The 55,698-nt window shown below is 69.0% G+C and carries 55 protein-coding genes and 1 tRNA gene (2 of these 56 only partly in view); 31 read left to right on the top strand and 25 right to left on the bottom strand.

Annotated features, from left to right (window positions below):
• Positions 1-1,200, top strand: the 3' portion of a protein-coding gene (locus ACFV2O_RS19065; RefSeq protein ID WP_379252946.1) for a DUF1254 domain-containing protein. It extends 222 nt beyond the left edge of the window; 1,200 of the gene's 1,422 nt are visible here — the last part of the coding sequence; its start codon lies off the left edge, out of view; it ends in the stop codon at positions 1,198-1,200.
• Positions 1,201-1,204: 4 nt separating this feature from the next.
• Positions 1,205-1,546 (top strand): DUF1214 domain-containing protein, encoded by a 342-nt coding sequence (locus ACFV2O_RS19070; protein WP_379253113.1) that lies wholly within the window; start codon positions 1,205-1,207, stop codon positions 1,544-1,546.
• 1 nt (position 1,547) lies between these two features.
• On the opposite strand, the gene ACFV2O_RS19075 is transcribed toward ACFV2O_RS19070, so the two are convergent.
• Positions 1,548-1,991: a hypothetical protein gene (locus tag ACFV2O_RS19075; protein WP_379252947.1), complete on the bottom strand. Its 444-nt coding sequence runs from the start codon at positions 1,989-1,991 to the stop codon at positions 1,548-1,550.
• Between the two features lie 246 nt (positions 1,992-2,237).
• Here ACFV2O_RS19075 and ACFV2O_RS19080 point away from each other — a divergent pair, with 246 nt between their 5' ends.
• A complete protein-coding gene (locus tag ACFV2O_RS19080) occupies positions 2,238-3,467 on the top strand; it encodes a cytochrome P450 (protein ID WP_356965225.1) in 1,230 nt (409 codons plus the stop codon).
• 44 nt (positions 3,468-3,511) lie between these two features.
• The gene (locus tag ACFV2O_RS19085) at positions 3,512-4,201 is read left to right on the top strand and encodes a TetR/AcrR family transcriptional regulator (RefSeq protein WP_379252948.1); all 690 of its coding nucleotides are present in this window, start codon (positions 3,512-3,514) and stop codon (positions 4,199-4,201) included.
• 7 nt (positions 4,202-4,208) lie between these two features.
• Here the strand turns inward: ACFV2O_RS19085 and ACFV2O_RS19090 are convergent, their stop codons facing one another.
• Complete coding sequence (locus ACFV2O_RS19090; protein WP_379252949.1) at positions 4,209-6,221, bottom strand: TerD family protein; 2,013 nt, start codon at positions 6,219-6,221, stop codon at positions 4,209-4,211.
• A gap of 84 nt (positions 6,222-6,305) precedes the next feature.
• Here ACFV2O_RS19090 and ACFV2O_RS19095 point away from each other — a divergent pair, with 84 nt between their 5' ends.
• On the top strand, positions 6,306-6,803 hold the full coding sequence (locus ACFV2O_RS19095) for a hypothetical protein (protein ID WP_364427613.1): 498 nt from the start codon (positions 6,306-6,308) through the stop codon (positions 6,801-6,803).
• Between the two features lie 14 nt (positions 6,804-6,817).
• Here the strand turns inward: ACFV2O_RS19095 and pabB are convergent, their stop codons facing one another.
• Positions 6,818-9,037: an aminodeoxychorismate synthase component I gene (gene pabB / locus ACFV2O_RS19100; RefSeq protein WP_379252951.1), complete on the bottom strand. Its 2,220-nt coding sequence runs from the start codon at positions 9,035-9,037 to the stop codon at positions 6,818-6,820.
• Positions 9,038-9,126: 89 nt separating this feature from the next.
• Between pabB and ACFV2O_RS19105 the strand changes: the two genes are divergently transcribed.
• From ACFV2O_RS19105 to ACFV2O_RS19115, 3 genes are all read left to right on the top strand, one after another.
• Positions 9,127-10,182: a phosphotransferase family protein gene (locus tag ACFV2O_RS19105; protein ID WP_379252952.1), complete on the top strand. Its 1,056-nt coding sequence runs from the start codon at positions 9,127-9,129 to the stop codon at positions 10,180-10,182.
• 73 nt (positions 10,183-10,255) lie between these two features.
• On the top strand, positions 10,256-10,786 hold the full coding sequence (locus ACFV2O_RS19110) for a DinB family protein (protein WP_379252953.1): 531 nt from the start codon (positions 10,256-10,258) through the stop codon (positions 10,784-10,786).
• A gap of 143 nt (positions 10,787-10,929) precedes the next feature.
• Entirely contained in the window at positions 10,930-12,060 is a 1,131-nt protein-coding gene (locus ACFV2O_RS19115; protein WP_355072708.1) for an NDMA-dependent alcohol dehydrogenase, read from the top strand.
• A gap of 85 nt (positions 12,061-12,145) precedes the next feature.
• Here ACFV2O_RS19115 and ACFV2O_RS19120 read toward each other — a convergent pair whose 3' ends face one another.
• Complete coding sequence (locus tag ACFV2O_RS19120) at positions 12,146-13,339, bottom strand: serine hydrolase domain-containing protein (RefSeq protein ID WP_379252954.1); 1,194 nt, start codon at positions 13,337-13,339, stop codon at positions 12,146-12,148.
• 42 nt (positions 13,340-13,381) lie between these two features.
• On the opposite strand from ACFV2O_RS19120, the gene ACFV2O_RS19125 reads away from it, so the two are divergent.
• Both ACFV2O_RS19125 and ACFV2O_RS19130 read left to right on the top strand, forming a co-directional pair.
• Positions 13,382-14,215, top strand: a complete 834-nt coding sequence (locus ACFV2O_RS19125; protein WP_379252955.1) for a serine hydrolase domain-containing protein — start codon at positions 13,382-13,384, stop codon at positions 14,213-14,215.
• Positions 14,216-14,310: 95 nt separating this feature from the next.
• Positions 14,311-14,844: a DUF3145 domain-containing protein gene (locus ACFV2O_RS19130; RefSeq protein ID WP_355072714.1), complete on the top strand. Its 534-nt coding sequence runs from the start codon at positions 14,311-14,313 to the stop codon at positions 14,842-14,844.
• Positions 14,845-14,870: 26 nt separating this feature from the next.
• On the opposite strand, the gene ACFV2O_RS19135 is transcribed toward ACFV2O_RS19130, so the two are convergent.
• The 4 genes from ACFV2O_RS19135 to ACFV2O_RS19150 form a co-directional block, all read right to left on the bottom strand.
• Positions 14,871-15,401 (bottom strand): VOC family protein, encoded by a 531-nt coding sequence (locus ACFV2O_RS19135; RefSeq protein WP_379252956.1) that lies wholly within the window; start codon positions 15,399-15,401, stop codon positions 14,871-14,873.
• 68 nt (positions 15,402-15,469) lie between these two features.
• The gene (locus tag ACFV2O_RS19140) at positions 15,470-16,684 is read right to left on the bottom strand and encodes an FAD-dependent monooxygenase (protein ID WP_379252957.1); all 1,215 of its coding nucleotides are present in this window, start codon (positions 16,682-16,684) and stop codon (positions 15,470-15,472) included.
• A gap of 45 nt (positions 16,685-16,729) precedes the next feature.
• Positions 16,730-19,828, bottom strand: coding sequence for a BTAD domain-containing putative transcriptional regulator (locus tag ACFV2O_RS19145; protein ID WP_379252958.1), 3,099 nt, complete (start codon positions 19,826-19,828; stop codon positions 16,730-16,732).
• A gap of 285 nt (positions 19,829-20,113) precedes the next feature.
• Complete coding sequence (locus ACFV2O_RS19150) at positions 20,114-20,956, bottom strand: methyltransferase domain-containing protein (protein ID WP_379252960.1); 843 nt, start codon at positions 20,954-20,956, stop codon at positions 20,114-20,116.
• 101 nt (positions 20,957-21,057) lie between these two features.
• On the opposite strand from ACFV2O_RS19150, the gene ACFV2O_RS19155 reads away from it, so the two are divergent.
• Positions 21,058-21,723, top strand: coding sequence for a class I SAM-dependent methyltransferase (locus ACFV2O_RS19155; protein ID WP_379252961.1), 666 nt, complete (start codon positions 21,058-21,060; stop codon positions 21,721-21,723).
• A 10-nt stretch (positions 21,724-21,733) separates the two neighbouring features.
• Positions 21,734-22,549, top strand: a complete 816-nt coding sequence (locus ACFV2O_RS19160) for a class I SAM-dependent methyltransferase (RefSeq protein WP_379252962.1) — start codon at positions 21,734-21,736, stop codon at positions 22,547-22,549.
• Positions 22,550-22,615: 66 nt separating this feature from the next.
• Here the strand turns inward: ACFV2O_RS19160 and ACFV2O_RS19165 are convergent, their stop codons facing one another.
• Positions 22,616-23,215, bottom strand: coding sequence for a TetR/AcrR family transcriptional regulator (locus ACFV2O_RS19165; protein ID WP_379252963.1), 600 nt, complete (start codon positions 23,213-23,215; stop codon positions 22,616-22,618).
• Positions 23,216-23,276: 61 nt separating this feature from the next.
• Between ACFV2O_RS19165 and ACFV2O_RS19170 the strand changes: the two genes are divergently transcribed.
• Entirely contained in the window at positions 23,277-24,641 is a 1,365-nt protein-coding gene (locus ACFV2O_RS19170) for a flavin monoamine oxidase family protein (protein WP_379252964.1), read from the top strand.
• 94 nt (positions 24,642-24,735) lie between these two features.
• Here the strand turns inward: ACFV2O_RS19170 and ACFV2O_RS19175 are convergent, their stop codons facing one another.
• Positions 24,736-24,930, bottom strand: a complete 195-nt coding sequence (locus tag ACFV2O_RS19175) for a DUF6879 family protein (protein WP_379252965.1) — start codon at positions 24,928-24,930, stop codon at positions 24,736-24,738.
• Positions 24,931-26,269: 1,339 nt separating this feature from the next.
• Here ACFV2O_RS19175 and ACFV2O_RS19180 point away from each other — a divergent pair.
• Positions 26,270-26,746: a hypothetical protein gene (locus ACFV2O_RS19180; protein WP_379252966.1), complete on the top strand. Its 477-nt coding sequence runs from the start codon at positions 26,270-26,272 to the stop codon at positions 26,744-26,746.
• A 36-nt stretch (positions 26,747-26,782) separates the two neighbouring features.
• Positions 26,783-26,971, top strand: a complete 189-nt coding sequence (locus ACFV2O_RS19185; RefSeq protein ID WP_379252967.1) for a hypothetical protein — start codon at positions 26,783-26,785, stop codon at positions 26,969-26,971.
• A 122-nt stretch (positions 26,972-27,093) separates the two neighbouring features.
• Here the strand turns inward: ACFV2O_RS19185 and ACFV2O_RS19190 are convergent, their stop codons facing one another.
• Positions 27,094-27,900, bottom strand: a complete 807-nt coding sequence (locus ACFV2O_RS19190; RefSeq protein ID WP_379252968.1) for a GAF domain-containing protein — start codon at positions 27,898-27,900, stop codon at positions 27,094-27,096.
• 236 nt (positions 27,901-28,136) lie between these two features.
• Positions 28,137-28,556 (bottom strand): recombinase family protein, encoded by a 420-nt coding sequence (locus ACFV2O_RS19195; RefSeq protein ID WP_379252969.1) that lies wholly within the window; start codon positions 28,554-28,556, stop codon positions 28,137-28,139.
• 32 nt (positions 28,557-28,588) lie between these two features.
• On the opposite strand from ACFV2O_RS19195, the gene ACFV2O_RS19200 reads away from it, so the two are divergent.
• Complete coding sequence (locus tag ACFV2O_RS19200; protein WP_379252970.1) at positions 28,589-29,680, top strand: alpha/beta hydrolase; 1,092 nt, start codon at positions 28,589-28,591, stop codon at positions 29,678-29,680.
• 61 nt (positions 29,681-29,741) lie between these two features.
• Here ACFV2O_RS19200 and ACFV2O_RS19205 read toward each other — a convergent pair whose 3' ends face one another.
• The 5 genes from ACFV2O_RS19205 to ACFV2O_RS19225 all read right to left on the bottom strand — a co-directional run bounded on the left by ACFV2O_RS19205 (position 29,742) and on the right by ACFV2O_RS19225 (position 32,389).
• A complete protein-coding gene (locus tag ACFV2O_RS19205) occupies positions 29,742-30,302 on the bottom strand; it encodes a TetR/AcrR family transcriptional regulator (RefSeq protein ID WP_379252971.1) in 561 nt (186 codons plus the stop codon).
• 349 nt (positions 30,303-30,651) lie between these two features.
• Positions 30,652-30,723, bottom strand: a tRNA-Val gene (locus tag ACFV2O_RS19210).
• A 17-nt stretch (positions 30,724-30,740) separates the two neighbouring features.
• Positions 30,741-31,205, bottom strand: a complete 465-nt coding sequence (locus ACFV2O_RS19215) for a peroxiredoxin (protein ID WP_355072739.1) — start codon at positions 31,203-31,205, stop codon at positions 30,741-30,743.
• Positions 31,206-31,282: 77 nt separating this feature from the next.
• Positions 31,283-31,705, bottom strand: a complete 423-nt coding sequence (locus ACFV2O_RS19220) for a DUF3052 domain-containing protein (RefSeq protein WP_355072984.1) — start codon at positions 31,703-31,705, stop codon at positions 31,283-31,285.
• Between the two features lie 126 nt (positions 31,706-31,831).
• Complete coding sequence (locus tag ACFV2O_RS19225; RefSeq protein WP_379252972.1) at positions 31,832-32,389, bottom strand: hypothetical protein; 558 nt, start codon at positions 32,387-32,389, stop codon at positions 31,832-31,834.
• A 214-nt stretch (positions 32,390-32,603) separates the two neighbouring features.
• Between ACFV2O_RS19225 and aceE the strand changes: the two genes are divergently transcribed.
• The 7 genes from aceE (at position 32,604) to ACFV2O_RS19260 (ending at position 41,816) form a co-directional block, all read left to right on the top strand.
• Positions 32,604-35,519: a pyruvate dehydrogenase (acetyl-transferring), homodimeric type gene (aceE, locus tag ACFV2O_RS19230; protein WP_379252973.1), complete on the top strand. Its 2,916-nt coding sequence runs from the start codon at positions 32,604-32,606 to the stop codon at positions 35,517-35,519.
• 11 nt (positions 35,520-35,530) lie between these two features.
• The gene (locus ACFV2O_RS19235) at positions 35,531-36,865 is read left to right on the top strand and encodes a helix-turn-helix domain-containing protein (protein WP_355072743.1); all 1,335 of its coding nucleotides are present in this window, start codon (positions 35,531-35,533) and stop codon (positions 36,863-36,865) included.
• A 128-nt stretch (positions 36,866-36,993) separates the two neighbouring features.
• Positions 36,994-37,908: an ACP S-malonyltransferase gene (locus ACFV2O_RS19240; protein WP_355072745.1), complete on the top strand. Its 915-nt coding sequence runs from the start codon at positions 36,994-36,996 to the stop codon at positions 37,906-37,908.
• Positions 37,909-38,030: 122 nt separating this feature from the next.
• Entirely contained in the window at positions 38,031-38,333 is a 303-nt protein-coding gene (gene acpM, locus ACFV2O_RS19245; RefSeq protein WP_039796877.1) for a meromycolate extension acyl carrier protein AcpM, read from the top strand.
• A gap of 10 nt (positions 38,334-38,343) precedes the next feature.
• Positions 38,344-39,594: a KasA/KasB family beta-ketoacyl-ACP synthase gene (locus tag ACFV2O_RS19250; RefSeq protein ID WP_355072747.1), complete on the top strand. Its 1,251-nt coding sequence runs from the start codon at positions 38,344-38,346 to the stop codon at positions 39,592-39,594.
• A 121-nt stretch (positions 39,595-39,715) separates the two neighbouring features.
• A complete protein-coding gene (locus ACFV2O_RS19255; protein WP_355072748.1) occupies positions 39,716-41,149 on the top strand; it encodes a carboxyl transferase domain-containing protein in 1,434 nt (477 codons plus the stop codon).
• 181 nt (positions 41,150-41,330) lie between these two features.
• Complete coding sequence (locus ACFV2O_RS19260; RefSeq protein ID WP_355072749.1) at positions 41,331-41,816, top strand: helix-turn-helix domain-containing protein; 486 nt, start codon at positions 41,331-41,333, stop codon at positions 41,814-41,816.
• A 12-nt stretch (positions 41,817-41,828) separates the two neighbouring features.
• Here the strand turns inward: ACFV2O_RS19260 and ACFV2O_RS19265 are convergent, their stop codons facing one another.
• Positions 41,829-42,515, bottom strand: a complete 687-nt coding sequence (locus ACFV2O_RS19265; RefSeq protein WP_364427685.1) for a nitroreductase — start codon at positions 42,513-42,515, stop codon at positions 41,829-41,831.
• Positions 42,516-42,696: 181 nt separating this feature from the next.
• On the opposite strand from ACFV2O_RS19265, the gene ACFV2O_RS19270 reads away from it, so the two are divergent.
• Positions 42,697-44,493: an Eco57I restriction-modification methylase domain-containing protein gene (locus ACFV2O_RS19270; protein ID WP_379252975.1), complete on the top strand. Its 1,797-nt coding sequence runs from the start codon at positions 42,697-42,699 to the stop codon at positions 44,491-44,493.
• Between the two features lie 94 nt (positions 44,494-44,587).
• Here the strand turns inward: ACFV2O_RS19270 and ACFV2O_RS19275 are convergent, their stop codons facing one another.
• Positions 44,588-45,211 (bottom strand): TetR/AcrR family transcriptional regulator, encoded by a 624-nt coding sequence (locus ACFV2O_RS19275; protein ID WP_355072755.1) that lies wholly within the window; start codon positions 45,209-45,211, stop codon positions 44,588-44,590.
• A gap of 223 nt (positions 45,212-45,434) precedes the next feature.
• Here ACFV2O_RS19275 and ACFV2O_RS19280 point away from each other — a divergent pair, with 223 nt between their 5' ends.
• Together ACFV2O_RS19280 and ACFV2O_RS19285 are read left to right on the top strand one after the other, a co-directional pair.
• The gene (locus tag ACFV2O_RS19280; RefSeq protein WP_379252976.1) at positions 45,435-46,247 is read left to right on the top strand and encodes an SDR family NAD(P)-dependent oxidoreductase; all 813 of its coding nucleotides are present in this window, start codon (positions 45,435-45,437) and stop codon (positions 46,245-46,247) included.
• A 104-nt stretch (positions 46,248-46,351) separates the two neighbouring features.
• Positions 46,352-47,350, top strand: a complete 999-nt coding sequence (locus ACFV2O_RS19285; RefSeq protein ID WP_379252977.1) for a GAF domain-containing protein — start codon at positions 46,352-46,354, stop codon at positions 47,348-47,350.
• A gap of 24 nt (positions 47,351-47,374) precedes the next feature.
• Here ACFV2O_RS19285 and ACFV2O_RS19290 read toward each other — a convergent pair whose 3' ends face one another.
• From ACFV2O_RS19290 to ACFV2O_RS19300, 3 genes are all read right to left on the bottom strand, one after another.
• Complete coding sequence (locus tag ACFV2O_RS19290) at positions 47,375-47,560, bottom strand: hypothetical protein (RefSeq protein ID WP_039803648.1); 186 nt, start codon at positions 47,558-47,560, stop codon at positions 47,375-47,377.
• Between the two features lie 167 nt (positions 47,561-47,727).
• On the bottom strand, positions 47,728-48,243 hold the full coding sequence (locus tag ACFV2O_RS19295) for a gamma carbonic anhydrase family protein (protein WP_355072760.1): 516 nt from the start codon (positions 48,241-48,243) through the stop codon (positions 47,728-47,730).
• Positions 48,244-48,294: 51 nt separating this feature from the next.
• A complete protein-coding gene (locus tag ACFV2O_RS19300; RefSeq protein WP_379252978.1) occupies positions 48,295-49,242 on the bottom strand; it encodes a GlxA family transcriptional regulator in 948 nt (315 codons plus the stop codon).
• A 71-nt stretch (positions 49,243-49,313) separates the two neighbouring features.
• On the opposite strand from ACFV2O_RS19300, the gene ACFV2O_RS19305 reads away from it, so the two are divergent.
• Both ACFV2O_RS19305 and ald read left to right on the top strand, forming a co-directional pair.
• Entirely contained in the window at positions 49,314-50,081 is a 768-nt protein-coding gene (locus ACFV2O_RS19305) for an MBL fold metallo-hydrolase (protein ID WP_379252979.1), read from the top strand.
• Between the two features lie 130 nt (positions 50,082-50,211).
• On the top strand, positions 50,212-51,321 hold the full coding sequence (ald, locus tag ACFV2O_RS19310) for an alanine dehydrogenase (protein WP_379252980.1): 1,110 nt from the start codon (positions 50,212-50,214) through the stop codon (positions 51,319-51,321).
• Here the strand turns inward: ald and sigJ are convergent, their stop codons facing one another.
• Complete coding sequence (gene sigJ / locus ACFV2O_RS19315) at positions 51,322-52,272, bottom strand: RNA polymerase sigma factor SigJ (protein ID WP_379252981.1); 951 nt, start codon at positions 52,270-52,272, stop codon at positions 51,322-51,324.
• 137 nt (positions 52,273-52,409) lie between these two features.
• Between sigJ and ACFV2O_RS19320 the strand changes: the two genes are divergently transcribed.
• Complete coding sequence (locus ACFV2O_RS19320; RefSeq protein ID WP_379252982.1) at positions 52,410-53,327, top strand: cobalamin biosynthesis protein; 918 nt, start codon at positions 52,410-52,412, stop codon at positions 53,325-53,327.
• A 226-nt stretch (positions 53,328-53,553) separates the two neighbouring features.
• Positions 53,554-53,952 (top strand): VOC family protein, encoded by a 399-nt coding sequence (locus tag ACFV2O_RS19325; protein ID WP_355072770.1) that lies wholly within the window; start codon positions 53,554-53,556, stop codon positions 53,950-53,952.
• Positions 53,953-54,004: 52 nt separating this feature from the next.
• Here ACFV2O_RS19325 and ACFV2O_RS19330 read toward each other — a convergent pair whose 3' ends face one another.
• Both ACFV2O_RS19330 and ACFV2O_RS19335 read right to left on the bottom strand, forming a co-directional pair.
• Positions 54,005-54,907: an SURF1 family protein gene (locus ACFV2O_RS19330; RefSeq protein ID WP_379252983.1), complete on the bottom strand. Its 903-nt coding sequence runs from the start codon at positions 54,905-54,907 to the stop codon at positions 54,005-54,007.
• Entirely contained in the window at positions 54,907-55,428 is a 522-nt protein-coding gene (locus tag ACFV2O_RS19335) for a low molecular weight protein-tyrosine-phosphatase (RefSeq protein ID WP_379252984.1), read from the bottom strand. The genes ACFV2O_RS19330 and ACFV2O_RS19335 overlap by 1 nt, the downstream gene beginning before the upstream one ends.
• A 44-nt stretch (positions 55,429-55,472) precedes the next feature.
• Between ACFV2O_RS19335 and cobC the strand changes: the two genes are divergently transcribed.
• Positions 55,473-55,698, top strand: the beginning of a protein-coding gene (cobC, locus tag ACFV2O_RS19340; RefSeq protein WP_379252986.1) for an Rv2231c family pyridoxal phosphate-dependent protein CobC. The gene runs 815 nt beyond the window's last position; the window shows 226 of its 1,041 coding nt (coding positions 1-226); it begins with the start codon at positions 55,473-55,475; its stop codon lies beyond the right edge, outside the window.

Consider the following 55,698-nt stretch of genomic DNA (forward strand, 5'->3'; position numbering starts at 1 on the left):
GTCACGCCGATCAACCGCTTCCACCACGCCGCCTCGCTGCCCACCCCGGCGCAGCGAGACGTGGTACGGCTCGACCGCGACACGCTGCGTTCCACCGCGTGGCTCGATGTGGCGAGCGAGCCGATGGTGCTGAGCGTCCCCGCGATGGGCGAGGGCCGGTTCTGGCTGGCCAAGGTGACGGACGCCTGGACGAACAATGTGCACAACCCCAGCAGCCGTCGGCCGGCGACCGAGTCGGCCGGGCCGCCGTATACCTATGCGGTGACCGGCCCCAGCTGGTCGGGTGCGCTGCCGAAAGGTCTCACGCCGTTGCCGATGCCGACGCCGACGGTGTGGCTGGTCATCCGGATCCAGGTCGACGGCGAGAGCGATCTCCCGGCGGTGCGCGCCGCGCAAGAGGGATTGCGATTGGTGCCGTTGAGCGCTTGGGCGGCGGGCACCGAGCCGCCTGCGCCCACCGGGACCGGGCAAGCGAGCGTACAGCCGCCACCCGAGTGGGTCGCCGGGATGGACCCGCGGGTGTTCTTCGACCGGATGTGCGCGTTGCTGTCGACCAACCCGACCGCGCCCGAGGACGCGCCCGCCATGCGGCGGTTCGAGAAGATCGGGATCCGGCCGGGTGGCACAGTCGAGGGCATCTCGGATACCGAGCTTGCGGCGGCGGTGGAGACCGCACGGCAGCAGATCCCGGTGTCCCTGGGTGCGCGGACGGTCAACGAGAACGGCTGGCTGGTCGACCCCGACGTCGGCAGGTTCGGCACCAACTATCTGCTGCGCGCCGCCATCGCCCACGTGGCGCTCGGCGCCAGCCTGATGACCGAGAACGCCTATTATCCGACGCTGTTCGCGTCGACGGAAGCCGGAGGTGGCACGGGCCGATTCCGGCTGCATTTCGCGCCCGGCCAGTTGCCGCCCGTGAACGAGTTCTGGTCGCTGACCGCCTATGCCGCCGACAACTATCTGGTGCCCAATCCGGCCGGCATCTACGCGGTCGGCCATCCGGATCCGGTGACGGTCAACCCCGATGGGTCCGCCGACATCGCGTTGCAGTACACCGACCCGAGGGCGGGCGTCGCGGCCGGGAACTGGCTGCCGATTCCCGAATCCGGACAATTCTCGCTGACCCTGCGCCTGTACGCGCCGAAGGCGGAGGCCGTCCAGGGGCGCTGGCGTCCCCCGCCGCTGTTACCGGCGCTCTGACGCGATTCGCGCGAAGTCCCGCCGCCGCTCTCGGCGATCGGGTGACAGGCACCGCTGGCCGGTCGACGCGTTCTGGTCGTTGGCCGTCTATGACGCCGAGGACTATCTCGTGCCCAACGAGGCCGAGATCTACTCGGTGGGCCACCATGTACCCGTCGTGCTCAATCCGGACGGTTCGCTCGATCTCACACTCCAGCAGCACGATCCCGGTCCCGGCGTCCCCAGGGGCAACTGGCTGCCCATCCCGGAATCCGATCCGTTCTCGGCGAGCCTGGCGTTGTTCGCGCCCAAGCCGGTGGTGTTGCAGAGGCGATGGCGGCCGCCGCCGCTGATCACGCTGCGCTGAGTCAGTCGTCGCCCGCCCAACTCCAGCGTGGGACCTCGCGGATCGGGTGCAACTCCGAATCGCTGGCCGCATGCGAATTCTGCTGCGCCACCTGTGATCCGAATGCGACGTGCTCATAGACCGCGGTGCGGAACTCTTCGTTCTCCAGCAGTCCGGCCTCCTCGAAGGTCTGCATGTACACCTCGACAAAACGTTCCCGCTGCTCGTCGGTGATCCGCAGGCCGCGGTGCACCGCGATGATGTATTCGAATCCGAGCTCCCGGGTAAATCGATCCGGGCCGCCGAACGATTCGGCGGTGAACCAGGTGAGATGGTCGACGTGTTGCGGCAGTCGTTCGGTGAACAACGTCTTCAGCACCGGGTCGCTGAGCGCTTTGTCGTAGAACGCCGCTTCGACACGATGGAGCACCTCGTCGCCGCCGACGTGGTCGTAGAGACTGGGCATGGCACCTCCGGCTGGAGTAGGGCTGCTGCTCTCATTAGAGGTGGTCCGCCGCGTCGGTGTACACGTGAATCGGGGTAATGGCCGATACCTGCCACCTCCGTCCGTGGTCCGGTGGGCGGACCGGCGGCATGAAAAGTAAACGGGTTTTACTAAACGCTGTTCACAAAGCTCGGTTCTGTGGTTGCATCACTGGTGACCGTGTTCGCCAGGTCTGCGCCCAGACCGCCGTAGGAGTTAGCCGTGACCGTGACCACGCCCTCGATCCCGACGGGGTTCGACTTCACCGACCCCGATCTACTCGCCACCCGCCTGCCCATCGAGGAGTTCGCCGAACTGCGCCGCACCGCCCCGGTGTGGTGGTGCGCTCAGTCCGATCGGGCCAGCGGATTCGACGACGGCGGCTACTGGGTCGTCTCCAAGCTCGCGCACATCAAGGAGATCTCCAAGAATCCCGAGGTGTTCTCCTCGCACGAGAACACCGCGATCATCCGGTTCAACGAGGAGACCACGCGCGAGCAGATCGACATGCTCGGCGACATGCTGCTGCTCAACCAAGACCCGCCCAAGCACACCAAGACCCGCCGCATCATCTCCAAGGGCTTCACCCCGCGGGCGGTGGAGAGTCTGCGCGCCGCGCTGACCGAACGCGCCGCGCGGATCGTGCACGAGGCCAGAAAGTCCGGCAGCGGCGACTTCGTCGAACAGGTCGCCTGTGAACTGCCGTTGCAGGCCATCGCCGAGCTGATCGGCATCCCGCAGGAGGACCGCAAGAAGATCTTCGACTGGTCCAACCAGATGATCTCCTACGACGATCCCGAGTTCGAGGGCGATCACCACGCCGCCACCGCCGAGGTGATGGGCTACGCCTGGAACATGGCCGAACAGCGGCGCGCCTGCCCGGCCGAGGACATCGTCACCCAGTTGGTGAACGCCGATATCGACGGCGAGCACCTCGGCTCGGACGAGTTCGCGTTCTTCGTCATCCTGCTGTCGGTGGCGGGCAACGAGACCACGCGCAACTCGATCACCCACGGCATGAAAGCGTTCGTGGACCATCCCGAGCAGTGGGAGATCTACCGGCAGCAGCGTCCGCGCACCGCGCCCGACGAGATCGTCCGATGGGCCACCCCGGTCACGGCCTTCCAGCGCACCGCCACACAGGACACCGTGCTCGGCGGCCAGGAGATCAAGAAGGGCCAACGGCTCGGACTGTTCTACAGCTCGGCCAATTTCGACGAGGAAGCGTTCGCGGATCCGTTCACCTTCGACGTGCTGCGCGATCCGAACCCGCACGTGGGCTTCGGCGGCACCGGCACGCACTACTGTGTCGGCGCGAACCTGGCCCGGTTGCAGATCGATCTGATGTTCAACGCCATCGCCGACGTGATGCCCAACCTGCGCCAGGTGTCCGAGCCGGTGCGGCTGCGGTCGGGCTGGCTGAACGGGATCAAGCGCTGGGACGTCGAATACGCTTGAATCGATCAGTGCAACAGTCCAGACCACGGGGGCGCGCGCCAGTGGTGACCGACACCGACATCCGGCGGGTGGCCAGCGCGCTGCTGGTCGAGCGCGGGCCCGATGCGGTCACCCTGCGTGCCATCGCGCGCGAACTAGGAGTCACCGCGCCCGCGCTGTACCGGTACTACGACTCGCTGGAAGACCTGCTGGAGCGGCTGCGGCTGGACTTCTGCGCCGACCTGGCCGGGGAACTGACCGCCGAGATCGCCACGCTGCCCGACGACGGCGCCGCGCAGTTCTTCGCCATCTGCCGCGGCTTCCGGCGCTGGGCGCTGACGCACACCAGGGAGTTCACCCTGGTGTTCGCCTCGCCCGGCGCGGGCCAGGCCCGCGCGCTGCGCCGCTTCGACGAGCCCTTCGGCCGGGTTTTCCTGGCCGCGGCGGGCAGGCTGCTGGCGAACTACGACATCGTCACGCCATCGACGGACGTCATCCCGCCGGAGTTGCGTGAGGATCTGGTGCACTTCCAGACCGAACTGCTGGCGGCGCTGTCGGAGTCGGGCCAGAAGTTCCCCGCCGAGAAACTGGATCTGGGTGTGACGTACCTGATGATCCAGATCTGGGCGCGGCTCTACGGCCACGTCACGCTCGAGGTGTTCGGGAACTACCCGATACCGCTGGACAATCCGGAGATCCTGTTCGACGCGATGCTCGCCGATCTGGGCCGCACTGCGGGCCTGCTCGGCGAGTGAGCCGGGTTCAGATGCGGGCGCCTTTGGCCCGGTTGCACGCGCGGCACAGGATCTGGAGGTTGGCGGCGCTGGTCGCGCCGCCGCGGCTGAGCGGGATGACGTGGTCGAACTCCAGGTAGTGCCCGTCGCCGCATTCGACGCAGCGGCCACCGTCGCGCTGCCACACCTCCGCTTTCACCTCTTGCGGGATGCTGCGGGTGTCGCGCTGGCCTGGCGTGAGAACGAGACGTTTGGCCACGCGCAGCGCGCCTTCCAGCGCGGCCGAGACATAATCCGGATCGTCGACGGCGAAGGTCGCGCCGCCGCGCGCGGACGTGGCCGCTAGTACCACCGTTCCCTGTTCCGCGTGCACGGAAACCACTCGTGACCACGGCATCTCGATGCCGGTGTCGGCGCCGACGAAACGCAGCTTCTTGTTGCTGCCGATCAGCCTGCCCTCGGTGAACTTCGGGCCGCGTGCGAGCTGACGCACGTGCGTCGCGGGCAGATCGAGGTGCACCGTCTCCTCTGGGTCCAGGTGCAGGCCGGGCGTGCGGACGATCGGCAGATCGCCCGTACGCAGCCGGTAGAGGGTGTGCCCGCGATGCATTCGCCTGCGCAGATCCTCGATCAGCGGTCCGCCGAGCGCGAGTTCGGTGACCGCGTGCTCGAACAGTTCCAGTTCCGCGTGCCGTACTTCACCGTCGGCGAAGGCGAAGGTCACCAGCCGCTCCACGTAGCTGAGCCCCGCGTCGCGCAGGACCGCGCGGCCCGCTTCGGCGTCGATGCGCTGGTAACGCAGTGATGCCCACAGGTCCGCCCACTCGGGGCCGTGTGGCCCGTGGCCGGTGAGCACCCGCCACGCCCTGGTGTGCCAGTGGACGAGGTACTCCTCGATCTCCTGGGCGCATCGCTGGCACGGCGCGAACCCACCGAAGAACTTGCGGCGCAGCGTGTTTCCGCAGCGTGCGCAGTGGCGGTCGCCGGGCGGGGGTCGGAGATACCGGTCCTCGGTCCATATGGTGCCGTCCCACCAGCGCATGGTCTGCGGGTTGTCCGGATCCGGGTGCCAGTCCGCGACTTCGGGGTGCGGCGGCGGAGGAGCGGGCGGTGCGGTGTCGCGGCTGTGCCGGTGGAGGTCGACCGTGCGGTGGGTGTGTGGGCGCGGCAGGGGAGATGTATCGCCACGGTCGAGCACTTCGGTGCGTGGCCGGGCGGGGGTGTCTACGCCCGGGCGTACTTCGGTCCCTTCGAGCTGCCCGGGCGAGTCGTCGGTGCGGATGGGTTCGCGTTGGACCGGCGTGTTTTCGGCGAGATCCGTTCCGATTTCGGCGGGAGTTTCCCCGTTTCGCGCGGAGTGGCCGGAGGGCAACGATCCGTGGGGGAAGCGTCGGGCCGAGGTCGGGTCGCGCCGAGCGGACCGTTCGGTGGCGGGTTCCGCTCCGGCCGGAGAAAGTCGTTCTTGCGCGGACGGATACGCCGCCGGGCGTCGCACCCGGAACGGGTTGGCGGGATGCGTGGTGCGGGCGGGCGCCGAGGGATCGTTGACCTGGACGCCGAACTCGGTGACCAACCCGGCCAGTCCGCTGGACCAGCCCTGGCCGATCGCGCGGAACCGCCACTGCCCGTCGCGGCGGTAGAACTCGCCGAACATCAGCGCCGACACCGCCTCCGCGTCATCGATCTCGAACGTCACGACCGCCCCGTCCACCGAGTGCACGGCGACGGTGAGCCCGTGGATGTCGCCGAAGGTGCCGTCCTCCAGCGAGCCGGAGACGACGATGCGGTCGACGTCGGCTTCCGTGCGCGGCAGCGAGACGCTCAGCCGCGCGGTGCCCGGCGCGGGCTCCTGATCGAGGGTGACCGCCTGCGAAACGTGCCGCGGCGCGTTGTAGAACACCAGGTCGCGATCCGAGCGCACCGCGCCCGACGCGTCCAGCAGCAAGGCATGCGCGTCCACGGTGTGCTCCGATCGCCATGAAACGACCACGGCTAGAAGGGATGTCGGTACCGCTGCGTTCGCGCCCTTGCTGAGTTTCATGGTGCTCGAACTATGCCATGAGCCTCCGACACGCCGAACGCGCGAGGGCCGGTCCTTCGGCGGGGCGTGCGGCACAGTGTTCCCATGACGAACCCGAAACGCCCGGGTCGTAAGCCGCCGACCCCGAAACTGCCCGGTGGGCGTGTGCCCGGCCCGGCCGACGTGCTGGCCGCCGCCCAGGCGGCGGTCGAGGCGGCGCAGACGGCCGCGGGCCAGGCGCTGGAAGCCGCTCAGCTGACCGCGACATCGGCGTTCGACACCGCGGTGCGGCTGCCGCCCGCGTCCGCTCAGCTGGCCGCGCAACTACCCGGCTTGATCGAGAGCCTGTCGACCGCGATCGAGCGGCTCAACTCCACCATCGATCGGCTCGACCGCACGTTGGCCCTGGCCGATCCGGCCTTCGCCGCCTACGACCGCCTGCTGCCCCGGCTGGAGGCGATGATCTCGCTCGGGGAGGACGTGCTCGGGCGGTTGGCGAAGCTGCCCGGCTTCGCCTTGCTCGCCAAGCTGACCGGCTTGAGCGCGCCGGAACCGCCCGCCGAGGAGCCGCCCCGCCGAAAGTCCGGCAAGCGGCACAAATAGTCGAGGTCGGACACTCAGCGGTGCGCGTGGTCGGCGGCCGCGCGCAACGTGGCGGCCGCCTTGAGCAGAACCTCGTGATACTCGTCGGCGGGATCGGAGTCGAGCACGATGGCCCCGCCCGCGCCGATCCGCCAGCGCCCGCCGTAGCGGACGGCGGTGCGGATCACGATGTTCAGGTCCGCGGTGCCGCCGAGACCGAGGAAACCGATGGTGCCCGAATAGATCCCGCGCGCTTCGGTTTCCAGCGCGTCGATGATCTCCATGGTGCGCAGCTTCGGCGCTCCGGTCATCGAGCCCCCGGGAAAACAGGCTCGCAGGCAATCGACCACGCCGACCTCCGGCCGCAGCCTGCCACGTACCGTCGATACCAGTTGGTGCACGGTCGCGTACTGCTCGGTGGCCATCAGTTTGGGGACGTACACACTGCCGATCTCGCAGACCCGGCCCAGATCGTTGCGCAGCAGATCGACGATCATGAGGTTTTCCGCCCTGGTCTTCGGGCTGTCGGCCAGCTCGCGGCGCAGGCGCTCGTCCTGCTCCGGCGTCGCGCCGCGCGGGGCGGTCCCCTTGATCGGCTTGCTCTCCACGATGCGGCGGCGGTCGACCTTCAGGAAGCGCTCCGGGGACGAGCAGGCGATGTCGAGATCGTCGAAGCGCAGGTAGGCGGCATACGGGGCGGGGTTGCACCGGCGCAGGGTGCGGTAGAAGTCGAGGCCGTCGGCCGCGGTGGCGGGGATCGTGGCGCTGTCGGTCAGAGTGATCTCGTAGGACTCCCCGGCACGCAACCGCTGCCCGCAGACCGCGATGTCGGCGAGATAGCGCTCCCGGCCGCGGGTGAGCAGTGGCGCGACGGCGTCACCGTCCGGCGGCAATTCGAGTGGCGGTGGATTGGTCCAGGTCGGCAGGGTGTCGAGGGTTTCGCGGGTGTCGCGCAGCCAGTCGGCGGCGGACCGGGCGGTCTCCACGTCGTCGCTCAGCGCCAGCAGATGGGTCCGCTCGCCGACGTGGTCGACCACCACCATCCGGTCGGCGAAGATCCACTGCGCGTCCGGGGTCGCCGCGCGATGCGCCGCGTTGCCGCCGCAGTCGGCTTTGACCTCGTAGCCGAGATAGCCGACGTAGCCGCCGACGAAATCGAAGGGGAGATCGGGCAGTTCGAGCTTGCGTGCGCGCAGCTCGGCGGCCAGGAACTCGAGAATGCCGCCGGGTGCGGTGCGCCGGTGCCCGTCGGACGATTCCACGGTCACCTCGCCGTCGCCCACGCGGTAGCGCAGCACCTCGGCCAGCGGGCCGCTCGCGTCGCCCAGGAAGGAGAACCGGTCGGCCCCCGGTTCGACGTGCTCGCTGTCCAGCCAGAACGCGGTGGGGGAGTTGGCGTACAACTGCACGAACGCGCTCTCGGTATCGATCGGCCGTTCGAGGACGGCCCGCTGGAGCCGGAAGGTCCGCGGCACCGTGCCATCGGAACTCGTGCGCCCGGCGGGACGCTCGAGTTGGGCTGCCGCGGCGGGGAACTGCTCCGGTGCGAGCGGCATCGGCGAGGCCGCGGTGCGTGTGGCGGAAAGCGGAAGGCCTGCGGCGACCGGCTCGGCGACGAACTCACCCCCGGCGTCGATCGATGGGCTCGCCGCAGGGACGGCGCGCCTGCTCCGGTGCGCCGTGGTGAGTCTCGCGAAGTTGCGCAGCAGAGCCGCGCCGAATTCACTGGCGATCGATTCCGGATGGAACTGCACGCCCCATTGCGGTCGCGTGCGGTGCCGCACACCCATCACGACGCCGTCGCCGGACAGCGCGGTGACCTCCAGATCGTCCGGCAGCGGCCGCAGCGCGCACAGCGAGTGGTAACGCACGGCGGTGAAGCCCTGCGGAACGCCCGCGAACAGGTCCTGGCCGTCGTGCTCGATGCGATCGAGATATCCATGCCGGGCCGCGGGCGCCTCGGCGACCACGCCGCCCGCCGCGACCACGATTCCCTGATGGCCCAGGCACACACCGAGCAGCGGCAGGTCGCTTTCGCGAATCACCGCCGTGGAGATCCCTACGTCGCGGGCCACGTCCGGTCGCCCCGGCCCGGGCGAGACGACGACGTTGTCGTAGCGTCCCAGATCGAGTTCGGCGACCGTGTGCGCCTCGTCGTTGCGCACGACTGTCGGCTCGACGCCGTTCACCTCGCTGATCAGCTGGTACAGGTTGTAGGTGAACGAGTCGTAGTTGTCGATCAACAGCGTGCGCATGGTGCTCGAAACCCTACGCCGCGCCGGTGGTAGCCAACTGTTGTCATCTGCCTTCAGTTTGGGTCGGCAGGTGGTGCACAATGTGGGGCATGTCTGTTGCGCAACCGGTCGATGTGGATCCCGCGGTCGTCGACTTCGCCGTCGTCGGAAAGTGGATGGATGAGCAGGGTCTGTCCGGCGGTGAGTTCGAGGACGTGACCGCGCTGGGCGGCGGGACACAGAACATCATGCTCCGCTTCACCCGCGGCGGCCGGACCTACGTGCTGCGTCGCGGCCCGAAACATCTGCGCCCGAAGAGCAACGACGTGATCCGGCGTGAGGCCAGGCTGCTCGGCGCGCTGGGCGGCGCCGAGGTCCGCGCGCCCAGGGTGATCGCGGCCTGCGCCGACGAGTCGGTCCTCGGCGCGGTCTTCTACCTGATGGAGCCGATCCGCGGTTTCAACCCGCAGAACGAACTGCCCGAACTGCATGCGGGCGATCCGGAGATCCGCAGGCAGATGGGCCTGTCCGCGGTCGAGGCCATCGCGCGCCTCGGCGCCTTGGACTACCAGGCGCTCGGGTTGGCCGACTACGGCAAGCCGGAGGGTTTCCTGGAACGTCAGGTGCCGCGCTGGCTGGGTGAGCTCGAGTCCTATTCGGCCAACGAGGGCTACCCCGGCCCGGAGATCCCCGGTGTGGCGGCGGTGGGCGAGTGGCTGGACCGCAATCGCCCCGCCCAATGGACCCCGGGCATCCTGCACGGCGACTGCCATCTGGCGAATATGATGTTCTCCTTCGACGGCCCGCAGGTCGCGGCGATGGTCGACTGGGAGATGTCCACCATCGGCGACCCGCTGCTGGACCTCGGCTGGCAGATCGCCACCCGCCCGGAGCCGGGCACCACGGGAGCGGCGCTGGTGGGCAAGCTCGGCGCGGTCGGCGGGCTGCCGACGGCCGAGGAGATGATCGCGCACTACGGGCAGTTCTCCGACCGCGACCTGAGCGCCATGTCCTGGTACACCGTGCTGGCCTGCTTCAAGCTCGGCATCGTCCTGGAGGGCACGCATGCCCGCGCGTTCGCCGGTAAGGCCCCCAGGCAGGTCGGCGACTTCCTGCACGCGATCACGCTGGAACTCTTCGAGCGGGCGCACCGGCTGATGGAGTGAACTGTCGGGATGTGCTCGATAGTTGGCCGGATATCGGTGGAAGGCGCGATCCGGCCGCGCCTAGGTTGAGCGCATGCCGATCGTTCCCGATGTCAAGGACTGGACCTGGGTGCTCGAGCGCCCTTGTGCGCAATGCGGTTTCGACGCCGCCGCGACCAGCTACGCAGCCGTACCGACGCTGACCAGGGACACCGCGGTCCGCTTCGCCGCGGTGCTCGACCGTCCCGGCGTCCGCCTGCGGCCGGACGAATCGACCTGGTCCGCCCTGGAATACGGCGCACATGTGCGTGACGTCTGCCGCCTGTTCGACACTCGCCTCGGCCTGATGCTGGCCGGTGACCCCGGGGGCGAGCCGCCGCGCTTCCCGAACTGGGACCAGGACGCGACCGCGGTGGCCGACCGCTACAACGAGCAGGACCCGGCTCGGGTAGCCGCGGAGCTGGCCGATGCCGCCGAGCGGGTGGCGCGCTCCTTCGCCTCGGTGCCGCCCGAGCGCCGTGGTCTGCGTGGCGCGCGCGGCGACGGGGCGGAGTTCACGGTGGAGTCGTTCGCGCGGTACTTCGTGCACGATCTGCTGCACCACGTGCACGACGTCCAGGGCTGACGCGTCGCGGAACTGTAACGCGTTCGGTTATTGGGTCACGCTATACCGACGATTTTTTCGAGCGGTACTAGAACGCGTTACATTTTTCTCGTACTGTGGGTGCAGTCACATATAAGCACGTGCATGCGAGAGGGTCGACAGGAATGAAGACGAAGGGCGCGATCCTGTGGGGGATCGACCAGCCGTGGTCGGTGGAGGAGATCGAGGTCGGTGACCCGGTCGCCGGCGAGGTGCAGATCCGGATGGAAACCGCGGGCATGTGCCACTCCGACCACCACATCGTGACCGGCGCGACCCCGATGCCGTCCTTCCCCGTCATGGGCGGGCACGAGGGCGCGGGCGTGATCACCAAGCTCGGCCCGAACTGCCCGGCCGATCTGCAGGTCGGCGACCACGTGATCCTGTCGTTCATCCCCGCCTGCGGCCGCTGTCCGGCTTGCGTGGCAGGACACATGGCGCTGTGCGACCTGGGCGCGGGTCTCCTGCTGGGGCAGGCGATCAGCGACGGCACCTATCGCATCCAGGCCCGCGGCGAGAACGTCATCCCGATGTGCCTGCTGGGCACCTTCGCGCCGTACATGACGGTGCACCACACCTCCGTGGTGAAGATCGATCCGAGCATTCCGTTCGAGGTGGCCTGCCTGGTCGGTTGCGGCGTCCCCACCGGTTTCGGCTCGTCCACCCACGTCGCCCAGGTCGCTCCGGGCGAGACCGTGGTGATCGCGGGCATCGGCGGCGTCGGCATGAGCGCCTTGCAGGGCGCGGTGCTGTCGGGCGCGTCGAAGGTGGTGGCGATCGACCCGAATCCGTGGAAGCGCGAGCAGGCGCAGAAGTTCGGCGCCACGCACACCTACGAGAGCATGGCCGCCGCGATCATGCCGCTGTTGGAGGCCACGGAGGGCCGGATGGCCGAGAAGGTCATCCTGACCATGGGCGAGATGCACGGCGAGTACATCGAAGAGGGCCTGATCCTCACCTCGAAGGCGGGCACCCTGGTGGTCACCTCGATGGGCCGGATGGACGAGAGCGACGTCAAGCTGAACAGCTTCCTGCTGTCGATGCTGCAGAAGACGGTGAAGGGCTGCATCTTCGGCGGCGGCAACGCCCGCCAGGACGCGCCGCGCCTGCTGTCGCTGTACAAGTCCGGCCAGCTCAACCTGGACGACATGGTCACCCGCAGCTACTCCCTGGAGGAGATCAACCAGGGCTACCAGGACATGCTGGACGGCAAGAACATCCGCGGGATCATCAAGTACACCGAAGCCGACTGGTAGACCGCACCGCCGCTCGGCGAGCGCGGTGGCGATCCGTGCGATCAGCTCGTACGGCACCGCTTCGCCGAGCCGGCGATCGAGGCGCTCAGATCCGGCAGCGCAGCAGGGCTTCGCGCAGGTTGCGGCTGCGGACGTCGTCGAGCACGGCCAGACCCAGCCGGTTCATCGTGTACCCGAAACCGAGGCCCGATGCGGGATCGGCGAATCCGAACGAGCCGCCCAGCCCCGTGGTGCCGTAGGCGCGTTTGTCGGAGCCGAAGCGGAAAGTGCCGCGCGACTTGCGGAAGCCCAGGTGATAGCGGCTCTTGGTGTGCAGCACCAGATCCTCGGCGGGGACGTCGTCGGCGGTCTCGGCAGCGGCGAGCCGGTCCAGCACGGCGTCGTCGATCGGCAACGCGCCGGTGCGAGCGGCGGCCGCGCCGTAGACCTTCGCCAGCGCGCGGGCGTTGCCCACTCCGTTGGACCCCGGCAGTTCCACTTCGAGGAACTCGCGCCGGGTCGCCCGCGCCGGCGCTCCGCAGCGCGGATTGGTCAGCGCCGCGTAGGACAGGCCGCGTTTGGCATAGATCTCCGCGCCGATGCGCAGCGGAAGATCGCGTTCGTAGCGCAACACGTCCAGCCCCTGGGTGGCCGACATCGTGGCAATGCGGTCCATGCTCTGCTCGGCGGGCAGCCCGATGAAGAAATCGACGCCGAGCGGTGCGGCGATGTCCTCGGCGAAGATTCGCCCGAGCGTGCGGCGGCGCGGGTCCACCCGGCGCAACAGCTCGCCCTGGTACAGGCCGAGGGTGATGGCGTGATAGCCATGCCTGGTGCCGGGCCGCCAAGCCGGTTTCTGTGCCGCCAGAACGGTCGCGAGCCCGTCCAGGTCGGCGACCTGAGGTAGTCGCACGACCTCGCTCAAGCCGGACAACCCCGCCTGGTGGTCGATCAGCTGACGCACGGTGACCGCGTCCTTGCCGTGGGCGGCGAACTCCGGCCAGTACTTCGCCACCGGCTGCTCGTAGTCGAGCAGGCCCCCGGCCACGGCGGCGGCGACGGTGAACGCCGCCATGCCCTTGGTCGAGGAGAACACCGGCACGATCGTGTCCCGCTCCCAGGGCAGCGTGCGCCTGCGATCGCGGAACCCGGCCCACAGGTCCACCACGGGGCGCTCACCCGCGTAGACCGCGACGGCGGCGCCGATTTCGCCGTGACGCTCGAAATTGCGGCGGAAGGCGTCGGCGACCGGCTCGAAACCGGGCGCGACGTCGCCGTGAACAGTGGGCGTTTCACTCATGGTGAATCGATGGTAGCTACGCGGTTCTCGTAGGCTTTCGGTGTGCGTTCACTCGAGCAGATCCGGGAATGGCCGGTCCGCCACGCGGCGGCCGCGGTGGTCACCGCCGACGGCGGTGCCGCGAGCGAAGGCGACGTGCAGCGGGTGTTCCCGCTCGCGTCGGTGACCAAGCCCTTGGTGGCGTACGCGGTGCTGGTCGCGGTGGAGGAGGGCGCGGTCGAACTCGACCAGCCCGCGGGCCCGCCCGGCGCTACGGTGCGTCATCTGCTGGCGCACACGTCCGGCCTCGCGTTCGACACCACCGACGTCCAAGCCGCGCCGGGGACCCGGCGGATCTACTCCAGCGCGGGTTTCGAGGTGCTCGCCGAATTCGTCACCGCGCAGACCGGGATCGCGTTCGACGAGTACCTGCGCGACGCCGTGTTCGAGCCGCTGGGCATGACCGCTTCGGTGCTTGCCGGTCCGGCCGGGCACGCGGCGCGGTCCACCGCGGCGGATCTGGCCCGCTTCGCCGCCGAATTGCTGCACCCGCAGTTGATCTCGGCGCAGACGCACGCCGAGGCCACGTCGGTCCAGTTCCCCGGCGTGAACGGCGTCCTGCCCGGCTACGGTTCGCAGCGCCCCAACGACTGGGGATTGGGCTTCGAGATCCGGGACGGCAAGACTCCGCACTGGACCGGTGGCACGAATTCGCCACAAACCTATGGACATTTCGGCCAATCCGGGACATTTTTATGGGTTGACCCGAGAACGGGGTTGGCGTGTCTCGCCCTGAGCGACGAGAATTTCGGCGACTGGGCGCGCGCGGCCTGGCCACCGCTGAGCGATGCCGTCATCGCGGAGGTGACCGCCACGCGCAACACGGTCACGAAGTAACACGTGTAACTTCGGGCACTCCAGTACACTCAGGCAACGCCAGTTCGACGAGTCGTTGGGGAAGACGTTCCTCGTCGAAGCTGGAGGTGTTGGTGGTGCGCGCATCGAGTCAGTTCGCGGACGCGACGGCGGGTGTGGTCTACATCCACTCGTCGCCTGCCGCGCTGTGCCCGCATGTCGAGTGGGCGCTCACCTCGGCCCTCGGCGCCCCCGCGAAACTGCGTTGGACCGCCCAACCGGCCGACGGCCAACTGCGCGCCACCAGCGAGTGGATCGGCCCCGTCGGCACGGCGTCGAAGATCGCCCAATCGTTGCGCTCCTGGCCGGTTCTGCGCTTCGAGGTGACCGAGGACCCCAGCGACGGCGTGGACGGCGAGCGCTACAGCTTCGTTCCCGGCCTGGGCCTGTGGCACGGCTCGACGAGCGCCAACGGCGACGTCATGCTCGGCGAGATGCGCCTGCGCGCGATGCTGCAGGCCACCCGGGAACTCGGCAAGTACTCCGCCTACGACCTGGCCGAAGAAATCGACCGCGCCCTCGGCACCGCGTGGGACGAGGACCTCGAAATCTACCGCTACGGAACGGAATCCGGCGCGGAGGTCACCTGGCTGCGCCGGGACGTGGGGTGAGGACTCCAGCTGTCGCCACTGCCGTGTCATTCGCGGGAAGCACCCTGGCCGTGTGACCACGGATTCCGGTAGCCGTCCGGAATCATGGTGTCGAACAGTGCGCGCGCATCCGCGGGCAGCCGCAGCAATTCGACGTACGAGCCGAGTGATCCCCCGGCGAGGTAGACGAACTCCATGCCGATCTCCGCGATAGCGCAGTGTTGGACGATCTCGGCGCCGCCTGCCAGCGCCTCCGCCAGTGCGGCATCGAAATCGTCTGGCACCCAAGCGATATGGTGCAGGCCGGGACCGGACCGCTCGAGCGCTTCGGTGTACAGGTTCGCCCCCGAGACCGGTGCGATCAATTCCAATTGCTGCCCGCCCGCGTAGCCGAGCGAGCTGTCGATCGTGTAGTCGGCCGGCGCACCGCGATAGCTGCACGAGTCCGGGCCGAAACGCATGCGGGGCATGCGGACCCATTTGTCGACTCCGTAGCTTTCGGTGAATTCTCGTTCCGCCGCCTCGATGTCGTGGACGACCCACGCCAACTGGAAGATCGGTCCGGATGCGATGCTCATTCTGGTGCTCCTCAGGTGCTTCAGGGATGGGGTGTTTTCGCCGGAACGGCGCAAGATGAATGTGCGGTTCAGTAGTCGGCGAGGTGGATGGCGTTTGCCGCGCGCTCGAGCGGCTTGATGATCGGGCGCAGCGCCAGGCCCTTCCACGGCATGTGCCGCAGCATGCGCAGCATGGTGGTCTGGGTCCGGATCGCGCGCTGGTCGGACGCCACCATCTGAGTGGCGTTGTTCCAGCCGAGCGTCAGGTTCCGGGTGACATAGTCCTGCATGGCGCGCTGGTAGCGATCGAAGGCGGCGTCGTGGTCGCCTGCGGCCGCTTTCAGCTCGCCAGCGAGGACATACGCGCCGACCAGTGCCATGCTCGTGCCCTGCCCGGACAGCGGCGAGGGGCAGTAGGCGGCGTCGCCGACCAGTGCGACGCGGCCCGCGGACCACTGGTCGAGATGGATCTGGCTGACCGAGTCGAAATAGAAGTCGGGTGATTCGGGCATGGCGCGTACCAAGTTCGGTGTCTCCCAGCCCGCATCGGCGAAAGCGTCGGCCACCAGCTGCTGCTGCGCGGCGCGGTCGCGCCGGTCCGGCAGTTGTTCCGGGGCCTGGAAGATGAATTGGGCTTTGGCCGACGAACGGCGGGTGCTGTACACCTGCACCACGCGCCCCGGAGTCGGATGAACCAGTTCCCAATGGTCGAGATCCAAGTGGTTCGGCACCGAGATCACGCAGGCCGCCATGCCGGTGTGCCGGGCGAATCGCTCCTCTGGCCCGAACGTGAGGCGGCGCACCGTCGAATGTATGCCGTCGGCGCCGATCACCAGGTCGAAGACTCGCGGCTCTGCGTTGCGGAAGCGCACGGTCACGCCGTCGGGCTGCTGGGCCAGCCCCGTGATCGAGTCGCCGAACAGGTACTCGACCCGGCCCTTGGTGGCGTCGAACAGGATGTGCGCGAGATCGCCGCGCAACACCTCGTCGTCGCCGGGCGACCGCAGTCCGATCAGCTCGGGACCCAGGGTGGCCAGCGCCTTACCCGAGTCGTCGACCCACGCGCCGCCACGCATCGCCGTCGAGGCCGCGCGGACTTCCGGCAGCAGCCCCATCCGCTCGATGACCTCCATCGCCACGCCTCGAATGTCGACCTTGTAGCCGCCCTCCCTCAGCGTGGGCGCCTGTTCGACGACGGTGACGGTGAACCCGTGGCGGGTCAGCCAGTAGGCCAGTGCCGGACCGGCGACGCTCGCGCCGGAGATGAGAACGGTTTTGTTGGTGAAGTGTCGCGTCGTTGTCATGGGAACAGCGTCGGCCGCGGCGCTCACCACGCGCTCACAATCGGCTCACCGCCCCGCACCGAGCAGGGCCGCCACCTCCTCGATCGAGCGCCCGACGCCGCGGTCAAAGGCGGCGCGGAACTCGTGTTCGCCGAGTTCGGCACGGCACCGCGCGGCGGTCTCGGCCGCCTCACCGTCACCCGCGGCGGGCCTCCCGCGCAGCGAATCGGCAGCGCCGAGCAGCAGCGCGGCCCGCGCCGGATCGCCGATCACCGCGGCGGCCTCCGCCAGACCGGCCACCGCGGCCGCGGCCACCGACCGGGATCGGTCACGGGCCAGCTCGAAGGCCTCGCGGTGCGCCGCCTGCCCGGCTTCGCTGTCGGCTTCGGCGAGCGAGACCCAGCCCAATCCGATGAGGCTGCGCGCACGGGCCTCGGCCATGCCGAACGAACCGTTGTCGGGCAGGGCGACGGCCGTGCCGTAGTACTCCCTGGCGCCGATGAGGTCGCCCGCCGCACGGCGCAGATCGCCGAGTCCGCGTATCGCATTGGCGTACATGTCCGTCGCGCCCGCCGCCCGGGCAGATTCGGCGGCACGCTCATAGGCGGCGCGGGCTCCGTCCGCGTCGTGGCAAGCGTCCCGGCGGGCGAGGAGGTCGCCACGCCGGTTGAGCAGGTCGGCGGCCTCGTCACCCGCGCCCAACTCCGTTTGCAGGGCAACGGCCTCGTCGATCAGGTCCAGCGCGACCGCCCGCTCACCGCGCCAGTCGGCGACGGCGGCGAGTTTGTCCAGGGTGGTGGCGATCGCCCAGCGGTCGCGGGTGGCGCGGAAACCTTCGAGGGCACAGTGGAACTCGGGTTCGGCCGCCACCGGCTCGCCGGACATGAGCAGGTGCAGTCCCGCACCCAGCCGTAGGAACGCCTGCGACCACGGGTCGGCACCGAAGAGCAGGCGCTGCCGCTGCGGCGGCAGGTCCAGCAACCCACCGACGGTCGCCAGCAGGAACACCAGATGCGGGCGTTGAAGGGGTTGCTCGACACCGGACAACTCGGTGACCGCGCGGGTGACCGCGACCGGCAGTCCGTTTCCCGCTCGCGCGGCGATCGCCGCGCACAGGCCGTATCCCTCGACGTCGGCCGCCGGATCGAGTGCGGGCAGCAGCTTGCCCGCGAGCTCGACGGCACCGCCCGGATGACCGCGCAGCCACCAGCACCACGCGTGCGCGGCGATGAGTCGTTGTGCCAATGGCGGATCGGCGGCCACCGCCCAGCGCAGCGCCACCTGCACGTTGTCGTGTTCGGCGCTCAGTCGTGCCAGCCAGTCCAGCTGGTCCGGGCCGCGCAGTCGCGGATCGGCCCGCTCGGCCAGGGCGGTGAAGAATCCGGCGTGGGCACGCTGCATCCGCTCACGCTCGCCGGAGTCGGTCGAACGTGCCAGACCGTAGGCTCGGATGGTCTCCAGCATCCGATAGCGGCCGCCGTGCACCTCCACCAGCGATTTGTCGGCCAGGCCGTCGAGCAGTTCGTCGGCATCGTCGAGTTCGCAGACCGAAGCGGCTGTCGCGGCCGACGCTCCGCCCGCGAAGACCGCGAAGCGCCGCGCCATGAGGCGCTCGGCCGGTTCCAGCAGACCCCAGCTCCATTCGACTACCGCCTGCAAGGTCTGATGTCGGGGCTCCGCGGTCCGGTCTCCTCGTGACAGCAGCCGGAACCGGTCGGAGAGGCGTCCGTCGATGTCGTCCACTTCGAGGTTGCGCAGACGGGCGGCGGCGAGTTCCAAAGCCAGCGGCAAGCCGTCCAATCGCGCGCAGATGCGCCGCACGGCCGCGATCGTGCCCGCGTCGACGGTGAATCCGGGCCGCGCCGCGGCCGCGCGGTCGGCGAACAAGCGGACCGCCGCGCAGCCGAGCTGCTCGGACAGCGGCGCTTCGGCGGCCGCGACCGGCAGTTGCCCGATCGACAGGACGGTCTCGCCGGTGATGCGCAGGGCTTCCCTGCTGGTCGCCAGCACCCGAAGGCCCGGGCATTCGCGCAACAACCGGTGGACGAGCCGCGCGGCGTCGAGCACCAGATGCTCACAGTTGTCGAGAATGATCAGCAGAGACCGGCCTGCGAGCATCGCGTGGAGCCGATTTTCCGCGTCTTCGTGCTCACCGGCGGTCGCGCGGCCGCCGAGCGTCGCCGCGATCTCCTGCGCCATCTGCGCACCGTCCACCAATGGCGACAGATCCACGAAACAGACCTCGCCCTGAGCCCGGGAGCCTGCCTCCAACGCCAGCCGGGTCTTGCCGGTGCCCCCCGGACCGGTCAAGGTGACCAGGCGGGCCCGCGCCAGCAGCGACGCGATCCGCGCCAACTCGTCGTCGCGGCCGACGAAACTGGTGAGCTGGGCAGGTAGGCGGCGCAACGAGGCCGCGGCGACGGTGTCCCCGCGCAGGATCGCGAGGTGGGCTCGGGCCAGCTCGGCCGAAGGATCCGCCCCCAGCTCATCGGCGAGCAGCCGACGGCCCTGCTCGAACAGCTCCAGCGCCTCCGCTTGCCGGTCGGTCCCGGACAACCCGCGCATCAGCAATGCTCGAGCCCGCTCCCGCAGCGGATGTGCGGCGACGAGTTCGGTCAGCATCGCGACCACCGCTCGATGGTCGCGCAGCGCCAGACCGGCTTCTGCCCGGTCCTCCCGCGCCGCCAGCCACGCTTCGGTGAGGCGGGTCACCGCCGTCGCGGCGAACGGCGCATCGCGGACGTCGGCCAGCGCCGCACCCCGCCACAGCCCGGCGGCTTCGTCCAGCAGCGCGGCCGCGGAAGCGGGATCCCCGTCGCGCAACGCGATCCGGCCCTCCTCTGCGAGCCGATCGAACCGGTGCGCGTCCACCGTGCCCGGGTCGACCGCGAGCCGGTAGCCCGCGGTCGAGGACTCCACCAGCTCGTCGGCGCTCGCCGAACGCAGCGCCCGCCGCAGCCGCGACACCTGGGACTGCAGCGCGTGCCCGGCGTCGCCCGGCGGATCCTCCCCGTAGAGATCGTCGATCAACCGCTCGCGGGAGACGACCCGCCCGGCCTCCGATGCCAACACCGCCAGCAGCGCCCGCACCTGCGGCCCACCCACCGCGACCGGACCCCCATCGGGCCGTCGCACCTCCACCGGACCCAGGATCCCGAACCGCACGATCGTCAGTATGGCCCGGGGATCGATGGGCTGCCGCTTCGGCGGGTTCTCAGCACCGGCTTGTCTGCGCTACGTCGTGGACGCCGCTGTGGTTCGGGCCGACGGCTTTCGAGACCAGCTATGGCCGCAGCCGCGTTATCGGTCCCCATCGCTCGCTCAAAAACTCCTCGTTCCGCGGCGAAGCACCCAACGCGTCCCGCTCACGGTCCCGCAACCGCGAGCCTCACCGTACGCCGACACGCCATCGACTCCGGTGCGCGGCAGCGGTCGGAGCCAGGTCGTCGCTCAGTCCGCTCGGTGGGCGAGCACAGCGAACATGGTCACCGACAGGTGGTAATCGCCTTTGGCGATGCCCGCGTCCATGGTGGCCAGTAGGTCGCGCCCTTCCTGTTCGGTGATGGCACCGCTGGTGCTCGCGGACGAGATCATTTGCATGTACAGCGGGAGGGCGGTGTCCGGATTCCAGATCACCGCCTCCGAACCCATGTCGTCGATGGTGAAACCGGCGGCTGTGAGCAGGCCGCGCAAGCGGCGGCCCGACGCGGGGTTGGGGGTGGTGGTGAGCATCGCCTTCGACAGGCGGGCGAGTACATCGGGGTCGCCGGGATGCGCGATCACGGTGTGCCAGTCGGTGTCGATGAGCAGCACACGGCCGGCCTGTCGTAGGACGCGGGCGATCTCGGTGGTCGCGGCCGCCGGGTCGTCCAGGTGCTGGTAGACCCGCTCGCAGCGCACCGCGTCGAAGTAGCCGTCGGAGAACGGCAGCTGATAGGCGGTGGCTTCGACGAAGCGGGCCCGAGAGTCCGCGGTCTCGGCTCGCCCACGGGCTATGGCGAGCATCGCGGGATTCGGGTCGGCTCCTACCGCGTCGCCATCGGGGCCGACTCGCTCGGACAACTCGATCACCTCGGTGCCGGTACCGGAACCTATGTCCAGTACCCGCTCGCCCGGCTCGACGGCCAAGACCTCGTGCCCCCACGCACGCATGCGCCGGATACCGGGCAGCGCCGCTTGCAGGTCGAGCATGCCGACCAGCGTGGCCATCGGGTCGTCGTCGGTGGTGTGGGAAGAGTCCGGGATCGCGTTCACGTGGAACGACGGGATAGGCGGCGAGGGATCGCTCGACATGGTCCGACAGTAACCCCGCACCGCCGCTCCCCGCAGTGTGCGGACGATCGATCGCAGGCTGGGCATTGGCGATGCTGCCCACCCGGCGTACCGTCGAGTTGGTGAGCAGTGGCGCCGTGTCGGGGGCAGCGGTGAAGGGCTCGGATCCGTGGGCCCGGGTTTTCGCGGCGCTGTACGACCCTCTGCTGTGGATGGGCGAGAGGGCGGGTATGGGCGCTCGCCGACGAGATCTGCTCAGCCGTGCGAGGGGGCGAACTGTCGAGCTTGGCAGCGGTACCGGTCTCAACATGGGGTACTACCCTGACGACCTCGAAGAACTGATCTTGACCGAACCGGAAGCCGCGATGCGTACGCGGCTGGCGCGGAAGCTGCATCGCAGTGGACGACGGGCACGTGTGCTCGACGCGTCGGCGGAACAACTGCCGTTCGAGGACCAAACTGTGGATACGGTCGTCTCGACGCTCGTGCTGTGTACTGTCGACCACCCCGAACCCGTATTGCGCGAAATCGGGCGTGTGTTGCGCCCTGGCGGCCAGCTGCTGTTCATCGAGCATGTGCGTTCGGAGTCGCCGCGACTCGCCCAGTGGCAAGACCGCCTCGCCGGCCCGTGGCGCCGGTTCGCGGAGGGTTGCCATTGCAACCGTGCCACACTCGAGCTCATTCAGGGGTCCGAACTGAAGCTCGAAGACATACAGGAAGCGTCGTGGCGGGGAGAGCCTCCGATCATTCGACCGCTGATCTTGGGTGTGGCTACCAAAAACACCTAGGGAGCGTCAGATGACCGAGTCCGGCTCCGCTGAGCTGAAGCGGCGGCATCGCGCGATGTGGGCACTGGGCGACTATCCGTCCGTCGCCAGCGAGGTCATCTCCGGATTGGGCAGGCGTCTGGTCGAGGCCTGCCGTATCGGCGCTGGTCAGCACGTGTTGGACATCGCGGCAGGGTCCGGCAACGCCGCGATCCCGGCGGCCGAGACCGGCGCGGAGGTCGTGGCGAGCGACCTCACGCCCGAGCTGTTCGAGGCGGGTCGGCGTCTCGCCGCGGAGAGAGGAGTCGAGCTGCGGTGGCAGCAAGCCGATGCCGAGGCATTGCCCTACGCGGATGCCGACTTCGATGCCGTGATCTCCTGCGTCGGCGTCATGTTCGCGCCGTTCCACCAAGCGGCGGCGGACGAAATGCTCCGCGTGACCAGGCCGGGCGGCACGATCGGGCTGATCAACTGGACGCCGACCGGATTCATCGGGCAGATGTTCGCCACGATGAAACCGTTCGCTCCGCCACCCCCGCCCGGCGCCCAGCCGCCCCCGCTGTGGGGCGACGAGACGCACGTGCGGTCGCTGTTGGGCGATCGCGTCACCGATCTGGAGCTGCGGCGCGAAAACGCGGTCATCGACCGCTTCGCCGACGGCACCGAGTTCCGCGACTTCTTCAAGTCCTGTTACGGCCCGGCGGTCGCGGTGTACAAGGCCATCGCTGCCGAGCCCGACCGCGTCGCACAGTTGGACCGGGAACTCGCGGAACTTGCTGCCCGACATGACCTGGGCAACGGGCGCATGGAGTGGGAGTACCTCCTGGTCACCGCGCGCCGCTCCTGAGCGACGGGGATTGGAACCGGGCGTTCGTGCCACATCGCTCCCCCTTTCCCCGGCGGGTTCGTAGTGTCAGGAAGTCGCGCCGATCGCCAATCCTGCGAGGAGATCGTGCACAAGGCCTGCCGCCTGCTCGTGAGCGCGTTGCCGATCATCGGTCTCGGCGATGGTCAGCGACAGTTCGGTCAGGGCCCCATAGAAGGCACTCGCCAGTAATGCGGCGGGGTAGGGACGGATGAGCGCCGCATCGAGCAGATTCTGCACCGCCTCGACGACCAGGCCGCCGAGATGACGTTGGTCGAGTTCGCGCCAGCGCTGCCAGCCGAGGCCGATCGGTCCCTGGAGGAGCACGATGTGCCGGTAGTCGGGTTGGGCGCAGACGTCGAGAAACTCCCGCACACCGCGGTCGACCCGGTCGAACGGGTCCGAGGCCGAGTCGATCGCGGTGCGGATGCGTTGCGCCGCTCGAGTCTCCAGATCGTCGACGATCGCTTCGAACAGCCCCTTCTTGCCGTCGAAGTGGTGATACAGCGCGCCGCGAGTAAGGCCGGTGGCGCGAACCAGCTCTTCCGCCGACAGATCCGCGTACTCGCGTTCGGCGAACAGCCGCCCCGCGGTCTCCAGCAGCGCCTGGCGGGTGTTCTCCGCGTACTTCTCGCGAAACGACTCCATGCGGTATGGATATCACATACAGTATGTATGTCAGATACAGGCTGTATGAAGGTGGGCCGTAATGGGCGAATCAGTGGACGTCGTCGTTGTCGGAGCCGGGATAGCGGGTCTGGTAGCCGCCCGCGACCTGGCGCGAAGTGGTGCGGAGGTGCTCGTGCTGGAGGCGCGCGACCGGGTCGGCGGGCGGCTGCTGAACGGTGAACTCCCCGGTGGTGCGCCCATCGAGGTGGGTGGTCAATGGGTCGGGCCCGGCCAGCAGCACGTGCTCGCGCTGATCGATGAACTCGGCCTGAAGACCTTCCCCACGTACACCGCGGGCCGTCATATCGCCGAACTCGGCACGGCCCGCTCGGTATACACCGGCCGGATTCCCAAGCTGAACCCGCTGGCATTGGCCGATGTAGCGCAGATCCAGTGGAGGCTCGACCGAGTGGCGCGCCGGGTCGCGGCGACGGAGCCGTGGCTCGCCGACCGGGCTGGAGTGCTGGACGCGCAAACCTTCGCCACCTGGCTGCGGCGGACCGCCCACACCTCCGCGGGTCGGTCGTTCTTGCAGCTGATCACCGAGGCGGTGTTCTCCGCGGAGCCGGAGGATATGTCGGCACTGTGGGCCGCCTACTACGTCGGCGCCGCCGGTGGGCTGGACGCGTTGATCAATACCGCGGGCGGTGCGCAGCAGGACCGCGTTGTCGGCGGTTCGCAGACCATCGCGTTGGCGCTGGCCCAAGAACTCGGTGACCGTGTCGTCCTGGAAAGCGTGGTGACCGATGTCGAGTGGGCCGTCTCGGGTATCCGGGTCGTCGCGGGCGGCACGAACGTTCGCGCTCGTCGAGCCGTGATCGCGGTTCCGCCGCCACTGGCGGCGCGCATCCGCTTCACCCCTGGCCTGCCCGGCGATCGTGACCAACTCGTGCAGCGCATGCCGATGGGCCGGGTCATCAAAGTCAATGTCGCCTACGACGAGCCCTTCTGGCGCGAAGCGGGTCTGAGCGGCCAAGCCAACAGCGACCATCGGCCCCTGGGCACCGTCTTCGACAACACTCCGCTCGACGGTTCACCCGGCGTGCTCGTCGGCTTCCTCGAGGGACGGCACGCCGACAGAGGCGCGCGCCTCGACCTCACCGATCGTCGTGCACAGGTGATCGACGATCTCGCAGGCTACTTCGGGCCAAGGGCCCGCAACCCCATCGCCTACATCGAACGTGATTGGGCCGAAGAGGAATTCAGCCGCGGCTGCTACGGCGCGTTCACCACGCCCGGCACCCTGACCCGTTTCGGTCCGGCCCTGCGCACACCCATCGGCCCGCTGCACTGGGCAGGCACCGAAACCGCTACCCGGTGGGCCGGCTACATGGACGGAGCCGCCGAATCCGGCCACCGCGCCGCCCGCGAAATCGCTCCCGCGCTCGGCCGCAGTGGGGTGTAGCGGTTCGACCACGACTGCTGTGGTGGGCGCAGAGGGGATCGAACCCCCGACCGCTGGTGTGTAAAACCGCGCCGAAACACCCGCGCTGCGCCATTCATCGAGCGGCATACTCCCCGAACGGAATCGCCGCCGACCACACCCGATCACGGATCGCGACCGCGTGCGCGACGATCACGGTTTCGTCGGTCAGCGCTGCGCCGACCCATAATCCGCGCGCGTCGAACAGGGAGAACGCCACCGCCCGCTCATCGAACAGCCAGAAATCCTCGGTGGCCGCGTCCGAGGTCACCGGTCTTCCAGCCCTGCACGGCGTAGCGCGGCGGATCGGTCTCGGTGACGTAGAGCAGGCGAACCGTCGCCGCCGGATTCACCGCCGATGATTCGAACTCGCACGTGCATGTCCGTCCCCTGGTGTGGCACGGAGTGCGTGCCGTGTCGATAGTCACAGCCTGAACCGGGGAAAGGAAACCAATTGCGCACTCGCGCGCACTTTTGTATCGACGGCGAACTACGCACCCTTAGCGTGCTTTTCAGCCCCCGCACCGGGTCGAGCCGGACTCCTCGGCGCGGAGGATGCCAACGCCGACAGCGAGGGGCGGGGGAATGGACGCGCTCGGATTGATCGACCTTTGTCGCCGACAACGGAATGGGACGCGGCCCAGGTGCGCCGGTTGGGGCGGCGGACCCCACGTGCCGTCCCCTGGAAGGCCGGACGGAAGGGTGGAAGGCCGGGGTGGAAGGGATGGTCGCAGGAGGGTGCATGCAGCGGATTTTTGGGCGTTGAGTCATGGCGCAATGGGTGTGCTAGCACATACTGATAGGGGGTAGGGGAATAGGGGGGCCAGCCTCTGTCGCTCGATTCGTGTCGGTGCCCGGGGTGACCATTCAGGTTATGCAGTTTCGCTCATACGATCAGGGCGGTCCGCTCATCCCGCACCCAGTCACCCTCGATGCGGAATGGAACGCCGAGTGCGGCCATCATCTGTCGGCGTGGTGCCTGGGGTGCTCGACGTGCACCGACTGCGCCGGAACCTGCTTTTGCGGCGCCGCTGAAGACGAGGACCCGCCCGTCTACCTCCTGGATCTCGCCAGCTGATCCGATCAGGTCGACCGCGTCGTCGGGTGCTCACAGTCCGCACCGACGGGCGGGGTGTAGACGACGTGACCGCACCCAGTGCAGACGTGGAGGCGGTGCAGCCCGCCGGCCTGCAAGCAGGCCAACGAACCCACCGGCATCTGTCTCGGGCCGAACTGGTGCCTGCAGTGCGCCGGTCCGAGATTGCGCAGGAACCGTGGGGCCGGCGTGGCCAGAGCCCGGCAGCGAAACCGGGCGCTGACCGGCCAGATACCCCGGGCGTGTCCAAGTACCCATATGGATGTCATTCGACGGGCCGTAGGTGACATCTGTCCCGAACGGCTGGTGTACCAGAATCGGGTACCGAGCTACTCGGGCCTTCCAAGGGGCTTGCTGATGCACTGGGGATACAGCGTCATTCAGCAGCAAGGAGGTTCACCATGTCCGAATTCAGGAAAAGGACGCGCACAGGCCGCGGAGGATTCGTAGTGGGGTTCGGTGATGGCCCTGCCCGGCGGGTTCCGGCTGCACCACCTCACTCTGGGAGGCAGTCATGACCGTTGGTCGCCGTCAGCTCACACGCCAAGAACACGAGCGCCTCATCGCCGAGACCCACGCGACCCTCGCCGTCGCCAACGACTACAACCTCACCCGCAGCGCCGAACTCGACCCGAAAGAACTGCAGCAGTTCCACGATCAACGCGACGCCTATGCCGCACGCCTGGACGTGGCAGCCCTCATCACCGGGGTGACCGACCTAGGAGAACGCCACCTGCGCGAGGACACCTACGCCGCCTGCCCACCGGCCTACCGTGACCGGCTCGACGCCCTGCTCGACTCCGCCGACGGCCAGATGGCCACCGTGCTGACCACCCGTCTCGAGATGCTGGCGAACCCGCGAGAACGCAGCGATGACGGATGGGGGTGCGCGCTGGGTGCGGCGGCCGTCGCGGGCGGATTTTTCGCCGAAGGCGTACTAGGTGGGGCGGCCGTGGTGGCTGGCATCGTAATGATGTGCACCTACTGTTGAGCTCCGCTGCGCTCGATTGCCTCCGACTCGAACCGCGTGCTGGCCGCCGATAACGCATGGTGCAGAGGGTGTGTCAACGCCTATCCGGTCCGCGACGAAGATGCCGCCCGGCTCTCCCCGCTCGGGTACGCGCACATCGACATACTGGGCCGCTACAGCTTCCCTGCCCTGAGCGCCGAGCAGACATTGCGGCCGTTGCGCGATCCCGAAGCTGCCACGCAGTGACGCCCAGGGGAAACAACAAGTGCACCACGAGGCCGGTAGCTGCGGGTGCGCGCGTGGCGGGCGTTCACCCGGGCTGCCGGTGCCGCACGGGGGCCGGGAGGTTGGTTGGTTCGTGGTGACGGTCAGCGGTTGAGGTAGGCGGCCAGGCCACCGAGTTCCTCGTTGGCGATGAACACCGAACGGACGTTGATGATGGCCTCTTCGACGTGGGTGGTGCAGCCCCACGCCGAGTCGCCCCACGAATCGGCGATCTTCAGCTCGGCCGGCGCGGTGCAGCCGGCGGTGCCGCCGAGCTGGCAGTGCTCAGGGTGCGGCGTGGTGGCCTGTACGGCAGCCGCGGCTCGTATCTGGGCGGCGAGCTCGGCGGCGGCAGCGGCGCGTTGCTCGGCATCGTCGCGCAACTGGCGTTCGGCGCGTACCGCCTCGAGGGTGGCCAGGCGCAGCTCCAGGTGCTGCGCGACCTGGTCGGCGAGATAGCCGAGCACGGTCCTCTGCACCTCGCTCAACTCCCGAGGCATGGCGTCGATTGCGGTAACGGTGCCGAGGTGGTGCCCGTCGGTGGTGACGATCGGGGCGGCGGCGTAGAACCGCAGCCCCAGCTCACCGCGTACCAACGGATGATCGAGGGTGCGCGGATCCGTGACCGCGTCGTTGACCACGTACGTGCCGTCGGCGCAGAACGCCGACGCGCACAGTCCCGGTTCCGTGCCGACCTGCGCGACACCATCCAGTCCCTTGGCCGCGGCGAACCAGACCCGGTCGGCGTCGACGATGCTGACCGTGGCGATCGGGGTGCCGCACACCGCTGCGGCGGTCGCCGCGATGGTGTCGAACTGGCCGTCGGTTGGAGCGTCGAGGATCTCGTAACGGCGTACCGCAGCTAGCCGGGCGGGGTCGGTGAGGGCGGTTCTGTCAGCGGTGATCGACACGGTGTGGTGCTCGCTTCCCATGGGGTGTTCAGGCCGGGGTAGCGTACGTGGTTGCGGCGGTCATGCCGCATCCGCTGTGGCTGTCGTGATGCTGGCGCGGTCGAGGACCCGGTACACCGTCGGGCGCGACACCTCGAACAGCTCCGCCGGTTCGGCGATGGTGGGATGGCAACCTCATCACGTACAAGACGCGCGACTGACCCCTGATAACGCCCGCGTCCCAGCGTTTCCGGCGGTCAGGCGCTTTCCTCGAGCACGGGCTTGGTTTGGGTGGTCGGTTCGGGCAGGTACTTGTAGATCGTGCTGCGCGAGACACCCAGCAGCCGTGCGACCGAGGAGACGGTCTCTTCCGGTCGGGTGAGGATGGCGCGGGCCTGGCGGATCTGCTCGGTGGTCATGGCCGGTGGGCGGTCGAGGCGTTGCCCGCGGGCGCGTGCGGCGTCGAGGCCTTCGTGGGTGCCTTGGACGATCAGGGAGCGGCCGAGCCGGTCCAGTGATGGCACGACGAGCGTGTCGCCGGAGCGCATATATTCCACGCATTTCTGGAGTTCGGCGCGTTCGGCGTCGCCAACGCAGAGCCATACTCGGCCAACTTCTTGACTGACGTCCAAGAAGTCTTTACCGTAAGCGCGGCCTGCTTCTTGGATGTCGTCCAAGAAGGGCGATGGTAAGCGAGAGGACGTGAGTCATGGACTTCAGTGGGCCTGCCGATCGGCGCGAGGCGGTAGCGGTGCGGCGCCGTGCGGTTTCGTTCGCCTCTGGCCAGGACGAGTGCGCGGCCTGGCTGTACGCCGCACCCGACGTGAACGGCCCGCGTCCGATGGTGATCATGGGGCACGGGCTCGGGGCGGTGCGGGAGATGCGCCTGGATTCCTACGCGGAACGGTTCGCCGACGCGGGGTGGTCGGTGCTGGTGTTCGACTACCGTCACCTCGGGGCCAGCGGCGGAGCACCGCGCCAACTCCTCGATATCGGCAAGCAACGCGCCGATTGGCATGCCGCCCTGGCCTTCGTACGCACCCTGCCGGAGGTCGATGTCGACCGGATCGCGTTGTGGGGCAGCTCGTTCGGCGGCGGACATGTCCTCCAGGTCGCCTCCGAAGACACCCGTATCGCGGCGGTCGTGGCCCAGTGCCCCTTCACCGACGGACCGGCGTCGTTGCGCTCGCGTATCCGGACGGGCCCGCTGAGCGTGGTAGCGCTGACAGTGGCAGGCATCCTGGACACGGTCGGTTCCTGGTTCGGCGCGAAGCCGATCCTGGTGCCGATGGCGGGGACGTCCTGGATGCCCGCGTTCGTGGCCTCACCCGACGCGCTCGCCGGCGCTTCCGCGCTCCTGCCTGCGGGGACCCGGCTCTCGCGGCGCACCAGCACGTTGTTGAAACGGCTGCCGTCGGTACGGGCTCAGGTGTCGAAGAACATCGAGCTGACCGAGATCGACGGTGGGGAAGAACCCGTGACCGGTGTCGGTCGCGACAGCATGTGGGGTGTATTGCGCGGCCCGGACGGTGAATTCGACGCCGCCAACGCCCTGGCCGCACGGCTGGTGCTGCACCTTCCGCTCGATCGGCCCGGCCGCGCGCTGGCTCGCTTCAGCACTCCGACGCTGCTGTGTATCTGCGACAACGACGCGGCCGCGCCCGCGAAGACCACGAAGCGGCGCGCGCAGGGCCTAGCACACGTGCACGTCCAGAACTACCCGTGCGACCACTTCGGCATCTACTTGGGCGAGCACTTCGAACGCGCCGTGCGTGACCAAATCGATTTCCTGGCAACATAATTCGACAACACCGCACACAGCACACAGTAGGCTGCCCCGTGGACGTGCGGAGAGCAGGCACTCAGCCGGCGGCCGCGGCAAGACTGCGAGCGCTGTTGAGCAACGTCTCGATCACCGCGCGCCGCTGGGGCTGCTCCGTCGGATGCGTCAGCAAGCCCTCGACAACGAAAACGCCGATCGCGACCAGCGGATCCAGTTCGTCGGCGGGCACGCCGAGCTCGATCAGCTCTGCCCGGAACAATCCCTCGGCCAGCGCGTGGAACTGCTCGTGCCATTCGTGAATGGCTGCGGACTTCTCGGCGCGCATGTGCACCGTGCTCACCAACCGGCCCAGTTGCTCCAATTCCTGGACCAGCCATAGCAGCCGATCAGCCAGCCCCGAGCCCAGCATTTCGCTGTAGGAGGCCATCGAGTCGGCCAGTACCGCGTCCAGGACCGCGATCAATACCGCGTCCTTGTCCTGGAAGTACCAGTACAGCGTGTTCGACACGACTCCGGCGTCGCGGGCGATCCGCGACATCGATGCCGCGTCGTATCCCTGCTCGACGAACAACCGCCGAGCAGCCACCACGATCTCCGCGCGCTTCTCTTCCCGATCCTGCGGACGTCTGTTACGAGGCATCTCCAGTCCCGACCTAGTGCCAGCCCCCGATGCTATCTTGACCAGCGCCCAAGAACAGCTCCGCAGTGGAACTGTCAGGAAGGCGCGGTCCGACGAGCATCCTCAAATGCCGCTTATCGAGCGGCCGAAGCCGGCGCATCGTCGGTAAATGATCGTTTGCCGACAACCAGGCCCCGTGTGGAGGACCAGCACCGGAGTGCCGGAATCCCGTGTCGGAACTCGGAGGTGATCAACCTGTCGGCGCGCTGGTCCGGTCGTGCTCGCGCAGCAGCCGCAGGACGGTGGCCGGTGAGGGGTGCTGGCCTGAATGGGATGCAGGCAGGTATTCCTCTCTCCTGCATCTTCTCGGTGGGCGCAGAGGGGATCGAACCCCCGACCGCTGGTGTGTAAAACCAGAGCTCTACCGCTGAGCTATACGCCCGTGCCGTTACCGGCGGCTTATGAATCTAGCGCGGCGAGCGCTTTCTCCCAAGCCGCCTGGTCACGGGGTTCTCCGGGGCCGTTCATCTCGGCGAAGCGGATGTAGCCCTCGCGGTCGACGACGAAGGTGCCTCGGTTCGGGTAGCCCGATTTCTCGTTGAAGACGCCGTAGGCCTGGGCCACCGCGCCGTGCGGCCAGAAGTCCGACAGCAGGGGGAAGATGTAGCCCTGCTCGGCGGCCCAGATCTTGTGCGTTGGCGGCGGGCCGACCGAGATCGCGAGGATCTCCGCGTTGTCGTTCTGGAACTTGGGCAGCTCGTCGCGCACCTTGCACAGCTCACCCTGGCAGATGCCGGTGAAGGCGAGCGGGTAGAACACGATCAGGACGTTCTTCTTGCCCCGGTAAGCCGACAGGGTGACTTCCTGGTTGTTCTGGTCCTTCAGCGTGAAATCCGGCGCGACAGTGCCAACCTCTAGCGGCATAGCGAATCCTCCATCGTGTCGGGTCTCCACCGGGTGGGCGTGCGACACCACCCTGGTGGAAACCATAGCGCGGTGGCTCAACGCTGCTTCGAGGGCGCCTTGGGCTGCACGAGTCTGCTTCCGGTCCACGAGCCGAGGCTGATCGCCGAGGTCTGGGTCAGACCTGCGGTCGGTGCGGATTCGGCGATTTCACTCGGCTCGACATGGCCGGGTTGTCCAGTCTTGGGGGTGAGTACCCAGACGAAACCGTCGTCGGCGAGCGGGGCGATGGCGTCCATCAGGGCGTCGACCAGATCACCGTCCCCATCCCGCCACCACAGCAGCACGACGTCGATCACCTCGTCGGAGTCCTCGTCGACGAGTTCACCGCCGATCGCTTCCTCGACATCGGCCCTCAGGTCGTCGTCGACGTCCTCGTCCCAGCCCAATTCCTGGACAACCAAGCCGTGTGAGATGCCAAGCTTCTGAGCGTAGTTCTGCGCGTCCGCCGCGGCGACCACGGTGGCGTCCTCCTCAACTCCCGACAGTAGGTAGTTGCAAGCGAACATGGTTATGGGCTTCAGCGCAAGCCGATCCGGCGAAATAGCTACCGAATGTCGCGTTGCGATGGTGTGTCAAGGGCTTTCTCAGCGCTTCGGGCACGCGTCGCGGACGGCGTTGCGCGCGTCGTTGACCCGCTTGCTGGCGTCGTTGAGCGCCGCGACCGGGGCGGTGTAGGTCATCCTGCGCGTCTCGGCGGCCAGCGCGCGGGCGGCGTTCACGTATTCGGTGAACAGCGGCACCAGGTCCGTGGGTAGCGCCTCCTTGGCGGAGTTCACGCCGCTTTCCACCTTGTTCGCGGCGTCCTCTAGAGTCTGCGCCGCCGAGTCGCGCTTGGCGACGTAGTCCGGTGCGTTCGCATCGTGCGCGTCGACGAAATCGTTGTATTTGCTGACGCCCGCTCCGGTGATGGTGGGGAACTGACCGCAGTTGTCGGAGATGGCCTTGGCCTGGGCCGCGGCGCGCCTGGATGAGGTCGCCGCCGCCGACGAGGACGCTGCCTCGGTCTTGTATGCCGCCAGATCGCTCGCGTTCGGACCCGCCACGCCTTCCACCCGGTTGGCGCACCCCGCGACGACCAATCCGATGGCGACCGCGCCGGTGGCACACACCATTCCGAACCCGCGTGGGTTCAGCAGCTTCATCGTCCTCCCGCTCCTCAGGGCTGCCACGCTCGACATGCTCACCTTGCCTGTCGAACGGTACTGGATTTCCGGCTGAGATGATGATTTGGGACGCGTCATCGGCAAGGATGGATGGTGCGCCCGAACCTTTCGTGAACGGGGGGTCCGCCAACCAGCGAACCCGCCCGGGGATACCGACGCCATCAGCATGTCCACCCCTGTACGAGGAGCAGATTTGACCGACCTGATCCACTCTTCCGCACCGGCGAAATCCGCTGGTACCAGCTCCGCTCCCGCGCCCGCCGCGAGCCGCGATCCGAACGGGTCGCACGCGCCGCAGCCGGCCGGACGGGTGCGGGTGATCCGCGAAGGGGTGGCGTCCTACCTACCGGACATCGACCCGGAGGAAACCAGCGAATGGCTCGAGTCGTTCGATGAGATGCTCGACCGGGAGGGTCCCGGCCGTGCGCGTTACCTCATGCTCCGTCTGTTGGAGCGGGCCGGTGAACGTCGGGTCGCCATCCCGTCCTTGACCTCCACCGACTACGTCAACACCATTCCCACCGAGAACGAGCCGTGGTTCCCCGGCGACGAGGAGGTGGAGCGCCGCTTCCGCGCCTGGATCCGCTGGAACGCCGCGATCATGGTGCATCGCGCCCAGCGCCCCGGCATCGGCGTCGGCGGCCACATCTCGACCTACGCGTCCTCGGCGGCGCTCTACGAAGTCGGCTTCAACCACTTCTTCCGCGGCAAGGACCATCAGGGCGGCGGCGACTCGATCTTCATCCAGGGCCACGCATCGCCGGGCATCTACGCCCGCGCGTTCCTCGAGGGCAGGCTGTCGACCGATCAGCTCGACGGGTTCCGTCAGGAGTACAGCAACGGCGGCCCCGGCCGCGGGCTGCCGTCCTACCCGCACCCGCGCCTGCTGAACAACTTCTGGGAGTTCCCCACGGTGTCCATGGGCCTGGGCCCGATGAACGCCATCTACCAGGCGCGCTTCAATCACTACCTGCACGATCGCGGTATCAAGGACACCTCCGACCAGCACGTGTGGGCGTTCCTCGGCGACGGCGAGATGGACGAGCCGGAGTCGCGCGGTCTCGCGCACGTCGCTGCCATGGAGGGTCTGGACAACCTGACCTTCGTCGTCAACTGCAATTTGCAGCGCCTGGACGGCCCGGTGCGCGGCAACGGCAAGATCATCCAGGAGCTGGAGTCGTTCTTCCGCGGCGCGGGCTGGAACGTCATCAAGGTGATCTGGGGCCGGGAGTGGGACGCGCTGCTCGGCGCCGACCGCGACGGTGCGCTGGTGAACCTGATGAACAGCACCCCCGACGGTGACTACCAGACCTACAAGGCCAACGACGGCGCGTACGTCCGCGACCACTTCTTCGGGCGTGACCCGCGCACGAAGGCGCTGGTGCAGGACTTGTCCGACCAGGAGATCTGGAACCTCAAGCGCGGCGGCCACGACTACCGCAAGGTGTACGCCGCCTACGCGGCGGCGATGGCGCACAAGGGCCAGCCGACGGTGATCCTGGCCAAGACCATCAAGGGCTACACCCTCGGCAAGCACTTCGAGGGCCGCAACGCCACGCACCAGATGAAGAAGCTGACCCTGCAGGATCTCAAGGACTTCCGCGACCTGCAGCGGATCCCGATCAGCGACGCCGAGTTGGAGAAGGATCCGTACCTGCCGCCGTACTACCACCCCGGTATGGAGGCCCGCGAGGTCCAGTACATGCTCGACCGGCGCAAAGCGCTCGGCGGGTTCCTGCCCGAGCGGCGCGCCGCGGCCAAGCCGCTGAAGCTGCCCGGCGACGAGGCCTACCGCTCGGTCCGCAAGGGTTCGGGCAAGCAGAACGTCGCCACCACGATGGCCCTGGTGCGGCTGATGAAGGAGCTGCTGCGGGACAAGGAGATCGGCAAGCGGATCGTCCCGATCATCCCCGACGAGGCCCGCACCTTCGGTATGGACTCGTGGTTCCCTTCGTTGAAGATCTACAACCGCAATGGGCAGTTGTACACATCCGTCGACGCGGAATTGATGCTTGCCTACAAAGAGAGCGCCGTCGGGCAGATCCTGCACGAGGGCATCAACGAGGCGGGGTCGACGGCGTCGTTCACCGCGGCGGGCACCTCGTACGCCACGCACGGCGAGCCGATGATCCCGCTGTACATCTTCTACTCGATGTTCGGCTTCCAGCGCACCGGCGACGGACTGTGGGCGGCCGCCGACCAGCTCGCGCGCGGGTTCGTGCTCGGCGCGACCGCCGGACGCACCACGCTGACCGGCGAGGGCCTCCAGCACAACGACGGGCACTCGCTGCTGCTGGCCTCGACCAACCCGGCCGTGGTGACCTACGACCCGGCGTTCGCGTTCGAGATCGCCCACATCGTGCGCGACGGCCTGCGCCGCATGTACGGCGGCGGCACCCCGCCGCAGGGCTCCGCGCCGCTGCCCGGCACCCATCCGCACGGCAGCCCCACCGAGTTCGGCGGTGAGGACGTCTTCTACTACATCACCCTCTACAACGAGCCGTACCCGCAGCCGGCCGAGCCGGAGGACCTCGACGTCGCGGGGCTGCTCAAGGGCATCTACCTGTGCAAGCGCGGCGGTGAGGGCGCGGTGCGCGCCCAGATCCTGGTCTCCGGCGTCACCGTGCCGGACGGCCTGCGCGCGCAGGCGCTGCTCGCGCAGGAGTGGGGCGTGCAGGCGGACGTGTGGTCGGTCACCTCGTGGGGCGAACTCCGTAAGGAGGCGCTCGACAAGGAGATCGCCGCGCTGCGCGACCCGGGCGCCGAGCCCGGGGTTCCGTACGTCACCGAGGCGCTGTCGCGGGTCGACGGCCCATATGTGGCCGCGACCGACTGGATGCGCGCGGTGCCCGACCAGGTCCGCAAGTGGGTGCCCGGCGACTTCACCACGCTCGGCACGGACGGTTTCGGCTTCTCCGACACCCGCCCGGCCGCGCGGCGGGTGTTCAACGTCGACGCGCAGTCCATCGTGGTCGCCGCGCTGGCCGGACTCGGCCGGATCGGCAAGCTCGACCCGGCCAAGGCCGCGGAGGCGGCGGCGAAATACGGCATCGCCGACGTGGACGCCGCGCCGAAGGCGGCGGTGAGTTCGGACGAAGACCTCGCATAGCGGAATATTGGATGGTGGACCGTAAACCGCCGCGGCCGCGACGGATCTCCGAGGGCTCTTCCGAGCACGAGGTGTATCTGCCGACGGGCGCGCTCTCCCCGAACCGGCAGACCCGCGACCCCCTTCCGGACACGCTGCTCAAACGCGTGAAGCAGTTCTCCGGCCGCCTCTCCACCGAGGCGGTGGGGTCGATGCAGGATCGGTTGCCGTTCTTCGCCGATCTGGACGCCGCGCAGCGGGCGGGCGTGCAGATGCTGGTGCAGACCGCGGTGGTGAACTTCCTGGAATGGCTCCAGGACCCGGACAGCGACATCCGTTTCAGCCTGGACGCCTTCCAGGTGATCCCGCAGGATCTCGCGCGGCGGTTGACGCTGCGCCAGACCGTGGACATGGTGCGCGTCGCCATGGAGTTCTTCGAGCAGTGGCTGCCCGCGCTCGCGCGCAACGACCGGCAGCTGGTGGCGCTGACCGAGGCGGTGCTGCGTTACGGGCGTGAGCTCGGCTTCGCAGCCGCCTCGGTGTACGCCAGCGCCGCCGAGTCGCGCGGCGCGTGGGACACCCGGTTGGAGGCGCTCGTCGTCGACGCCGTGGTGCGCGGCGACACCGGCCCGGACATGCTCTCCCGGGCCGCGACGCTGAACTGGGACGCCACCGCACCGGCGACGGTGCTGGTGGGCACGCCGCCCGGGGAGCAGGGTGTCTCGTCGGTGGGGGCGGTGCATTCCATCGCGGCGCGGCACGGGCGGGCCGCGCTCGCGGTGGTGCAGGGCACCAGGCTGGTGATGGTCGTCTCCGGGCATCTGGGGGAGACCGCTCAGATCTCACCGTTCTTGGCAGACCTGCTCGCGGAGGTGTTCTCCGACGGCCCGGTGGTGATCGGTCCGACCACCCGCACGCTGGGCGCGGCCCACGCCAGCGCGGTGGAGGCGCTGGCCGGGATGGAGGCCGTGGTGGGTTGGCGGGGGGCGCCGCGACCGGTGCACGCGGCGGAATTGCTGCCGGAGCGCGCTTTGTTGGGTGATCGAGCTGCGATCGACGCGCTGAACGAGTACCTTGTCCTACCGTTGGCTGCGGCGGGGTCGTCGCTGGCGGACACGCTCGATGCCTATCTGGATTGCGGTGGAGCGGTCGAGACGTGTGCGCGCCAGCTGTACGTCCATCCAAATACGGTTCGGTATCGCCTCAAGCGAATCGCCGAGATCACCGGCCGGGATCCGATGAATCCACGGGACGCGTACGTCCTCCGGATCGCCGCGACAGTGGGTCGTTTGACACGAACCCGTAACGAATCGTCAACTCCTGTCCCAGAAGTCACTTCGATCGCGTTGGGTCCCGAGGGCTTGTAACGCATCGGCGGAATCGGTCGATTCGGACAGCCCACGTGGTCTTTTGTGGAACCCCCACAAAACCGCTTCCGAAGCTTCATCCGCGTCGACATCTCGTGCGGCCCGCCTCACAGTGTTTTCTTAGAGGCGTGATCGCGTTGTTCGCCCCTGGACAGGGCTCTCAGACACCCGGCATGCTCGCGCCTTGGCTCGACCTTCCCGGCGCGAACGAGCGCCTCACGCTGTGGTCCAAGGCTTCCGGCCTGGACTTGGTCCGTCTCGGCACCACCGCGACGGCCGAGGAGATCACCGACACCGCGGTCACCCAGCCGTTGGTGGTCGCCGCCGCGCTACTCGCGTTCGCGGAGATCTCCCAGGACGAGCTGCCCGCCGCTACCATCGTCGCCGGGCATTCGGTCGGTGAACTCGCTGCCGCCGCGGTCGCCGGAGTCATCTCCGCCGACGACGCGGTCCGGTTGGCCGCCATCCGCGGAGCGGAGATGGCCAAGGCGTGCGCACTGGAACCGACCGGCATGTCCGCGGTGCTCGGCGGCGACGAGGCCGCCGTGCTCGAACGGCTCACCGAACTCGACCTCGTCCCGGCCAACCGCAACGCGGTGGGCCAGATCGTGGCCGCGGGTCGGTTGGACGCTCTCGCCGAGCTCGCCGCGAACCCTCCGGAGAAGGCCAGGGTTCGGGCGCTGCCCGTCGCGGGCGCGTTCCACACGGCGTTCATGGCGCCCGCGCAGGATGCTGTGACCGACGCCATAACGAAGATCACGCCGAACGAGCCGACCAGAACCTTGCTCTCGAACTTCGACGGCAAGCCGGTCGCGTCCGGACAGGACGCGATCGACAAGCTCGCCGCGCAGGTCACCCGGCCTGTTCGCTGGGATCTGTGCACCGAGACCGTCCGGCAGGCCGCCGTTTCGGCGGTGGCGGAACTGCCGCCGGCGGGCACCCTCGTCGGCATTGCCAAGAGGGAGCTGAAGGGCACGCCCACGCTGGCCCTGAAGACCCCGCAAGACCTCCCCGCGTTGGCTGAGCTGACCGTGTCCGGCTAGCTTTCCTCCGCGACCATGCATCACATGATGCGAGGTCGTGACCGAGAGGCGGTAACTATTACCGCGCTCGATCCGAAAAAAACCAGTAGAGCCCTACAAAGTATCAAGAAGGGAGCCACGAAGTGGCCGCTCTGACCCAGGAACAAATCGTCGAGGAACTCGGCAAGATCATCGAAGAGGTGACCGGCATCGAGCCCTCCGAAGTGACGATCGAGAAGTCCTTCGTCGATGACCTGGACATCGACTCGCTGTCCATGGTCGAGATCGCGGTTCAGACCGAGGACAAGTACGGCGTGAAGATCCCCGACGAGGATCTGGCCAGCCTGAAGACCGTTGGCGACGCCGTCAACTACATCCAGAAGCTCGAGGCCGAGAACGCTGAGGCGGCGGCCGAGCTCAAGGCCAAGTTCGACAACGCCGAGTAGGGCCGAAACTGTGACCACTCCTTCCACCTTGAACGGGAACTTCCCCAACGTCGTCGTAACCAGCCTTGCGGCGACCACGTCGATCGCGGGTGACGTCGATGCGACGTGGAAGGGACTCCTCAACGGCGAGAGCGGCATCGACGTTCTCGAGGATTCCTTCGTCGAGGAATACGACCTTCCGGTCCGCATCGGCGGTCACCTGAAGGTCCGGCCGGACACCCTGCTGACCCGGGTCGAATGTCGGCGCATGGCCTACGTCGAGCAGCTCGCGACCGTGCTCGGTCGCGAGGTCTGGCGGAACGCGGGCAGCCCGGAAGTCGACCCGGAGCGGCTGGGTGTGGCCATCGGCACGGGATTGGGAGGCGGCGACGCCCTCATCGATTCCGTGGACAAGCTGAAGAACGGCGGCTACCGCAAGATTTCGCCGTTGGCTGTGCAGATGGTCATGCCGAACGGCCCCTCGGCCGTTGTCGGCCTCGAATTGAAGGCCAGGGCAGGAGTGGTCACTCCGGTCTCGGCGTGCTCGTCCGGCTCCGAGGCCATCGCCAACGCCTGGCGGATGATCGTCATGGGTGACGCGGACATGGTCGTCACCGGTGGCGTCGAGGGCTTCATCGACGCGGTGCCCATCGCGGCGTTCACCATGATGCGCGCCATGAGCACCCGCAACGAGGACCCGAAGGGCGCCTCGCGTCCCTTCGACAAGGATCGCGACGGCTTCGTCTTCGGCGAGGCGGGCGCGCTGATGGTCATCGAGACCGAGGAGCACGCGAAGGCTCGGGGCGCGACCATCCACGCCCGCCTGCTCGGCGCAGGCATCACCTCCGACGGCTTCCACCTCGTCGCCCCCGACCCGACGGGTGACGGCGCCGCGCGGGCGATGACCAGGGCGATGCAGTCCGCTGGCCTGACCAAGAAGGACATCACGCACATCAACGCGCACGCGACCGCGACGCCGATCGGTGACACCGCCGAGGCGAACGCGATCAACAAAGCCGTGGGCAGCCACGCCTCGGTGTACGCGCCGAAGTCGGCGCTCGGCCACTCGATCGGCGCCGTCGGCGCCCTGGAGTCCGTGCTGACCGTGCTCTCCATCCGCGACGGCATCGTTCCGCCGACGCTGAACCTGGAGAACCAGGACCCGGAGATCGACCTCGACGTGGTGAAGGGCGAAGCCCGCCGCCAGGAGATCGAGTACGCGATCAACAATTCCTTCGGATTCGGTGGGCACAACGTAGCGCTCGCCTTCGGTCGGGCATAGCCGCGCGATCGACTGCACAACGATTCCGGCGGGGCCGGCCATCTGACGTGGTCGGCCCCGCCGCGTTTCGCCATACGCAGCCGCGGCAGCGGCGCACTTATCGAGGTCAGGAGACAACGCGATGACAATCATCGCTCCCGCGTTGCATCAGGAGACGACGACCGACCCGCGCGATCCGCTCGGCCGGCTCCAGCGTTTCTTCGATCCCGGCACCATTCTTCCGCTACACCCGCGCGACAAGTCCGGCGTGCTCGCCGCCATCGGCGAGGTGGACGGCGTCCGCACCGTGGCCTACTGCTCCGATGCCACCGTCATGGGCGGCGCGATGGGCGTGGAGGGCTGCAAGCACATCGTCGACGCCATCGACACCGCCATCGACTCCGGTGTCCCCGTGGTCGGCCTGTGGCACTCCGGCGGCGCTCGCCTGGCCGAGGGCGTCGAGGCGCTGCACGCGGTCGGTCTGGTCTTCGAGGCCATGGTCCGCGCGTCCGGCCTGGTCCCGCAGATCTCCGTGGTGCTCGGCTTCGCGGCCGGTGGCGCCGCCTACGGCCCGGCGCTGACCGACATCGTGATCATGGCTCCGGAAGGCCGCGTCTTCGTGACCGGCCCGGACGTGGTGCGCAGCGTGACCGGCGAGCAGGTCGACATGGCCACCCTCGGCGGGCCGGAGACGCACGGTAAGAAGTCCGGCGTCACCCACATCGTGGCCGCCGACGAGTCCGACGCGCTGCACCGCGCTCGCCGCTTGGTGTCGATGTTCGCCGAGCAGGGTGAATTCGACTTGGTCGCGGCCGAGCACGGCGACGTCGACCTGAAGGCGATGCTGCCGGAGTCGGCGAAGCGCGCCTACGACGTGAAGCCGATCATCAACGAGCTGCTCGACAACGTCGACGGCGAGTCGTCGTTCGAGGAATTGCAGGGCGGGTACGCCCGCAGCATCGTCACCGGTCTGGGCCGTCTCGGTGGGCGCACCGTCGGTGTGCTGGCGAACAACCCGATCCGTCTCGGCGGCTGCCTGAACTCCGAGAGCGCGGAGAAAGCGGCGCGTTTCGTGCGGCTGTGCGACGCGTTCGGCATTCCGCTGATCGTGGTGACCGACGTTCCGGGTTACCTGCCCGGCGTCGGCCAGGAGTGGGAAGGCGTCGTCCGGCGCGGCGCGAAGCTGCTGCACGCGTTCGCCGAGGCGCGCGTTCCGCGGGTCACGCTGGTCACCCGAAAGATCTACGGCGGCGCCTACATCGCGATGAACGCCCGCTCGCTCGGCGCGACGGCGGTCTACGCGTGGCCGGGCTCGGAGGTGGCCGTCATGGGCGCCAAGGCCGCGGTCGGCATCCTGCACAAGAAGGCCCTCGCGGCCGCGCCGGAGGAGGAGCGCGAGGCGCTGCACGAGCGGCTCACCGCCGAACACGAGCGCATCGCGGGCGGCGTGGAGCGCGCTATCGCCATCGGTGTCGTCGACCAGGTCATCGACCCGGCGAAGACCCGCAGCATTATCGCGGCGGCGCTCGCCGCGGCCCCGGCCCGCGCCAGCCACCACAAGAACATTCCGCTCTGATCTACGCACCGAAGCGGGCTCCGGTATTCCCGGGGCCCGCTTCGCGTTTTCCGGATTTCGCACCGACGGGCTCGTGCGGCGCTGTGGAGTCGGTGGTTTGGTGTGTCGCACGCAGTTCGAGCGGGTGAGGTCGTGAAGTCTCACGGGGCGGGAGCGGCTCGGTGGTCGGTAGCATCGGGAGGTGCGCTACGAAGAACTGGCCGACGTGCCGTGCTCGATCACGCGCCCGCTCGTGATCTTCGGTGATCGCTGGACGCTGCTGATCCTCAAGTCCTGCTTCTCCGGGGTCCGGCGGTTCAACGCCTTCCAGAGCGCACTGGGCATCTCGCGCAGCAGGTTGCAGGATCGGCTGGACCGCCTGATCGAGCACGGCATCCTCGTCAAGCAGAAGGCCGCCGTGGGTGCGCACGAGGAGTACCGCCTCACCCCCAAGGGGCACGACATCTACCCGATTCTGCTGGCCATCCGTGATTGGGGCGATGCTTACATGGCGCCGGAAGGGCCTCCGGTGCGTTACGCCCATCACGAGTGCGCGGGCGAGGCCCACGTCCGGCTCGAATGCGATTCGTGCGGAGCCGAACTCACCGCACGCGATGTCACCCCGAAGCCGGGACCGGGCTTGCTGGGCGTCACCGGCGCCGAGGCGACCGCGGGTAGCGCGCGCTGACGCCCTCGGGTGTCAGTCGGCGAACCAGGTGGCGACTTCGTCGGCGTCGGCCCGGGTGGTGCGGAAGCCGTTGACGGGATGATCGAGGTCCGGATATCCGAAGGAGATTCCGGCGACGACCTTGCGATGCTCCGGGATGCCGAAGTACTCCCGGACGAAAGGGGAGTACGAGGCGAGTGCCGCCTGCGGCGCCGCGCCGAGACCGAGGCTCTGCGCGCCCAGCAGGAAACTGCCGATGTACAGACCGCAGTCCACCGCTCCGTAGACGCCCAGATCGGCTTCGCTGGTCACGATCGCCACATGCGGCGCGTCGAAGAGTTCGAAATTCCGTACCGCCTGCCGCATCGTCTTCTCGTGATCGCCTTTGGCGATGCCGACGCTGTCATACAGTTGCTTTCCGCATTCGCGCCTGCGGTCCCGGTACGCACCGGTGTATTGCGCGGGAAACTCGAAATCCGACGCGGGCGTGGCTGTCGCGATGTGTTCGACCAGTTCCTTCCGGAAACGATCCGTTCCGGCGCCCTCCGTCACCACGACCTGCCATGGCTGGGTGTTGCACCACGACGGCGTTCGCTGGGCCAGCCGCAACAGGGCGCGGATGGTGTCGCGCTCGACGGGCTGCGAGTGGAATTGCCTGCAGGTCCACCGTTCGTCGAGCACTCGGGTCAGGGTTGTGAAGTCGTCGGTCGTCACGGTCATTCCCCCGCCTCCTTTGGTAGTCTTATTTCGAGACCGCACGCTAGCATCGAACGCTCCGACGCGAAAGCCGGGCGCCACGCCGTCGCCGGGCGCCGGGCGAGTCGGCCGCGACGCGCGCGGGGCGCAAAAGTGTTGCCCGCGTTGCGGCAACGGGCGCGGTCGCGCCAGGCAGAATCCCGATATGGCGTCCGAAGCTCCCGCCGCGCGGGACCGCAAACGGCACGGCAGGCATTACACGCCGCCCGTGCTGGCGCGGTTCCTGGCGCAACGGCTGCTGCGCCATGCCGAGCCCTCGGACGCGGGCGTCCTGCGTGTGCTCGATCCGGCCTGTGGCGACGGCGAATTGCTGTTCGCCGTGCACGAAGAGGTCGCGGCCCGGTTTCCCGGTGTCCGTCTGGTGTTGACCGGTTACGACCTGGACGCCCGCGCGCTCGCGGTCGCCCGTGAGCGCGCCCGCTCGGCGGGGATCGACGCGCACTGGCACAAGGCGGACTTCCTCGCGGTCGAGGCGCGGCTCGCGGACGGCGCGTTCGACGCGGTGATCACCAACCCGCCGTATGTGCGCACCCAGCAATTGGGAGGATCGACCGCGCAGTTGCTGAGCAAGCGGTTCGGTCTGCGCGGGCGGATCGACCTGACCCATCCGTTCGTGGCGACGCTGCCCCGGCTGCTGGCCGCGGGAGGTGTGCTCGGCCTCCTGTGCGCCAACCGATTCCTGACCACCAAGGCCGGCGCGAACATCCGGCGGCTGTTGCTGACCGATCTGGCTCCGGTCGAGCTGTACGACCTGGGGGACACCAAACTGTTCACCGCCGCTGTGCTGCCCGCGATCACCATCGCGCGCCGCGCGATCCACGGCGACGGTTGCCGCTACGTCTCCGCCTACGAGGCCATCGGCGAAACACCAGGTGCGAAGACGCTGTTCGAGGCGCTGCTCGACCCGGGCGGCTCGATCGTCGAGTACAACGGCCGGACCTTCGCCGTCGAGGTCGGCACGTTGGCAACGGGGTGCGGGCCGCCCGGAGCCGGTCGGGGTGGCGATGAGAGTTCGACCCGTGACGCCGCGCCGGAGGTCACGGCGGAACGAAGGACTTTCCGAGGCGCGGCGCGGGAGCCGGAGGCCGCGTGGCGGATGTCGCACGACGCGATCGATTCCTGGCTGGCGCGGATAGCGGCGGCGACCTGGCGCAATTTCGGCGAGGTGGCGCGCATCCGGGTCGGCATCAAGACGACCGCCGACCATGTGTTCATCTCCGACCGCTGGGCACAGGCCGACCTGTGTCCCGAGCCCGAACTGTTGCTGGAGCTGATCACCCATCACGATCTGGCGCCGTGGCGGGCCACACGCGCCCGCGACGTTCGCGTGCTGTATCCCTACGACCTGGCCTGTGCCCGCCGCACGCCGATTGATCTCGGCGAATACCCTGCCGCCGCCGCGTATCTACGGTCGCATCGTCGCACACTGGCCGGGCGACGCTATGTCGTCGAAAGCGGCCGCGCCTGGTACGAGATCTGGGTGCCGCAGCGCCCGCACCTGTGGCAGCAGCCGAAGCTGGTATTCCCGGACATCAGCGACCGTCCGCGTTTCGCGCTGGACAGCTCGGGCGCGGTGGTCAACGGCGACTGCTACTGGATCTCGCTGCCCGATCTGGCGGCTGCGCCCACGGAGGCGACGCGCTTGGCATACCTGCTGATGGGGGTGGCCAATTCGGCGCTCGGATTGCGGTTCTACGACGTGGTCTGCGGCAATCGGTTGTACTCGGGCAGGCGGCGGTGGATCACCCAATATGTGTCACGGCTGCCGGTGCCCGATCCGGCGGCGGCCCGGTCGGCGGGAGTCATCGATCTGGTGCGCGAGTTCGTGGAGGGCCGGGCGCCGGATGCGGCGGCGCGGGCCGAGCTGGACGAGCGGGTGGACGCCGCGTTCGGCGTCGGATTACGCGTACCTCCGCCTTCGCTCCGGCCATGCGCGGGCTGAAGACGGACTGTGTCCGACAGCGCCGATCAGGCGTACCTCCGCCTTCGCTCCGGCCATGCGCGGGCTGAAGACGGACTGCGTCCGACAGCGCCGATCAAGCGCTGACCCGGACGCCGACCATCGGCAGCAGCGTGCGGCGGGCGAACTCGCGCGCCGCGTTCTGATCGCTGACCGGGATCAGGCCGTCGGGGGTGAGGGCGAGCGACAGCGCCAGCCGGGCCATGATCTCGGCGACCAGATCGGCGTCGAAGTCGTGCGTGCCACCGGCATTCCGTAGCTCGCGCAGCTTCTCGGCCAGGTAGTCGCGGCCGACGGCGAGGATCGGCCCCGCCTCGGTGGTCAGCCGGGGCAGGATCAGGTCGGGCTCGGTGCGCAGCAGCCGGCGCAGCAGTTCGTTGCCCGCGATGGCGCTGATGAACGCGACGAAGATCTCGACGAGCTGATCGTCGTTGCCCGAGACGGTGCGCACCTGCTTCTCGATCGCGGCGACGAAGCGCTGTGCCTCCCGGACGCTGACCGCCTCGACGAGGTCGTTCTTGGATTCGTAGCGCCGGTACAGCGTGGCCGGGCTGATCCCGGCGCGGCGGGCGATCTCGCCCATGCTGGTCCGCTTGATACCGAAGTCCAGGAATGCCGAGAGTGCGCTTTCCAGGAGCTTTTCGCCGTCGGCGACCGGCTTCTCGAGGATGCGCTGCAACATGGGCGAGAGGGTTGGCATCGGATCTCCAGTAGGTTCGGCGCGGTCGCCGGGCCGTGGCCGGTGGGCGCGGCATCGCGACGGGTGCGGACGGGAACGTCCATTATTTCATTGGGTGGACGCCGCGTGACCCGGCATTGCCGAGGAGCGGCCGGATGGAGTGGGTCGCGCGTCCAGATTCGGCTGACTAGCCTGTGGTCGGTGTCCGGCCGCGACTCCGGACGGTCCGGAAAGGGGTTGAGCCATGGGGTATTTCGCGAATCGTGTGGTGGCGGTCACCGGCGCGGGTTCGGGCATCGGCCGGGCGCTGGCGGTGGCATTGGCGGGCGCGGGGGCATCGCTGGCGCTGTCGGACAAGTCGGCGGATGCCGTGGCCGAGACGGGGGTGCTGTGCGCGGCCGTGGGCCGGGAGCCGTCGGTGAGCACGGTGGACGTCACCGATCGGGCGGCGGTGTTCGCGTACGCGGAGCGGACCGTCGCCCGGTTCGGGCGGGTCGAAGCACTGTTCAACAACGCGGGCATCCTGCACGTCGGCGGCGTGCTGGAGTCGCCCTTCAGCGACTTCGAACGGGTGATGGCCGTCGACTTCTGGGGTGTGGTCAACGGGACCAAGGCGTTCCTGCCCCATCTGCTGGCCGCCGATCGCGCGCATGTCGTCAATATGTCCTCGGCGTTCGGGCTGGTGGCCGTCGCGCGGCACGCGCCGTACAACGCGGCGAAGTTCGCAGTACGCGGTTTCACCGACTCGCTGCGCCAGGACATGCGTGCGGCGGGCGGCTCGGTGCGGGTCACCGGGGTGTATCCGGGCGGCGTGCTCACCGGGATCGCCCGGTCGGCGAGCGTCGCGCCGGGCGTCGACGCGCAAGCGGTGGTGCGCCGATTCGAGGGACATGTGGCGCGGACCAGCCCGGGAGCGGCTGCGCGGACCATTCTGCGCGGCGCCGCGCGCGGCGACGCGAAGGTCCTGGTCGGAATCGATGCCATCGCTGTGGACCTGGTCACACGAATGGCGGGGTCGTACCACGAGAAGGTGCTGGACATGGTATTCCGGTCCTGACCGCACGCCGGATGCGCGGTCAGGGACGGGGAGGGCGAAATGACAACCGGCCGAGCATATTACGAGTTACGGTGGACCGCCGATGATGGCGTGCGGGGGCGCGGATGGTGACGAAATGGCTGCTGCTGGAGTGCTTTTCGGGCCAGCCGGGGCGAGTGATCGCCGTGGGGTCCGCGCCGAAGGCGTTCGTGCCGCTGAGCAACATCGTGCGCAATCCGCTGTCGCGGGCCGACGCGGAGTCGGCGCTGCGGCGGGCATGTGCCACCGGTGCGCCGGTCGCGTGCGTCTCCGGCGACGGGCGGCGCACGGTGCGGGCCGAGCCGCTGCTCATCGCGCCGGGGCGGGCGCATGCCGTACGACTGTGGGTGGGCCCGCAGCAAGAGCCGGTCGCGGCGGCCGACCCGATGGGGGCGTGGTACTTCGATCTCACGGCCAACCGCTCGGTGCGCAGTATCGACCTGTTGGACCTGTACGGCGTCGCGCCGGAGAACCGTGCCGCCGAGCTGGCCATCGCGGGCGCGTTCACCCGGCTGGTCGCCAACCGCGACGAGAGCGAGGCGCTGGCCAAGATCGTCAACTCGGCGCCGGGCACCGAGCATCAGGCGGTCTGGACCATCCGGCGCGACGACGACGCTCTGCGCGCCGGGCATTTCGCCTGCCGGATCGTCGCCGAGCCGGACGACGCGGGCGAGCCTCATGTGCTGCTGCGCGGGGTGACCCAGGACATCGGCGCGTCCACCGCCGTCTCCGCCGCTCCACCGCCGACGATCCTGGAGTACGCGGTGCTGGAGGCCGCCACCGAACCCGGCGAGTACCGCGCGATCGTCAATCTGCGCTCGTTGCGGCTGATCCGGTGGATCGGGCCGCCCATGCCGGACGTCGCCTGGGCGGATCTCCCCGGGCAACCGAGGCCGCAGATTCATCCGGATGATCTGGCGACCGCGCGAACCATGTCGCGAGATCTGGCGCGGCATCGTACCGAGGGGACGGTGCGCCTGCGCCGGGTCGACGGTGGCTGGCAAACGGTACGCATTCGGGCCGCGTTGATGGCGCTGGATCAGCACACCACGGCCGGACTCGCCACGCTCACCGCGGCATCGTGATCCGCGGTGAGCGTGGCGTCGAAGTCATTGGCGCGGCAGATCCAGCTCGGCCATTTCCTTCTCGATCGCGTTCGCGGCGAAATCCACACCGCGAGAACGTAATTCATGAACCCGGCGCTGGAGTGCCTCGACTCCCCCCGGTTGGGCCGCGATGTCGGCGACGCTGATCCGGCCCTTGGGCCCGTGCACACCCGACTGCACGTACGACACCGTGATACCTCCTGCCTGCACGCTCGCCCACCCATCGACCCGGGTGGGTTCACCACTGCGCTACAAGTCGCACGACAACCGTGTCGACAGGAGAGCCCGGGTCGCCGGGCACGCTGGCTGAATGCTATCAGCGATCTCTAATGGACATTTGATCAGTGTGTCCTGTTTCACACCTCATTCGCCGTGCGATGTTGGGCTGTATTTGCTAGGTAGACAGTCGCATTCAGGCGAATGCGATCTTGCTCCTCGGCACCGAGTTCCCGGCGCACCTTGCCCGGCACGCCCGCCACGAGCGAACCGGGCGGAATCCGCGCGCCCTCCGGGATCAGCGCGTTGGCCGCGATCAAGCTGCCGGGTCCGACCACCGCGCCGTTGAGGATGGTGGCGCCCATGCCGACGAGCACGTCGTCGCCGATCGTGCACCCGTGCAGGATCGCGTTGTGCCCTACCGAGACCCCCGCGCCGACGGTCAGCGGGAAGCCCGGGTCGGCGTGCAGCACGCAGCCGTCCTGGATATTGCTGCGCGCGCCGACCTCGATGGTCTCCAGGTCGCCGCGCAGCACCGCGCTGTACCAGACACTGACCTCGGCGCCGAGCCGGACACGGCCGATCACGGTGGCGTTCGGCGCGATCCACGCGCTCTCATCGATCTCCGGCGCATGCTCGCCCAGCTGAATCCGCATGGCCATGAACTTAGCGGGCTCGGCCGTGCGGCCACCCGCGGCCCGTCCCGGTCAGTTCTGTCCTTGGAAACTGGTGCGGTGCGCGGCGGGGCTGGTGCCGAGGATGCGGTGGAAGTGGTGGCGCAGGCTCACCGCCGTGCCGAATCCGGTGTCGACCGCGATGCGTTCCACAGTGTCGGTGGTGGATTCGAGCAGTAGCCGCGCGCGATCGGTGCGCTGGAGCAGCAGCCACTGCTGGGGGCTGGTGCCGGTGCGGTCGCGGAAGCGGCGGGTGAAGGTGCGCCGCGACATGAGCGCGACACGGGCCCAGCCGTCCAGGTCGACCGGGTCGCCGAGATGGGTGCGCGCCCAGACCATGGCGCGCTCGATCGGATCGTCGTCGGCGGCGTCGGGCACCGCGACGGGGATGTACTGCGCCTGGGAGCCGCTGCGATGCGGGGCGGTGACCAGCGACCTGGCCAGCTCGGTGGCGGCTTTGCTGCCGAGATCGCCGCGGACCAGATGCAGGCAGCAGTCCAGCGCCGCGGCCACCCCGGCGGAGGTCACGATATCGCCCAGATCCGACCACAACGTGTCGGCACGGACCCGGACCGCGGGGAACGCACGGGCGAGCTCGGCGGCGGAGGCCCAATGCGTGGTGATCTCGCGGCCGTCGGCCAGTCCGCTGGCGGCCACCGCCCAGGAACCCAGGCACAGCCCGACGATCCTGGCGCCGCCGGCGTGGGCGGTGCGCAGGGCGTCGCGCACGTCGGCGGACAGCGGAGCGCCGAGTCGCCAGCTCGGGATCACGACGGTGTCGGCCCGCGTCAGCGTCTCGAGTCCGTGCCGGACGTGGATGTCGAATCCGGCCGGGGTGCGCACTGTTCCGGGCCGCTCGGCGCACACGTCCACCTGATACGGCGCGGGCCCTTCGACGCCGACCCGGCCGAAAACGAGGCTGGGCACCGACAGATGGAAGGGACTGACTCCGTCGAACGCCAGAACGGCCACTGTACGCATGGCCCGATCTTAACGGTAAGCGGCTCGCGGGCCACTATCTCTTGGCGGGCGGGTGGGACAAGATCAACGGCATGAGCGAGACGATCGAACGCACCGGCCTGGAACTCCTGCACATCGGCGGTCCCACGGTGCGGTTCCGCTACGCGGGCCGCACCTGGCTGACCGACCCCACCTTCGACGAGCCGGGCGATTACCCGGGGCCCATCACGTTGCACAAACTCGTCGGGCCCGCCGTGTCGCGGGAGGAAGTCGGCCCCGTGGACGTCGTATTGCTCTCGCACGACGAACACGCCGACAACCTCGACGACTCCGGCCGGAAGTTGCTGACCACGGTGCCGACCGTGCTGTCCACGCCCGGTGCGGCGACTCGGATCGAAGGAGTGCGCGGGCTGGCGAACTGGGAGACGGTGACGGTGCACGGCGTGCAGGTGACCGGCGTGCCGGCCCTGCACGGTCCCGAGGGCTGCGAGCCGTTCAGCGGTATCGTCACCGGGTTCGTGCTGCGCGCCGAAGGCGAACCGACGGTGTACGTCTCGGGTGACAACGCCTCCGTCGACCTGGTACGGCAGATCGTCGAGCGGATCGGCCGCATCGACATCGCAGTGCTCAACGTGGGCGCCGCGAACGTCGGCCGTTTCGGCGACACCGACGTCACCCTGAACGCGCGCACCGCGCTGGAGGCGGCCGAAGCGCTCGGCGACGCGGTGATCGTGCCCGTCCACGCCGAAGGCTGGGCGCACTTCAGCGAGACGCTCGACCACCTGGGCCGTGTCTTCCGCTACGGCGGCCGCACCGAGCAGTTGCGGATACCGCCGCTGGGACGCACCACCACCGTGTGAGACGGGTCGTCCGAACTCAGCTGGGCAACGTGCCGAGAAACTCACCCGGCGCGCGCGGCTCGGGTGGTCGCCGTGCGCGTTCGGCGCGTCGGTCGTGGCGTCGGCCCCGCGCCGGGGCCACGATGGCGGTATGAGGATCGGAGTTCCACAGGAGGTCAAGGATCAAGAGTTCCGGGTAGCCCTGACTCCGGCGGGCGCCGGGGAGCTGACCGGGCACGGACACGACGTGCTGGTGCAGGCGGGCGCGGGCGTCGGATCGGGATTTCCCGACGCCGACTACGCCGCGGTGGGGGCCCGCCTGGTCCCCGACGCCGACCAGGTGTGGCGGGAAGCCGACCTGGTGTTGAAGGTGAAGGAGCCGATCGCGCGGGAGTATCAGCGGATGCGCCGTGGGCAGGTGTTGTTCACCTTCCTGCACTTGGCGGCGTCGCGCGAATGCACCGACGCCGTGTTGCGCTCGGGCATCACCGCCATCGCCTACGAGATGGTGCGCGCCGCCGACGGGTCGCTACCCCTGCTGGCTCCGATGAGCGAGATCGCGGGCAAGCTCGGCGCTCAGGTCGGCGCGTATCACCTGATGGCGCCGCTCGGTGGCGCGGGACTGCTGCCCGGCGGCGTCCCCGGCGTGCGCCCGGCGGAAGTGGTGGTGCTCGGCGGCGGCGTCGCGGGGTCGAACGCGGCCGCGGTCGCCGTCGGCATGGGGGCGCGCGTCAGCGTGCTGGACACCAACCTGCATCGGTTGCGCGAACTCGACGCTCGCTTCGACGGGCGGATCGCCACCGTCGCGTCGAACGCCACGGAGGTCCGGCGCGCGGTGTTGTCGGCGGATCTGGTGATCGGCGCGGTGCTGGTTCCCGGCGCGCGTGCGCCGGAGCTGGTCTCCGATGAGCTCGTCGGCGGTATGCGCCCCGGCGCGGTGCTGGTGGACATCTCCATCGACCAGGGCGGCTGCTTCGCCTCGGCACACCCGACGACGCACGCGAATCCGACCTTCCGGGTGGCGGATTCGCTGTTCTACTGCGTCGCCAACATGCCGGGCGCGGTGCCGCACACCTCGACCATCGCGCTCACCAACGCGACCTTGCCCTACGTGCGGGCGATCGCCGAACTCGGCTGGCAGGAGGCATGCGCCCGGCACCCCGATCTCGCGCACGGGCTCACCGCGGACGCCGGGCGGCTGCTGTCGGCCGAAGTCGCGGCCGCGCACGGATACTCGCGGCCGCTCGGCGTCGCGGGCTGACTACTCCCGCTCGGTGCGGCTTCCGCCCAGGTGCCAGTCGGGCTCACCGGTGGTGGGCAGGTCGCGCAACTTGTCGGGGTTGCGGACCACGTCGATCGCGACGATGCGACCGTCGTCGACGGTGAAGGAGAAGACGCCCGTGTGGGTGCCGTCGAAGACCACGAGTCCGGGCTGGCCGTTGACCAGCACCGCGCGGCCCCAGCCGCCCGCCACTTGGTACCAGCCGAGCAGCAGCTTGGCCACGAGCTCGGCGCCGTGCACGGGCTGCCGGATCGCGGGCACCTTGCCGCCGCCGTCGGCGGTCAGGCTGACGTTCGTGTCGAGGACGCCGAGCAGGGCGCCGAGGTCGCCGGAACGCCACGCCAGCGCGAAGGCCGACACCACCTTCTTCTGCTCGTCGGGGGAGGCGGGAAAGCGCGGGGTGCCCTCCTCGACGTGTTTGCGTGCGCGGGAAGCCAGCTGGCGGACGGCGGCCGGGGTGCGGCCGACCACTTCGGCGACTTCGGGGCCGCTCATGCCGAAGACGTCCTGGAGTACGAACGCGGTGCGCTCGGCGGGCGACAGCGACTCGAGCACGACCAGCAGCGCGGTGGTGACCCGCTCGTCCTGGGTGATCCGGTCGGCGGGGTCGTCCCAGCTGGTCACCTCCGGCTCCGGCAGCCATTCGCCCACGTACTGTTCGCGGCGCACGCGAGCGGAGCCGAGGTGGTCGAGGGCGAGCCTGCCGGTGACGGTGGACAGCCAAGCCCGCAAATTGTCGATCGCTCCGGCGGCGCCCGTCTCGTACTGGCGCTGCAACCGCAGCCAGGCCTCCTGCACGACGTCGTCGGCGTCGCTGAGACTGCCCAGTGTGCTGTAGGCGAGCCTGCGCAGATATGGGCGGTGCTCCTCGAACCGCCGAGCCAGCTCGGCCTGATCGAGGTGCTCGGGGGAAGGCTGTTCGGAAGTCACGTCTGTTCGCCGTTCGTCGTTCGGGCCCCGCCGGGGCGAGTCTATGGATGCTTCACCAGGTCGACGACGCAGGGGCGCGGAGTGTGACACGGCCGGGCCGTGCGGGACGGTCGCCGCCCGCCCGATAGTGTCGCCGAGTGCAGAAGGGGACCGCTACCGCGCTCGGGTTGCTGCTCGGATTCGCGCTCGATCGAGCGTTCGGTGATCCGCGGCGGTGGCACCCGGTGGCCGGATTCGGTTCGGCGGTGGCGGCTTTGGAGTCGGTGACCTATGCCGACCGGCGCGCCGCGGGGCTGGTGCACGAGGCGCTGGCCGTCGGCGCGGTGGTCGGACTCGGCGCGGCCGTACGCCGCGGCGGCGTGGTCGCGACCGCCGCCGCGACCTGGACCGTGCTGGGGGGCCGGAGTCTGGCCCGAGCCGGTCGCCGGATGGCCGATCGCCTGGCGGGGGGCGATCTCGACGGCGCCCGCGCGCTGCTGCCCTCGCTGTGCGGCCGCGACCCGCAGGCGCTCGACGCGGACGGTCTCGCCCGCGCGGCCCTGGAGTCCATCGCCGAGAACACCTCCGACGCGGCCGTCGCCCCGGTGGTGTGGGGAGCGGTGGCGGGCGTTCCGGGTTTGCTCGGATATCGCGCGGTCAACACGCTGGACGCGATGATCGGCTACCGCAACGAGCGCTACCGGCATTTCGGCTGGGCCGCCGCGCGCGTCGACGACGCGGCCAACCTGATCCCGGCGCGCGTCACCGGTTTGCTCACCGCCGTGCTCGCACCCTCGATCGGCGGAAGGCCCGCTGCCGCCTTGGCCGCGTGGCGCCGGGACGCCGCCGGGCATCCCAGCCCCAACGCGGGCGTGGTCGAAGCGTCGATGGCCGGGGCGCTGGGCGTCCGGTTGGGTGGCCGCACCGAGTACCCGCACGGTGTGGAGATGCGCCCGGTGCTCGGTGACGGCCAAGCTCCGACCGTGCACGACTTGCGCCGCGCCGTACGCCTTTCGGAGGCGGTGCAACTCACCGCCACCGTGATCGCCGCCGCGGTGGCCGCGATCAGGCGTTGAGTGGTTGGCCGCGGCGGGTGGCCGCGATCAGGCGTTGAGCCGTCCGCCGCACCGGGCAGCCGCGAACGGCGGGAGTCCGCGGGCGGTCGGCCCGCGCACCGGCGGCCGCGGCCGCTCGCGATCGCACGGCGGTGGCGGTCACCTGCCACCACCGTGCGCACCGATCGGCGGGCGACTGTGCCGCCGACTGCCCGAACCCGCGTTCCGGCTCGGATAGGGTCGGCGGGTGCGAATCGGGCTCATGACCATCGTGGTGGCGGAGTACGACGCCGCGATCGACTTCTTCGTCGACTCGTTGGGATTCGAGCTGATCGAGGACTCAGCGGCTCGCACGAATGACGGCCGCCCGAAACGGTGGGTGGTCGTGCGGCCACCCGGCGCCGAAACCGGCATATTGCTGGCCCGCGCCGACGGTGCGCGGCAAGCCGCGGTGATCGGACAGCAGGTCGCGGGCCGCGTCGGATTCTTCTTGCAGGTCGAGGACTTTCGGTCGGCGTACGACCGAATGGTCTCGCGCGGTGTCGAGTTCGTCGGCGCGCCACGGAGCGAGCCATACGGGCAGGTGGCGGTCTTCCTGGACATCGCTGGGAACCGGTGGGATCTGCTCGGCCCGGCTCAGCCGTAGTGCGAATCGTCCGGCGTCGCGGCGAGCAAGTCCGGCCGCGACCATGCCGGGATCAACCGCGGCCGCGGCCGTAGCGGTCGGCGAGGCGCGCCTCCGTGGTCGGTGCGGCGGGCACGCTGGGAGCCGCCGACGGAGCCTGCTCGGACCCGGCCGGTTCGGTGCCTGACGTGGCCTCGGGCGATTCTGCGGCGGAGCTCTTTTCTTTCCTTCGTTCCCGGATCTCGGCGTAAATGAAATAGCCGAGGCCGAGGGGAGCCATGATGCCGAAGGCCAGCCATTGCAGGCCATAGGACAAATAGGGGCCCGCATCGAGCTGGGGGAGCGGCGTCGGAGTGAACGCGCCCGGTTGGTTTTCACTCAGTTGCAGGTAGCCGCCGCGCTCGCCGCCGGTCGGAACGGCGGTCAGGGACTGTCGCAGGACCGCCGTCTCCTGGGTGGTGTCGATGGAGTACACCTGGCGATAGCCGTCCTGGACGCTCGGGTCCTTGCCGGGCGTGACCCCTTCGGACATCCGGACCCTGGCCTCGATGCGCTGTGGCCCGGCGGGGGGCTCGGGGATCTGCGGCGGGCGCGTGCCGTCGACCGCCGCCACCAGCCCGCGGTCGACGAGCAGCACGCGCCCGTCGTCCAACCGGAACGTCGCGAGCACCGCGTACCCCGGAGCGCCGTCGAGATGGCGCAGCCGCACCAGCGCCGTCGAGTCCGGCACATAACTGCCGGAGGCGGTGACACGCCGCCACTCGGTGTGCTCGCTCCCTGCGCCGGAGAGCACGGTCGTGACATCGACGGGCTCGGCCTTCACCGAGTCGGCGATCAACTGGTTGCGGTGCGACGTGGCGGTGTTCTTGCCGAGTTGCCACGGCGCGAGCACGGTGAAGCACAGGTAGGCGAACGCGGCGACCAGCACCGCCAGGATCAGCCAGCTGGGGCGAAGCAGGAAGGTCAGTCTGCGCATCAGGATCGCTCGTCGGAGACGAGGCGCGGGTCGGGCGGTTCGGCGGCGGCCAGTTCGGCGCGCACCCAGTCGAGCAGGCCGGGGACGGCGGCCTCGATCTGCGCGCGCACGAGTTCGAAGTCCGCCGCGTCGCCGTAGTAGGGATCGGCCACGTCCTGACCGTCGGCGTCCGGGTCGAAGGCGCGCAGCAACCGCAGCCGCTCGGCCGGGATGCCCAGGCGGGCGAGGTCGCGCTGGTGCGAGCTGTCCAGCGCGATCACCAGGTCCGCGTCACTGTGCTCGGCGCCGAACGCCGCGGCGACGTGGCCGGTCGGGTACCCGTATTTGCGCAGGGTCGCGCTGGTGCGCGGGTCGGCGTCGTCGCCCACGTGCCACGAACCGGTGCCCGCGCTGCTCACCCGCACCCGATTGGCCAGGCCGGCCCGGTACAGGTGCGAGGCGAAGATCTTCTCCGCCATCGGAGAGCGGCAGATGTTGCCGGTACAGACGAACGAGACGTGCAGCTGGCCCACGCCTGCCATTCTGGCCGGTCCCGCTCCGGGGCCGCCACGTAGGGTGTGGTCTCGTGGCCGAGGACACCGTCGATCGAGCGAAACTGCGCCACCACGGCGACGTGGACGTACGTCCGGGCATGCTCGATTTCGCGGTGAACGTGCAGGGGGCCGCACCGCCGGAATGGCTGCGGCGGCGGTTGGCCGCGCGCCTCTCCGATCTGGGGCGTTATCCCAGCGCCGAGGACGCCGAAGCCGCCCGCCGCGCGATCGGGGCCCGGCACGGCCGCGATCCCGGGG

The sequence above is a fragment of the Nocardia sp. NPDC059691 genome, assembly GCF_042733915.1.
GTDB lineage: Bacteria > Actinomycetota > Actinomycetes > Mycobacteriales > Mycobacteriaceae > Nocardia > Nocardia sichangensis.

What these genes read in the sequence shown, in the direction of transcription:
- ACFV2O_RS19135 (WP_379252956.1), bottom strand. Translation starts at nt 15,401, where the DNA reads ATGAGCATCGCATCCGGACCGATCTTCCAGTTGGCGTGGGTCGTCCAC.
- ACFV2O_RS19270 (WP_379252975.1), top strand. Translation starts at nt 42,697, where the DNA reads ATGGCGTCCGAAGCTCCCGCCGCGCGGGACCGCAAACGGCACGGCAGG.
- ACFV2O_RS19150 (WP_379252960.1), bottom strand. Translation starts at nt 20,956, where the DNA reads ATGTCGAGCGATCCCTCGCCGCCTATCCCGTCGTTCCACGTGAACGCG.
- ACFV2O_RS19280 (WP_379252976.1), top strand. Translation starts at nt 45,435, where the DNA reads ATGGGGTATTTCGCGAATCGTGTGGTGGCGGTCACCGGCGCGGGTTCG.
- ACFV2O_RS19160 (WP_379252962.1), top strand. Translation starts at nt 21,734, where the DNA reads ATGACCGAGTCCGGCTCCGCTGAGCTGAAGCGGCGGCATCGCGCGATG.
- ACFV2O_RS19255 (WP_355072748.1), top strand. Translation starts at nt 39,716, where the DNA reads ATGACAATCATCGCTCCCGCGTTGCATCAGGAGACGACGACCGACCCG.
- ACFV2O_RS19200 (WP_379252970.1), top strand. Translation starts at nt 28,589, where the DNA reads ATGGACTTCAGTGGGCCTGCCGATCGGCGCGAGGCGGTAGCGGTGCGG.
- ACFV2O_RS19335 (WP_379252984.1), bottom strand. Translation starts at nt 55,428, where the DNA reads ATGGCAGGCGTGGGCCAGCTGCACGTCTCGTTCGTCTGTACCGGCAAC.
- ald (WP_379252980.1), top strand. Translation starts at nt 50,212, where the DNA reads ATGAGGATCGGAGTTCCACAGGAGGTCAAGGATCAAGAGTTCCGGGTA.
- ACFV2O_RS19075 (WP_379252947.1), bottom strand. Translation starts at nt 1,991, where the DNA reads ATGCCCAGTCTCTACGACCACGTCGGCGGCGACGAGGTGCTCCATCGT.
- ACFV2O_RS19140 (WP_379252957.1), bottom strand. Translation starts at nt 16,684, where the DNA reads ATGACAACGACGCGACACTTCACCAACAAAACCGTTCTCATCTCCGGC.
- ACFV2O_RS19330 (WP_379252983.1), bottom strand. Translation starts at nt 54,907, where the DNA reads ATGCGCAGACTGACCTTCCTGCTTCGCCCCAGCTGGCTGATCCTGGCG.
- ACFV2O_RS19165 (WP_379252963.1), bottom strand. Translation starts at nt 23,215, where the DNA reads ATGGAGTCGTTTCGCGAGAAGTACGCGGAGAACACCCGCCAGGCGCTG.
- ACFV2O_RS19205 (WP_379252971.1), bottom strand. Translation starts at nt 30,302, where the DNA reads ATGCCTCGTAACAGACGTCCGCAGGATCGGGAAGAGAAGCGCGCGGAG.
- ACFV2O_RS19215 (WP_355072739.1), bottom strand. Translation starts at nt 31,205, where the DNA reads ATGCCGCTAGAGGTTGGCACTGTCGCGCCGGATTTCACGCTGAAGGAC.
- ACFV2O_RS19300 (WP_379252978.1), bottom strand. Translation starts at nt 49,242, where the DNA reads ATGCGTACAGTGGCCGTTCTGGCGTTCGACGGAGTCAGTCCCTTCCAT.
- ACFV2O_RS19285 (WP_379252977.1), top strand. Translation starts at nt 46,352, where the DNA reads ATGGTGACGAAATGGCTGCTGCTGGAGTGCTTTTCGGGCCAGCCGGGG.
- ACFV2O_RS19225 (WP_379252972.1), bottom strand. Translation starts at nt 32,389, where the DNA reads ATGAAGCTGCTGAACCCACGCGGGTTCGGAATGGTGTGTGCCACCGGC.
- ACFV2O_RS19275 (WP_355072755.1), bottom strand. Translation starts at nt 45,211, where the DNA reads ATGCCAACCCTCTCGCCCATGTTGCAGCGCATCCTCGAGAAGCCGGTC.
- ACFV2O_RS19235 (WP_355072743.1), top strand. Translation starts at nt 35,531, where the DNA reads ATGGTGGACCGTAAACCGCCGCGGCCGCGACGGATCTCCGAGGGCTCT.
- ACFV2O_RS19180 (WP_379252966.1), top strand. Translation starts at nt 26,270, where the DNA reads ATGACCGTTGGTCGCCGTCAGCTCACACGCCAAGAACACGAGCGCCTC.
- ACFV2O_RS19095 (WP_364427613.1), top strand. Translation starts at nt 6,306, where the DNA reads ATGACGAACCCGAAACGCCCGGGTCGTAAGCCGCCGACCCCGAAACTG.
- pabB (WP_379252951.1), bottom strand. Translation starts at nt 9,037, where the DNA reads ATGCGCACGCTGTTGATCGACAACTACGACTCGTTCACCTACAACCTG.
- ACFV2O_RS19105 (WP_379252952.1), top strand. Translation starts at nt 9,127, where the DNA reads ATGTCTGTTGCGCAACCGGTCGATGTGGATCCCGCGGTCGTCGACTTC.
- ACFV2O_RS19265 (WP_364427685.1), bottom strand. Translation starts at nt 42,515, where the DNA reads ATGACCGTGACGACCGACGACTTCACAACCCTGACCCGAGTGCTCGAC.
- ACFV2O_RS19120 (WP_379252954.1), bottom strand. Translation starts at nt 13,339, where the DNA reads ATGAGTGAAACGCCCACTGTTCACGGCGACGTCGCGCCCGGTTTCGAG.
- ACFV2O_RS19090 (WP_379252949.1), bottom strand. Translation starts at nt 6,221, where the DNA reads ATGAAACTCAGCAAGGGCGCGAACGCAGCGGTACCGACATCCCTTCTA.
- ACFV2O_RS19170 (WP_379252964.1), top strand. Translation starts at nt 23,277, where the DNA reads ATGGGCGAATCAGTGGACGTCGTCGTTGTCGGAGCCGGGATAGCGGGT.
- ACFV2O_RS19115 (WP_355072708.1), top strand. Translation starts at nt 10,930, where the DNA reads ATGAAGACGAAGGGCGCGATCCTGTGGGGGATCGACCAGCCGTGGTCG.
- ACFV2O_RS19110 (WP_379252953.1), top strand. Translation starts at nt 10,256, where the DNA reads ATGCCGATCGTTCCCGATGTCAAGGACTGGACCTGGGTGCTCGAGCGC.
- ACFV2O_RS19295 (WP_355072760.1), bottom strand. Translation starts at nt 48,243, where the DNA reads ATGCGGATTCAGCTGGGCGAGCATGCGCCGGAGATCGATGAGAGCGCG.
- ACFV2O_RS19305 (WP_379252979.1), top strand. Translation starts at nt 49,314, where the DNA reads ATGAGCGAGACGATCGAACGCACCGGCCTGGAACTCCTGCACATCGGC.